Annotated in this window: 51 protein-coding genes and 1 tRNA gene (2 of these 52 cut by a window edge); 15 read left to right on the forward strand and 37 right to left on the reverse strand. The window is 35.8% G+C overall.

All coding sequences use genetic code 11. The features are described 5' to 3' along the window. Window positions 1–782, forward strand: partial view of a nucleoside recognition domain-containing protein gene (locus EZ449_RS08980; protein ID WP_131557855.1) — the 3' portion only. 496 nt of this gene lie to the left of the window's left edge; the window shows 782 of its 1,278 coding nt (coding positions 497–1,278); its start codon lies beyond the left edge, outside the window; it ends in the stop codon at window positions 780–782. 141 nt (window positions 783–923) lie between these two features. On the opposite strand, the gene EZ449_RS08985 is transcribed toward EZ449_RS08980, so the two are convergent. The 5 genes from EZ449_RS08985 to EZ449_RS09005 all read right to left on the reverse strand — a co-directional run bounded on the left by EZ449_RS08985 (window position 924) and on the right by EZ449_RS09005 (window position 9,044). Next, on the reverse strand, window positions 924–2,351 hold the full coding sequence (locus EZ449_RS08985) for a SusD/RagB family nutrient-binding outer membrane lipoprotein (protein WP_131557857.1): 1,428 nt from the start codon (window positions 2,349–2,351) through the stop codon (window positions 924–926). Between the two features lie 4 nt (window positions 2,352–2,355). Continuing rightward, complete coding sequence (locus EZ449_RS08990) at window positions 2,356–5,538, reverse strand: SusC/RagA family TonB-linked outer membrane protein (protein ID WP_131557859.1); 3,183 nt, start codon at window positions 5,536–5,538, stop codon at window positions 2,356–2,358. Window positions 5,539–5,722: 184 nt separating this feature from the next. Then, on the reverse strand, window positions 5,723–5,965 hold the full coding sequence (locus tag EZ449_RS08995) for a hypothetical protein (RefSeq protein WP_131557861.1): 243 nt from the start codon (window positions 5,963–5,965) through the stop codon (window positions 5,723–5,725). Window positions 5,966–6,064: 99 nt separating this feature from the next. Further along, complete coding sequence (locus EZ449_RS09000) at window positions 6,065–6,505, reverse strand: PaaI family thioesterase (protein WP_131557864.1); 441 nt, start codon at window positions 6,503–6,505, stop codon at window positions 6,065–6,067. Window positions 6,506–6,638: 133 nt separating this feature from the next. Beyond that, window positions 6,639–9,044, reverse strand: coding sequence for a TonB-dependent receptor (locus tag EZ449_RS09005; protein ID WP_225872273.1), 2,406 nt, complete (start codon window positions 9,042–9,044; stop codon window positions 6,639–6,641). A gap of 231 nt (window positions 9,045–9,275) precedes the next feature. Between EZ449_RS09005 and EZ449_RS09010 the strand changes: the two genes are divergently transcribed. After that, complete coding sequence (locus EZ449_RS09010; RefSeq protein ID WP_131557868.1) at window positions 9,276–9,509, forward strand: hypothetical protein; 234 nt, start codon at window positions 9,276–9,278, stop codon at window positions 9,507–9,509. Window positions 9,510–9,940: 431 nt separating this feature from the next. Here the strand turns inward: EZ449_RS09010 and EZ449_RS09015 are convergent. The 5 genes from EZ449_RS09015 to EZ449_RS09035 all read right to left on the reverse strand — a co-directional run bounded on the left by EZ449_RS09015 (window position 9,941) and on the right by EZ449_RS09035 (window position 15,916). Beyond that, window positions 9,941–10,014 (reverse strand) — tRNA-Arg (locus tag EZ449_RS09015). Between the two features lie 182 nt (window positions 10,015–10,196). After that, complete coding sequence (uxuA, locus tag EZ449_RS09020; RefSeq protein WP_131557870.1) at window positions 10,197–11,372, reverse strand: mannonate dehydratase; 1,176 nt, start codon at window positions 11,370–11,372, stop codon at window positions 10,197–10,199. 3 nt (window positions 11,373–11,375) lie between these two features. After that, window positions 11,376–12,200, reverse strand: coding sequence for an SDR family oxidoreductase (locus tag EZ449_RS09025; RefSeq protein WP_131557872.1), 825 nt, complete (start codon window positions 12,198–12,200; stop codon window positions 11,376–11,378). A gap of 20 nt (window positions 12,201–12,220) precedes the next feature. Then, on the reverse strand, window positions 12,221–13,699 hold the full coding sequence (locus tag EZ449_RS09030; protein ID WP_131557874.1) for a glycoside hydrolase family 30 protein: 1,479 nt from the start codon (window positions 13,697–13,699) through the stop codon (window positions 12,221–12,223). Window positions 13,700–14,086: 387 nt separating this feature from the next. After that, on the reverse strand, window positions 14,087–15,916 hold the full coding sequence (locus EZ449_RS09035) for a glycoside hydrolase family 2 protein (RefSeq protein ID WP_131557876.1): 1,830 nt from the start codon (window positions 15,914–15,916) through the stop codon (window positions 14,087–14,089). 376 nt (window positions 15,917–16,292) lie between these two features. Here EZ449_RS09035 and EZ449_RS09040 point away from each other — a divergent pair, with 376 nt between their 5' ends. From EZ449_RS09040 to aqpZ, 3 genes are all read left to right on the forward strand, one after another. Further along, window positions 16,293–16,736: a MarR family winged helix-turn-helix transcriptional regulator gene (locus EZ449_RS09040; protein WP_131557878.1), complete on the forward strand. Its 444-nt coding sequence runs from the start codon at window positions 16,293–16,295 to the stop codon at window positions 16,734–16,736. Window positions 16,737–16,782: 46 nt separating this feature from the next. Beyond that, window positions 16,783–17,619, forward strand: coding sequence for an MBL fold metallo-hydrolase (locus EZ449_RS09045; protein ID WP_131557880.1), 837 nt, complete (start codon window positions 16,783–16,785; stop codon window positions 17,617–17,619). 367 nt (window positions 17,620–17,986) lie between these two features. Beyond that, on the forward strand, window positions 17,987–18,694 hold the full coding sequence (gene aqpZ / locus EZ449_RS09050) for an aquaporin Z (protein WP_131557882.1): 708 nt from the start codon (window positions 17,987–17,989) through the stop codon (window positions 18,692–18,694). Between the two features lie 167 nt (window positions 18,695–18,861). On the opposite strand, the gene EZ449_RS09055 is transcribed toward aqpZ, so the two are convergent. Next, entirely contained in the window at window positions 18,862–19,377 is a 516-nt protein-coding gene (locus tag EZ449_RS09055; RefSeq protein ID WP_131557884.1) for a glutathione peroxidase, read from the reverse strand. A gap of 479 nt (window positions 19,378–19,856) precedes the next feature. Here EZ449_RS09055 and topA point away from each other — a divergent pair, with 479 nt between their 5' ends. Next, window positions 19,857–22,433 carry a type I DNA topoisomerase gene (gene topA, locus EZ449_RS09060; protein WP_131557886.1) on the forward strand — a complete coding sequence of 859 codons (2,577 nt, stop codon included), beginning with the start codon at window positions 19,857–19,859 and terminating at the stop codon, window positions 22,431–22,433. Between the two features lie 142 nt (window positions 22,434–22,575). Next, the gene (locus tag EZ449_RS09065) at window positions 22,576–22,980 is read left to right on the forward strand and encodes a hypothetical protein (protein ID WP_131557888.1); all 405 of its coding nucleotides are present in this window, start codon (window positions 22,576–22,578) and stop codon (window positions 22,978–22,980) included. 85 nt (window positions 22,981–23,065) lie between these two features. Here EZ449_RS09065 and EZ449_RS09070 read toward each other — a convergent pair whose 3' ends face one another. Continuing rightward, window positions 23,066–23,452 carry a nuclear transport factor 2 family protein gene (locus tag EZ449_RS09070; protein ID WP_225872274.1) on the reverse strand — a complete coding sequence of 129 codons (387 nt, stop codon included), beginning with the start codon at window positions 23,450–23,452 and terminating at the stop codon, window positions 23,066–23,068. Window positions 23,453–23,793: 341 nt separating this feature from the next. Here EZ449_RS09070 and EZ449_RS09075 point away from each other — a divergent pair, with 341 nt between their 5' ends. From EZ449_RS09075 to pbpC, 3 genes are all read left to right on the forward strand, one after another. Continuing rightward, on the forward strand, window positions 23,794–29,394 hold the full coding sequence (locus EZ449_RS09075) for an alpha-2-macroglobulin family protein (RefSeq protein ID WP_131557892.1): 5,601 nt from the start codon (window positions 23,794–23,796) through the stop codon (window positions 29,392–29,394). Window positions 29,395–29,820: 426 nt separating this feature from the next. Then, window positions 29,821–30,309 (forward strand): transposase, encoded by a 489-nt coding sequence (locus EZ449_RS09080; protein ID WP_205942973.1) that lies wholly within the window; start codon window positions 29,821–29,823, stop codon window positions 30,307–30,309. A 453-nt stretch (window positions 30,310–30,762) separates the two neighbouring features. Next, the gene (gene pbpC, locus EZ449_RS09085) at window positions 30,763–33,144 is read left to right on the forward strand and encodes a penicillin-binding protein 1C (RefSeq protein ID WP_131557894.1); all 2,382 of its coding nucleotides are present in this window, start codon (window positions 30,763–30,765) and stop codon (window positions 33,142–33,144) included. Window positions 33,145–33,413: 269 nt separating this feature from the next. Here pbpC and EZ449_RS09090 read toward each other — a convergent pair whose 3' ends face one another. Together EZ449_RS09090 and EZ449_RS09095 are read right to left on the reverse strand one after the other, a co-directional pair. Continuing rightward, entirely contained in the window at window positions 33,414–34,106 is a 693-nt protein-coding gene (locus EZ449_RS09090) for a lysoplasmalogenase (RefSeq protein WP_131557896.1), read from the reverse strand. After that, entirely contained in the window at window positions 34,096–35,313 is a 1,218-nt protein-coding gene (locus tag EZ449_RS09095; protein WP_131557898.1) for a sterol desaturase family protein, read from the reverse strand. Before EZ449_RS09095 ends, EZ449_RS09090 begins: the two co-directional genes overlap by 11 nt. 187 nt (window positions 35,314–35,500) lie before the next feature. On the opposite strand from EZ449_RS09095, the gene EZ449_RS09100 reads away from it, so the two are divergent. Next, complete coding sequence (locus EZ449_RS09100; protein WP_131557901.1) at window positions 35,501–35,851, forward strand: hypothetical protein; 351 nt, start codon at window positions 35,501–35,503, stop codon at window positions 35,849–35,851. 59 nt (window positions 35,852–35,910) lie between these two features. Here EZ449_RS09100 and EZ449_RS09105 read toward each other — a convergent pair whose 3' ends face one another. Both EZ449_RS09105 and EZ449_RS09110 read right to left on the reverse strand, forming a co-directional pair. After that, the gene (locus tag EZ449_RS09105; RefSeq protein WP_131557903.1) at window positions 35,911–36,414 is read right to left on the reverse strand and encodes a very short patch repair endonuclease; all 504 of its coding nucleotides are present in this window, start codon (window positions 36,412–36,414) and stop codon (window positions 35,911–35,913) included. Window positions 36,415–36,707: 293 nt separating this feature from the next. After that, complete coding sequence (locus EZ449_RS09110; protein ID WP_131557905.1) at window positions 36,708–36,911, reverse strand: cold-shock protein; 204 nt, start codon at window positions 36,909–36,911, stop codon at window positions 36,708–36,710. 160 nt (window positions 36,912–37,071) lie between these two features. Here EZ449_RS09110 and EZ449_RS09115 point away from each other — a divergent pair, with 160 nt between their 5' ends. Beyond that, on the forward strand, window positions 37,072–37,716 hold the full coding sequence (locus EZ449_RS09115) for a phosphatase PAP2 family protein (RefSeq protein ID WP_131557907.1): 645 nt from the start codon (window positions 37,072–37,074) through the stop codon (window positions 37,714–37,716). Here the strand turns inward: EZ449_RS09115 and EZ449_RS09120 are convergent. Further along, window positions 37,713–38,318, reverse strand: coding sequence for a Crp/Fnr family transcriptional regulator (locus EZ449_RS09120; RefSeq protein ID WP_131557909.1), 606 nt, complete (start codon window positions 38,316–38,318; stop codon window positions 37,713–37,715). The two genes, EZ449_RS09115 and EZ449_RS09120, sit on opposite strands and share 4 nt — an antisense overlap. Before the next feature lie 168 nt (window positions 38,319–38,486). On the opposite strand from EZ449_RS09120, the gene EZ449_RS09125 reads away from it, so the two are divergent. Further along, on the forward strand, window positions 38,487–39,149 hold the full coding sequence (locus EZ449_RS09125) for an HAD family hydrolase (protein ID WP_131558195.1): 663 nt from the start codon (window positions 38,487–38,489) through the stop codon (window positions 39,147–39,149). Window positions 39,150–39,205: 56 nt separating this feature from the next. Here the strand turns inward: EZ449_RS09125 and EZ449_RS09130 are convergent, their stop codons facing one another. Next, window positions 39,206–40,378, reverse strand: coding sequence for an aldose epimerase family protein (locus EZ449_RS09130; protein WP_131557911.1), 1,173 nt, complete (start codon window positions 40,376–40,378; stop codon window positions 39,206–39,208). A gap of 295 nt (window positions 40,379–40,673) precedes the next feature. Between EZ449_RS09130 and mgrA the strand changes: the two genes are divergently transcribed. Continuing rightward, window positions 40,674–41,663 (forward strand): L-glyceraldehyde 3-phosphate reductase, encoded by a 990-nt coding sequence (mgrA, locus tag EZ449_RS09135; protein ID WP_131557913.1) that lies wholly within the window; start codon window positions 40,674–40,676, stop codon window positions 41,661–41,663. Between the two features lie 77 nt (window positions 41,664–41,740). On the opposite strand, the gene EZ449_RS09140 is transcribed toward mgrA, so the two are convergent. The 15 genes from EZ449_RS09140 to EZ449_RS23480 all read right to left on the reverse strand — a co-directional run bounded on the left by EZ449_RS09140 (window position 41,741) and on the right by EZ449_RS23480 (window position 53,434). Then, entirely contained in the window at window positions 41,741–42,145 is a 405-nt protein-coding gene (locus EZ449_RS09140; protein WP_131557915.1) for a hypothetical protein, read from the reverse strand. A gap of 353 nt (window positions 42,146–42,498) precedes the next feature. Beyond that, on the reverse strand, window positions 42,499–43,353 hold the full coding sequence (locus EZ449_RS09145; RefSeq protein ID WP_131557917.1) for a hypothetical protein: 855 nt from the start codon (window positions 43,351–43,353) through the stop codon (window positions 42,499–42,501). A 38-nt stretch (window positions 43,354–43,391) separates the two neighbouring features. Continuing rightward, entirely contained in the window at window positions 43,392–43,847 is a 456-nt protein-coding gene (locus EZ449_RS09150) for a hypothetical protein (protein ID WP_131557919.1), read from the reverse strand. A gap of 231 nt (window positions 43,848–44,078) precedes the next feature. Continuing rightward, window positions 44,079–44,999, reverse strand: a complete 921-nt coding sequence (locus tag EZ449_RS09155) for a zinc-binding metallopeptidase family protein (protein WP_131557921.1) — start codon at window positions 44,997–44,999, stop codon at window positions 44,079–44,081. 1 nt (window position 45,000) lies between these two features. Continuing rightward, window positions 45,001–45,600 (reverse strand): hypothetical protein, encoded by a 600-nt coding sequence (locus tag EZ449_RS09160; protein WP_131557923.1) that lies wholly within the window; start codon window positions 45,598–45,600, stop codon window positions 45,001–45,003. A 10-nt stretch (window positions 45,601–45,610) separates the two neighbouring features. Then, window positions 45,611–46,213, reverse strand: a complete 603-nt coding sequence (locus tag EZ449_RS09165) for a hypothetical protein (protein WP_131557925.1) — start codon at window positions 46,211–46,213, stop codon at window positions 45,611–45,613. A 45-nt stretch (window positions 46,214–46,258) separates the two neighbouring features. Continuing rightward, complete coding sequence (locus EZ449_RS09170) at window positions 46,259–46,930, reverse strand: hypothetical protein (protein WP_131557927.1); 672 nt, start codon at window positions 46,928–46,930, stop codon at window positions 46,259–46,261. A 583-nt stretch (window positions 46,931–47,513) separates the two neighbouring features. Further along, window positions 47,514–47,855 (reverse strand): hypothetical protein, encoded by a 342-nt coding sequence (locus EZ449_RS09175; RefSeq protein WP_131557929.1) that lies wholly within the window; start codon window positions 47,853–47,855, stop codon window positions 47,514–47,516. Then, window positions 47,856–48,278 carry a hypothetical protein gene (locus EZ449_RS09180; RefSeq protein WP_131557931.1) on the reverse strand — a complete coding sequence of 141 codons (423 nt, stop codon included), beginning with the start codon at window positions 48,276–48,278 and terminating at the stop codon, window positions 47,856–47,858. Window positions 48,279–48,624: 346 nt separating this feature from the next. Continuing rightward, window positions 48,625–49,647, reverse strand: coding sequence for a hypothetical protein (locus EZ449_RS09185; RefSeq protein WP_131557933.1), 1,023 nt, complete (start codon window positions 49,645–49,647; stop codon window positions 48,625–48,627). A 235-nt stretch (window positions 49,648–49,882) separates the two neighbouring features. Then, entirely contained in the window at window positions 49,883–50,044 is a 162-nt protein-coding gene (locus tag EZ449_RS22630) for a hypothetical protein (RefSeq protein ID WP_165499727.1), read from the reverse strand. Between the two features lie 5 nt (window positions 50,045–50,049). Further along, entirely contained in the window at window positions 50,050–50,784 is a 735-nt protein-coding gene (locus EZ449_RS09190) for a hypothetical protein (RefSeq protein ID WP_131557935.1), read from the reverse strand. Between the two features lie 139 nt (window positions 50,785–50,923). After that, window positions 50,924–51,586, reverse strand: coding sequence for a hypothetical protein (locus EZ449_RS09195; protein WP_131557937.1), 663 nt, complete (start codon window positions 51,584–51,586; stop codon window positions 50,924–50,926). A gap of 192 nt (window positions 51,587–51,778) precedes the next feature. Then, a complete protein-coding gene (locus tag EZ449_RS23475; protein WP_394347129.1) occupies window positions 51,779–52,846 on the reverse strand; it encodes an alpha-L-fucosidase in 1,068 nt (355 codons plus the stop codon). Beyond that, window positions 52,847–53,434 carry an alpha-L-fucosidase gene (locus EZ449_RS23480; protein WP_394347130.1) on the reverse strand — a complete coding sequence of 196 codons (588 nt, stop codon included), beginning with the start codon at window positions 53,432–53,434 and terminating at the stop codon, window positions 52,847–52,849. It abuts the gene before it with no gap. 307 nt (window positions 53,435–53,741) lie between these two features. Between EZ449_RS23480 and EZ449_RS09205 the strand changes: the two genes are divergently transcribed. Then, window positions 53,742–54,617 (forward strand): helix-turn-helix domain-containing protein, encoded by an 876-nt coding sequence (locus tag EZ449_RS09205; protein ID WP_131557939.1) that lies wholly within the window; start codon window positions 53,742–53,744, stop codon window positions 54,615–54,617. A 7-nt stretch (window positions 54,618–54,624) separates the two neighbouring features. Here EZ449_RS09205 and EZ449_RS09210 read toward each other — a convergent pair whose 3' ends face one another. The 4 genes from EZ449_RS09210 to EZ449_RS09225 form a co-directional block, all read right to left on the reverse strand. After that, window positions 54,625–54,867: an alpha/beta hydrolase family protein gene (locus EZ449_RS09210; protein ID WP_205942974.1), complete on the reverse strand. Its 243-nt coding sequence runs from the start codon at window positions 54,865–54,867 to the stop codon at window positions 54,625–54,627. A 152-nt stretch (window positions 54,868–55,019) separates the two neighbouring features. Continuing rightward, window positions 55,020–55,922: an AraC family transcriptional regulator gene (locus EZ449_RS09215; protein WP_131557941.1), complete on the reverse strand. Its 903-nt coding sequence runs from the start codon at window positions 55,920–55,922 to the stop codon at window positions 55,020–55,022. Window positions 55,923–56,295: 373 nt separating this feature from the next. Continuing rightward, on the reverse strand, window positions 56,296–57,540 hold the full coding sequence (locus tag EZ449_RS09220; RefSeq protein WP_131557943.1) for an NAD(P)/FAD-dependent oxidoreductase: 1,245 nt from the start codon (window positions 57,538–57,540) through the stop codon (window positions 56,296–56,298). Window positions 57,541–57,614: 74 nt separating this feature from the next. Then, window positions 57,615–57,671 carry the 3' portion of a 4-hydroxyproline epimerase gene (locus EZ449_RS09225; protein ID WP_131557945.1) on the reverse strand. Its footprint extends 945 nt past the window's final position, so only the last 57 of its 1,002 coding nucleotides appear in the window; the start codon falls outside the window, past its right edge; its stop codon occupies window positions 57,615–57,617.

Raw genomic sequence — 57,671 nt, forward strand, 5'->3', positions numbered from 1 at the left:
TAATTCCAGTAAGTATTATTGCAGCAAGAGCCTCTTTAAAAATACCATCGGCTAACCCCACAGATATTTTTGTACCCTGCATGATTGCAACTTTCGTAGCTACTTTGGCTGCTATGTTCATCGTTTCCTTTAAACAGAAAATCAATATTTTTCAACCTGTTATTTTAGGCTGGGTTTTATGTTTATCTGCAGTTATTGGTGCTTTAGTTGTTTACTTAATTACTTTGGATTTAGCAGGTCTGCAGTCATTTTCAGGTATATTAAGCAATGGTCTTATATTACTTATATTTTTTTTAATCATTTTAGGTGGTTTATACAAAAAGGTAAACGTGTTCGAAAGCTTTGTTGAAGGAGCAAAGGGTGGTTTTGAAACGGCGATAAAAATTATCCCGTATTTGGTTGGCATGCTTGTAGCCATAAGTCTTTTAAGAACAAGTGGCACATTTGATATTATCATTAATGGTTTAAAAAGCTTCTGCACAGCCTTAAACCTCGATTCCAGATTTATTGATGGAATACCTACTGCATTAATCAAACCATTAAGTGGAAGCGGTGCTAGAGGAATGATGATTGACACCATGAATATTCACGGCGCAGATTCATTTGCAGGACGATTAGCTGCAATTCTTCAAGGCTCATCCGATACCACATTTTATGTAATTGCAGTATATTTTGGGTCGGTTAGCGTAAAAAATACCCGTTATGCTGTTGGTGCCATGTTATTAGCAGATTTGGTTGGGATCATTACTGCAATTACACTTTGCTATATGTTTTTTGGGTAAACCTTAATGAGATCATTCTGGAATTATTCAGAGATACAACATAAAAATCCCCTGCCAGATTTTAAATCAGGTAGGGGATTTTATTTTTTGATTCAATTAAAAACTTTAAATATGAGGCTTTAAATGGGCCTTAGCAATTAACTACGGTTTATCCCACCAAACTCTAGCATCTAGGTTATCGCTTCCGCCATAAGGAAAAGCTGCAACTGCAGCATTGTAGTTGGCTGAATTAATATTTATTTCTTGCGTTGGATATCCCTCTCTACGTGGAATCTGTTTTCCATTATTATTTGGAGCTGGTGCTAAAAACGTGGGGAAACCAGTTCTACGCCATTCTGCCCAACCCTCGTAACCATGCATGAATAAATGTACCCAACGCTGATTCCCAATTTGTTGTAATGCTGTTGCCGGATTGTAAACTACTGAAGCATTCAGTTTGTAGGCTGCCAAAGCACTAATATCATTATTATTCCACTGGCGAACAGATTGCTCAATACCCAAATCGTAATTGGTTTTTGCGGTAGCATCGCTACCTGCAATCCAACCAATTTTTGCAGCTTCCGCCAAACCGAATAATGCTTGTGCGTATGTAACTAGGTAAACTGGCGAATTTTGCTGACGAATGGCGTTCCCCAATAAGGAGTAATTACCAGGTGTAACAGTGGTTGATAAACCATAATCCAAACCAACATAATTACCAGCTGTATTTTTATTGGCAAAAATTGGTAGTCGTGGGTCGTTTAATGGTAGCATGAAATCTACCACTGGTTTACTCACCGCAAACCAGTTTCTACTTAGAACCGTAAATGAGTTGTACCAGTAATTTTCTTGAGCGGTAACAGCCAAATGCGGATAAGCTAAATTATCGGTATTGGCGTTCATTATACCATTTGCTAATGCTTTGTTAAATTCAGAAGTTCCTTTTGCAGGGTCAACCTTACTTAATCGTAGTGCCATTAACATGTGGATGGTATTGCCTAATTTTTTCCATTTGGCTACATTTCCAGTACCCGGATAAACAATGTCGTTTTTAATGTCACCCGCTGTAATGCTGGCATTTGCCTCATCTAACAATGTAAATAGACTATTGTAAATGGCTTGCTGCGTATCGTATTTCGGCGTAAAATTACCGCTTCCTTTCCAGGCCTCGCTATATGGTAGCGGTCCCCACCTATCAGTTGCATGCCACATAAAATATGCCTTTAAAATTTTAGCTACAGCAATTTGATTGGTGATTGGGCCCTCGCTTGCATCCAAAGCAGTATTGTCAATCACATTTTGCAAATTCATTAAAGGCCCCTCGTACAAACCGTAAAAGTTAAAGTTTGTAGTTACGTACCTTGAATTATCGGGAAATGAGGTGTTTGAAAGGTATTGCGGATAATGTACGCCATAAGGTGAAGAACTTAAGCCTGGTAAAAATTGTTCTGCATTTGCAATTAATTGCGTTCCTGATGCCTTTGTTGGGCTATTCGGATCTGTATTGATTGAATCTTTAAATTTTGTACAGCTGCTAAGTACAAAACTCCCTATCAAGCAATAAAACAATGGTTTATATATATTTTTCATGATGTTAAAATTTTAGGTTTAAGGTTAAACCATAAGAGCGAACGGTTTGTAATTCACCTTTTTCAATCCAACTGATGCTTGAGCTACCTGATGAAAGTTCCGAAGGATCTACACCTTTTGGAGCTTTTTGCCAGATCATTACTGGGTTACGCACTACCGCAGAAAGCTTAATGGCTTTAAATGGTGTTTTAGCAAGCAACGAAGCATCGAAACTGTAGCCTAAGCTTAATTCGCGAAGCTTGATGTAGGATGCGTCGTAAACCCATTCATCGTAAAATTTCGTTCCTAAATTTGTTCTGTAATAGGTACGGGCATCAACATAAGCCTCTACTGGTAAGCCTGTAACCGATGAAATACCCGAAACTTTTACACCACCCCCATTTGCAATAGGTTCACGAACGTTAATACCTTTATCATTTAAGGCGGCTGTTATTTCTGATTGACCGGATTTTGCAGCTAACATTTGGCTCCAGCTAAAAAACTTGCCACCACTTTGAAAACTTAAAGCTGCAGCTAAATCAAATTTCCAGATTCTGAAATTATTTAAGATACCACCAGTATAATTAGGTACCACGCTACCAAAATCTACATTGTTTACCGAAATCGGCAAGTTATCGGCCCCGAGTAATTTCTCTCCAGTAGCTGGATCTCGTTTATAACCCGGACCAACTAAATTACCGAAAGATTGATTAAGCGTAGAATTTAAAAAAATAGTTTGACTTGAGTAAGTGTTCAAATCCAATTGATAAACCTTTAAATCTTGGTATAACTCTTTTATTTGATTTTTATTTTTGGCGTAATTAACGGTAATATCCCAAGAAAATAGCTTTGATTTTACTGGTGTGCCAGTTAGTGTAAGCTCTATTCCCCTATTGGCAATTAAGCCTGCATTTACCACATAACTATCGTAACCACTAGCGCCCGAAACGCTTAAATTAATTACCTGATTTTTATTTTCCTGGTTGTAATAAGTAAATGCTGCACCTAAACGATTATTTAAAAATCTTAAGTCGATACCAGCCTCAAATGAATTTGCAAATGAAGGTTCGATACCCGGATTTTTTAAACCATCTGGCACAACCATAGAGCTGATTGTTCCAGATGTTGCTGGGTAAGGACTGCCAAAACCATAGGTATTTACAATTTGGAATGGAGAAAGATCTGAACCAGCAATGGCGTAACTCGCTCTTAATTTACCGAAAGATAAATGTTTCCATTTTACTAAATTGCTAAACACGAAACTACCCGAAACAGATGGATACCAATATGAATTGTTATCTTTTGGCAAGGCTGATGAAATATCGTTACGAATCGATGCATCTAAGAAATAAGTATCCTTAAAACCAAATGATCCCATAGCATAAACACTTCTTATTTGTTTTTGGCGAAGATAAGAAGTACTAGTTGGTCTATCTACCGATGCAGCAATGGTATAAGTATTTGGACTCGATAAGCCTCCTACTGTTGATTGAAAAGTCTGCGTGTATTTGTTAGTATAAAGATTTGCCCCTGCATTAATATTGATAGAGAAATCCTGAATATTTTTGTTGTACTGCGCTAAAAACTCATAATTATTATCAGTTCCCTGAGCTTTAAGAACATTGTAATTATCTAAATTTCTACCGCCCAGTGGCTCTTTATGGGTTACATTTTGGATAAGGATATCACTACGTACAAAACCACTTATCTTTAATTCTGGTAATAGTTGATAGCTTGCATTGATATCACCAAATAAATGGTTACGATCGTCATTATTTAATACTTCGTAAGCATCAAAAAATGGATTATTCCAATCGCTTGGTTTGTTTGAGGTAATTACACCTGCTGCATTTGGATTCACATTCCAGTTTAAAATGGTTCCGTCGGCATAACGATAATTTCTTAATGTATTAACATCTAAATTACGTTGGAACCACTGTACAGCTCCAGTAAACGAACCTTGATAGCCTTGAGTTGGGCGTTGGCCAGAATTATTGGCATAGTTCGCGTTTACACCCACCTTAAATTTATTAGTGATATCTAATGAGGAACTTAAGCTAAAATTATTACGCTTAAGCCAAGTATTTGGATAAGTACCTTTTGTATAAGCATTGGTATAACTTAAACGGTAGTCTGAATTTTCACTCCCACCTGCAACAGAAATGCCGTTATTAATATTCTGTCCAGTTTCGAAGTAATCCTTTATATTATTAGGTTGAGGATCGAAAGTGCTTAATAATCCAAATTCTGGATCTTGGGGATAAAAACTATTGATCTTTCTAATTAGTGTTCCATCCATTTTTGGTCCCCAACTTTCATCATTTCCATTAACAAAATTTTGACCGTTTGTTAATTTTGAAAAAACCTGACTGTTACCTACTCCGTAAATATTTTGTAAGGGCAAGAAATTACCAACCTTATCAATTGTATAAGCCGAACTTACTGTAATATCTACTTTTTTGCCTCCACGACTTCCTTTTTTAGTGGTGATTAATAAGACACCATATTGGCCACGGATACCATAAAGTGCCGAAGCTGCTGGCCCCTTAAGTACATTAATAGATTCAACATCATCGGGGTTAATATCCTGACTAGTATTGCCATAATCTACACCATTTTCAGTACCGCCAAAATTGTAATCTATTACAGGTGTTCCATCAATAACCATTAATGGTGCACCACCACCGCCAATGGAATTAACGCTTCTAAGTTTAATTTTTTGTGTTCCACCTAAACTTGCACCAGAAGATCCAGTTACTTGTGCGCCAGCAACTTTACCGGCCAAAGAGCCAATAACATTGTTTTCTTTAGTAAGCGTTAAATTATCACCGCCGATGTTTTGAGTAGCATAACCAATTGATTTTTCAGAGCGTTTGATGCCCAATGCGGTAACCACCACTTCAGTAAGGTTTTTAGCATCAGAAACTAATTGAACATTAATAATTGATTGAGCGCCGATTGCTACCTCTTGGCTGGTAAAGCCCACTGAGGTAAAAATTAATGTGGTGCTACTTGCAGGAATGGCAATACTGTACGTACCATCGCCACTAGTAGAAGCGCCAACTGTACCGCCTTTTACCAGTACACTCACGCCAGGTATTCCAATACTGTTCTCGTCGGTAACTTTGCCCTTTATGGTTGTTTGGGCATAAGAAACTGCGTAACAGGTTAAAATCCCTAATAAAATTAGTAAAGATTTTCTGTTCATAATGAAAGATTTAGGTTGTTGATTTGTTAAGTTGCCTTAAAATACAAATTTTAACCTAATCACAATTCATTAAAAATAGGATTATGCTAATCCAAACCTTTTAAAAAAGAAAAATACCGCATAAGGCTGCACAAACCTGCATGATCAGGAATCAAAATGGCTGGCAACAATTTTATTACAGAGTTTAAGAAACTTGCTCGGGCAGGGAAATGCGATTAATGATCTCATCTATAGCATCAGGATCGATAACTACATTTTTAGAAGCATACCATTTGGATGAATTATTATCAAGCCAAATACAAAAAGAATGATATCCATCTAAAACAACAGCATAGGTTTCATGAAAATCATCATTTATACGCATGCAAAATCCCTTAAAAATTTTGCCTCTAACAATAAATTGTAGGGTGGAATAATTTTCTAACATGGCTCATTATATTTTTGGTTAAATTACAACAATGAATTAGCAGGAATGTTTTGTTAATTTAAAGGAATCAACAAATAATTCTTAACTAATCATAAAGGCTTAACCTATATTTAACATGTTGGAGTAGCCTTTTGCTATTAAACGCTTTTTTGATGGTAAATATATCTCGCATTGAAGATTTAATATTGTCTTTCCTCTCTTTACAATAGCAGTTTCTGCAACAATTTCGTCGCCCTCAACTGCAGGCGCAAAATAATCTATGTAATTATTTACGGTTGTATATCGTTCGTTTAAACCCATTGTGTAAACTGTTGCTCCAATTAAGTCATCTATAATTCCTGCGGTAACACCACCATGTAAAATTTGGTAAGGATTAGTCATTTCTTTTCGTATGGTGTATTGGCAAACTAAAATGCCACTTTCTGCCTTAATTAAAACCGGAGCGAGCCAATTCATAAAATTTGATGGAGAAGCTGTGATAACCTTTCCAATAGATTGCCTTAAAAAATTTAGTCTTTGTTCGCTTAATGATGCTTCCATTTGGATGTAAAATGTAGTAATGTATCAGGTAAAGTTAACAAATTATGGATGATGAAAAATGTGAGATGGAATTTGTTTATTGTAATTTAGAAAGTACATATCATCCATCTTACATTTTCCATTTCTTCCACCCTTAAAACGGTACAATTATCTTAAAACTCATGTTTCTGCCCATGTTATAAATCCCCGATCTTCCATTTGGAGATGATTGATAATATTCAAAATATTTTAATCGGTTTAAATTTGATTGGTGAGCGATATTGAAAATATTATCAACCTGAATAAAAAGATCCATGACCGTTTTACCTAATTTAGATTTTATGGATGATCCTACTCCAGCGTTTACCAGTGTATATCCCTTTGTGAATGTTTCGGTATCATCCAAGGCGTAGAATTTATCTTGATCTGCAAAAACTGCTACATCAACCTTAATGTATGGTTTTTCTAAAAATCCGATAGGTTTTTTAGCAGTTGCCTTAAGCTCAGATCTAATTTGCAACGGAGGAATAAATGGTAAATATTTAGCAGTTTTTGGGTGATTACTTAATAATTCCTTATTTTGATTTAGGCCAACCACATAAGCTAAACTATTATTAAAACTCAACCATTTAGCACTTGATGGATGAAGATTTATGGTAAACTCAGCGCCATACAACCTTGCTTTGGATTGTTGATATTGGTAGGTTAAATTTCCTGGAACAATAACCACTGGGTTTCCATTCGCATCGGATAAACGAGACTGATAAATATAGTTCTGAATATTATTATTAAACAGCTCTAAACTGATATCGGCATCTTTTAAGTAGGCAATAATTCCAATATCCTCTTGAAGATTAAATTCAGGCTTAAAGGTTCTATTTCCCAAGTAAACTATGTGTGCACCTGGATCTAGCCCATTAGATCCAATTTCAGTTATATTTGGCGCACGATATCCCCTGGCAATATTGGCCTTAATCAAGAGTTTATCAGAAATATTATAGGTTAAGCCCAAACTACCAGAAAAGCCATAATAGTTTTTATTGAACGACGGAAACTGTAAATTACCTGTAGAATTATTTGCCTCTACTTTCTCTCCAAAACCAGTATTGGCATTTGTTCCAACAAAGAAATTATCCCAATTGATGTTTCTTCTATCCATTCTAACTCCACCTGATACATCAATTTTCCCCAAAGTTTTCTTTGCAAAATAAAAAGCGCCAATATCAAACAAATCATAATCTGGAATTGGAAAATCTGTAGCTGCCTTGCTCCTGTTGCCTTGGTACATTCCATTTACACCAATTGTACTTTCAACGCCCGAAAAATCAGGCAAATTATATTTAATATCATAATTAAAGGTATTCAGAACTACGTACAAGCCTGCCTGATTAGGAAATGTTGGGTGATTATATTCTCTACGAACACTTTGTTGCCCTCCAAGTAAAATATTTAAATCGCTAGCACCAAATTTAAACTGGCTGGTATTGTAAAATCGGTAATGTTGAATATGTTGATGCAGTGGATTGATAGCATAGCCATTTAAATCATTGCGAGAGGCAATTGGCCTATTCTTAATATCGTCTCCCCCATCTAAAATCTGTTTGGTAAATTGCCTTGTCAGCGAATCCCTACTTCCATCGGGAATTTCCATCATGTTATCATAATAGGTTATAGCTGTTTTGGAAAATCCCCAGTCTTTATCAACTCTTGCGCTTGCCGATAAATTGTACTCCTTAAAAGCGGTTCCATAAACCAACCCATCAATTTTATTATAATAATTATGCGCTGCCTTACCCGTGGCCCTTATGATATACTTCCAATTATTTTTAACATAAGCAAAACCCAATGATGAGCCTATCATGCCATTATTACTTTGATAATTGGTGGTAAAATCTCCTTTCATCGTGCCCTTTTCAAAATTAGGGTTATAGGGAATCATATTGATTACACCAGCCAATGCATCTGAACCATAAGTTAAGCTTGCTGGTCCTTTTACAACCTCTGCCCTGGCAATTCCATATTCATCAACCTCAATACCATGTTCATCGCCCCATTGTTGCCCCTCTTGCCTCAAGCCATCATATAATGTTAATACCCGATTATAACCCAAACCACGAATAAAAGGCTTAGATACATTTGGCCCTGTAGTTACTGCTGTAACACCAGGAACACCTTTTACAATAGCTTCAATTAAATTTGTATTTACATTTTGATCCATTGCTTTTTTTGATAATACAGCAATAGGAACCGGACTTTTTCGCAGCTGCGTGGCCCGGTTTACCCCAGTAATTACCACATCGCTTAAATCTTCTGCCAAACTTAAAATATCTACATTAACAATTGTGGTGTCGGATTTTATTAAGATTTTAATCCTTTCCGATTTATAACCAATACCTGAGAAAATAATTTCGTATTCGCCTTTCGGAACACCATTTAATTGGAATGTTCCATTCGAAATAGATTTGGTTGAACTGCGTAAGCCCAATATTTTGACATTGATATTCTCCACTGGGCTATTTTTTGAGGTAACTAAACCTTTAACACAAGGGGTTTGTGCCATTATTTTTAATGTTGAGAACAAAAACAGAATGCAAATTATTATGGATTTCATGATTTAGTATTTATCTAAATATATTTTTAGACAAATCTAAATTTAATTTTATACTTACCAAATAAATCTATTAGCTTTTAAAAAAAAATTATTGGAATTAATTCATTACAAATAAACCTTTGCTAATCAATTTATAAAGCCCACCTTTGTTATGGCTTTAAATTTGAGTCCTTCGAAATTATGGAAAGCAGCAATAATCCCACAAAAAAAATCCTTAAGCCATCTGTTGTACATGATGATTTGCCAGAGGTTAAAAAGCCAGAACATTTAAGGAAAGCTGTTCCTGACCACGAAAATTCATTACCAGAAAATCCAGAGAGAAACTATCATCATGAAGAATTTAGAAGCTCATCATCCAGTCATGATGAAATAAAGCATGCAGATGATGATGTTTGGAATGGAGAAGATGCTTAAGTAAAATATAGCTTATATTATTTAAGCCCGTAACAATGATATGCTATAAGCATTCCATTAATAATTTAAATACGATAAGTTGCGTAAATCAACCAAACAATGTAAGAGAATTTAGGAAAATAATAAAAATTGAAATTAGAGCTTATTAAAGCTTAATGTAGTTTTTCTTGATTCAGTATTTCTACTTTTTTAAAATCTGCCCTTACTTTGCCAACAACAAAACCCAAAAGGCAACCTATAATAAATGTCGCTATCATCACCATGATCTCCTATCCTTTAAATTTACTTTTTTATTGATTTAAAAAATTAATTGCGAGCCTAATATTTATTAAAGGCCACGCCTATTAAACCAAAATTATTTTTATTTGTTTTAATGATCAAAAACTTCATAAAAAAACCGCCTTTAAGAAAAACTTAAAGGCGGCTAAATGTATCCCGGAAGGGACTCGAACCCCTGACCCTCGGTTTAGAAAACCGACGCTCTATCCAGCTGAGCTACCGAGACTCATTTTTTAATGAGCTGCAAATATAGAAGTTCTATCCAATAAGCAAAAATTTATTTTAAAGTATTTAATGGCGATAATTCACCATTCGAATAAGTATTTAAGAACGAATACTTTAACAGCTTAAATGATGTTTTAATAATTAATAATTTAATAATTAAGACTGATAATTACGAGAAATACCCTAATAATTCCCTGTAACACCAATCTCTAGGCCTCTTAGTTCGGCCAACCCCCTTAGTCTGCCTATTGCCGAATATCCTGGATTAGTTTCTTTTGCCAAGTCATCTAGCATCTGGTGACCATGATCTGGACGAAAAGGGATCGATTTATCTCTTAGGGCATTTTCCTCTGATAAAGCTTTCATAATTTCGTACATATCCACATCACCTCCCAAATGATCTGCTTCATAAAAACTTCCATCTTCATCTTTGGTAACATTACGTAAATGGGCGAAATAAACACGCTCTTTTACCACATTAAAAATTTCCAATGCATCATTTTTCATTCCTGCACCCAATGATCCTGTGCAAAAGCATACCCCGTTGAAAGCTTGATTAACTTCTTTAATGATATATTTAAAATCTTCCAATGTACTTGCGATACGTGGCAAACCTAAAATCGGATATGGAGGATCATCAGGATGAATGGTCATTTTTATTCCCTCTTCTGTACAAACATCAGCTATCGAGGAAAGGAAATACTTTAGATTTTCCCTTAATCTTTCCGTACCAATTTGCTTATATTCATTAATACTTGCCCTTAAGGTTTCCAGTTCGATTTCTTTCTCATTTGGAATGCCCATTAAAACGTTAATTCTTAAATCAATAAGCTGAAGCTCATTTAGGGTTGAGAATTTATCTTTTGCCCTCTGCAAGATCGATTGACTGTAATCAGCTTCGGCATTTTCCCTCTTAAGTATGTATAAATCGAACATCGCCAGATCTATCCAATTGAAATACAGTGCCTTAGAACCATCTGTCATTTCGAGATCCAGCTGTGTACGTGTCCAATCTAGAACAGGCATAAAGTTGTAGCACACAATCTTAATTCCGCATTGCGCCAAATTGCGCAAAGATGCTTTGTAGTTTTCAATATATTGATCAACATCTTCCCGTCTAGTTTTAATAGCCTCATGTACGGGAACACTTTCTACAACAGACCAAGTTAGTCCTGCTGACTCAATAATAGCTTTTCTTTCTTGGATATCGGCCAAGGGCCAAATTTCTCCATGGGCAATATGATGCAAGGCGGTCACAATTCCAGTTGCTCCAGCTTGTTTTACATCTTGTAAACTAACCGGATCATTCGGACCATACCAACGCCAAGTTTGCTCTAATTTTTTATATTTCGTTTTCATAAATTACACTCCAGAGTAAGCACAAAATCCACCATCAACCTTAATATTTTCGCCGTTTACAAACTTCGAGGCATCACTTAATAGATAAACCAAGGCACCAATTAATTCTTCTGGTGCTCCAAAACGCTTAAATGGCGTCTTGTTAATGATCGCTTCTCCTCTTGCTGTCAAGGAACCATCTTCATTTGTTAACAAAGCTCTATTTTGATTGGTAATGAAAAAACCGGGCACAATGGCATTCATCCTGATTTTATCTTGATAACGATTGGCCAATTCAACAGCCATCCATTTTGTGTAACTTTCTACTGATGCTTTTGCGAGCGAGTAACCCAATACGCGGGTAAGCGCCTGTGTTGCCGATACGGATGAAATATTCACGATGCTCCCTCCGTTTTTGGCAATTTCCTTACCAAAGATTTGGGTTGGCATAATTGTTCCAAACAAATTTAAGTCGAAAGCCTGTTTTAAGGCAGAAACATTAAGATCAAAAATATCGCTCCGTGGTTGAATAACCGCTTCTGCTACATTACCTCCAGCGGCATTCACTAAGGAATCTATCCGGCCAAATTCTGCAATGATTTTGGCATTTGCATCGATTAAATTCTGTTCGTTTAATACATCAGCGATAATATAGATGGCTTTGCCACCGGCATTTATAACATCTGCTACTCTTTGCTTAGCAACATCTTCGTTTCTACCGATAACTACGATTGTTGCTTCTGCAGCGCACAATCCATTGATAAAAGCCTCTCCCAAAACACCTGTTGCGCCTGTAACAACAACGACTTTGTTTTTTAATGAAAATAGGCTTTCGACTTCTTTTGTCATTTGTTTAGATTTTTATTTGGTTATTCCACCACTAAGGTGGCTATGGAATGTGGCAAGCTCGTTGTAGTTGCAGCCTCACCTTTAATCCATAAACTGTATTTTAATTTTTCGTCTGATTGATTCATGACCACCACGACAAGCTTACCATCGGCATTTAAGAAAGCGGTGGTTTGAAGTAGATCTCGGCTCGATGCAGAACCAATTCTCTTAGCACCTGGACGGATGAATTTTGAGAAATGGCCCATGTAATAATAGGCATTGGTGTAAATCAATTTATCATTTTTGGTATCGGCATGCACTGGGGCAAAACAGAAATTACCAACATGGTTTGGCCCACCTTTTTCATCTAAAAGGATATTCCAGTCTGTCCAAGCAGCAGTTCCAGCATTAAAATCGTTGATCATTGAGTAACCATAACGTTCGCCCAGAGTCCAATCGTCCAACTTTTTTACGTCATACTTTTCCTTACAACCCTCAGTAAAAATCAAAGCTTTATCTGGATAAGCTTCATGCGTTTGTTTAACATTTCCAAACTGCATTCCACTTCCTGTCCAGGTTTCGTACCAGTGAAAACCGATTCCCCAAACATATTTTGCAGCATCCTTATCATTTAAAATGGTGCTAGCTCTTTGGAAGATTTGATCGCGGTTATGATCCCAGGCAATTAATTTTTTAGATGCTAAACCTGATTTTTGTAAGGTTGGACCTAAGAAATTCTTGATAAAATCACGTTCCTCCTCGGCTGTATATACGCAAGATTCCCATATTTGCTTAGCCATTGGCTCATTTTGAACCGATAAGCCCCAAATTGGGATACCCATTGCCTCGTAGGTTTTAATGAATTTCACGTAGTGATTTGCCCAGCTTTGGCGATATGCAGGCAATAAATGTCCACCACCGATAAGGCTGTTATTATCTTTCATCCAAGCTGGTGGCGACCAAGGACTAACATAAAGCGAAAGCTTACCACCAGCTGCAGCGGTTGCCTGCTTAATTAACGGGATTTTAAACTGCTCATCGTGTGCAACACTAAAGGTTTTTAAATCCTTATCATTATCTTGAACATAAGTATAACTTCCGCTAGAGAAATCGCAGCTGGCAATGTTGGTACGGGCCAAGGTGTAGCCAATTCCCTTATCTTTACTGTAGTAAGCAGTTAATAATTCTTGTTGATTTTTCTTCGAAAGCTTATCAAAAGTTTCTGCTGAGGCATCAGTTAAAGCACCGCCAATACCAACCAATGTTTGGTATTTAACAGTTGGATCTACAAAAATACAGGGCTCTGTTTCAAATGGTTGTTTATTCTCAACGAAACTTAAGGTTTCAGTCTTACTTAAGCGATAATCAGATTTTTCTGCTGTGGTGTAAACCGTTACTTTTTTGCTGCCAACTGTATAATTTTGGGCAGTTTTAGCAACTGTTTTAACAGCTCTTTTGTTTTGTGCAGCTGCAGTAAATGCTGTTGCCAAAACCAATAGAATGCTCAGATTTTGTTTCATTATCATTATTTATTTACGTTTAATTGCCACCACAATGGCAAATCAATTCATTTTTTACAGTTCGAATTTCCGAATAAATCATTCATTAACTTCATAAAATGTATCATTGTTACGTATCTTTTATATTATTGCTAAAAATATTGACCCTAATAATTTAGTCACTAGGGAGATAAGAAAAATTTTAATGCTTATATTTTTTACAAAGTTTGTAGATATTTACAATTTGTATTACTAGTTGCCCATCTATTTCAGGATTATTTGGAATGCAACAGATATTGTGCACTAAAATAAACGAAAACACATTCTTTATCAGTTCTTTGGTGGAAAGAATGGTGATAGAAACCTATAAAAAATAGCGGTTATTCAATCAAATCCCTATGAACTTTATTATTTGTATTTTGCCTGCATTTCTGCGTAATAATCCTTGAGTACAAAAAACGCTTTTTTCTTTTTACCAGTTTCACTGATCAAACCTTTTCGGTTCCAGAAATTCTGATAAATAGGATGTTGTCTTCTTGCTGATCTGAAATCCGTTAAGATCCAAGGCGTCATACCACGTAAGGTACCAATTTTACTCAATAAGATAATCTGGTTTTTATAAAGCGCTTCTTGGTATTCTTCGCTCCAACGGGTATTTTCATCACCATGGAAACCCCCTAAAGCATCTCCACCAAATTCTGTAATTACTACCGGTTTTTTATATTTAATGTCGAAATTGTATTTGGTAATTTCTGATGGTAAACCACCCCAATACCAACCTGCATATTCGTTAAAGCTTACCAAATCAATTTTTTCGCCCAATGGATCATTTAAAATAATGTTGTTTCCTTCACGATGCACTTCTAAAGCTGCAGCAACCAGGCGGGTATCATCCAAGCTTCGAGCCGTTTCTGCTAAATTGCTCATGAAGCTTAACCGGGCATCACTTAACGGAGTTTCGTTTCCTATAGACCAAACGATCACACTTGCCCGGTTCTTATCGCGTTGAATTAAATCGGTAAGTTGTTGTTTTGCATTGGCATAAGTTGCAGGATTAGACCAACTGATGGTCCAATAAACAGGCACCTCTGCCCAAACCAGTAAGCCCATTTCATCGGCCAAACGAATCATTTCTTCGTTATGAGGATAGTGCGCTAAACGAACATAATTACAGTTTAAATCCTTAGCCCACTGTAACATCATTCGCATATCGCCTTCGGAACGTAATCTTCCAGCCAAAAGTGGATTTTCATCATGTAAGGAAATCCCTCTTAAGAAAATTGACTTTCCATTTAATAGAATGCTGTCGCCATCAACTTGAATGGTTCTGAAACCAACTTTATCATCAATATTTTCTTTATCAGTTTTAATGTTTACCGCATAAAGCTTAGGGTTTTCTGGCGACCAAAGGTTTAAGTTGTTCCAAGTAAACTCATCAGATATTTTACCTTCGGCATCAGTTTTATACTTCTTTTCTAATTTTAATTCAGGGATTGATAAAGTAATTTCCTGATTAGAAGCTGCATCAGCAAGCTTCATAGAAAAATTTATTAGGTTATTATTTCCTTTAACCAATTGCAATTTATAATCACTTATAAAATGATCAGGAAACTCGGCTAAGAAAACATCTCGAGTTATGCCTCCATAATTCCACCAATCGGTATTTACTGTAGGGATTTCATCTTGCTTGCGGATATTATCCACTTTAAGCACGATTGAGTTTTCTCCGATTTTTAAATTTCCTGTTACATCGAACTGAAAGGGTGTAAAACCTCCTTTGTGAACGCCCAATTTTTTTCCATTAAGGTAAACGTGAGCTTCATAATTTACGGCTGCAAAGTAAACGAAGTATCTTTTGCCTTTTTCTGGCTTAGCATCGAACTTTCTGCGTAACCAAATATTACCTTCGTAAAGCGATAACCGCTCTTCCTGAGAATTCCAATCTCCAGGAACATTCATTAATGGAGAATGATCAAAATCGTATTCAATTAATTCGGTTTTATCTTTAGGTTGTTTATCATCGAAATAGCCTCCTGTTCCTGTTTTTGATTTATCGAATGGATCATGCCTGTAATCGTAATAACCATTTTCGTAGGGATCGATAATATAATTCCACTTTCCATTTAAGCTCTGAATTTTTCTACCCTGAATGTTTTGTATAGCAGTAACCTGTGCATAACTAACGGTTGGTAATATTGTAAAGCAAATTAAAAGTATTCTATAGGTTGATTTTAACATAACTTAATTTTGATTTCAATAATTAGCGATTCAAAACTAACAATTAATTAATGGATAGCATTTCCAACTTTTGCTAAAATTTGTGAAAATTCATTTTTATGATTTATATAAGCCCTTGGTAGCTAAATAGACCTTTATTTTTATACACATTCAAAAAGTGTTTCATAAAAATTTCTTATACTTTTTAATATAAAAAATAACCACGTTTGAAGTAGTAAAGTAACTTAACAAAAGTGTAATTTTTTATTTGGCTACAAAAAACTCATAATAGACATTCTTATCTTCTTAAAACAAATAAACAAAGCCCTACCTAATCTTGAGTAAATATTTTAGACAAAAAATAAACTTATCTTTGTAAAGCTCATTTACTATAATTATGCCCACCCAAACACAAGAAATTGCTGCTAAACTGAGAAGTACTGTTACCCGATTAACAAGACAATTGCGCAAGCAGAATGTCAGTTCGGAGTTTAGCAATGCAGAATTACTGACCATGTCCTTGTTAGAGCAACACGGCAAGATGCTATCAACTGAATTGGCAGAATTAGAAAAGGTTTCCAAACAAGCTGTATCGCAGATTATTAATCGCTTATACGAAGCGAAGTGTGTAGAAAGATTTCAGAGTGAGGAAGATAAGCGAAAGATTTACATAGGATTGAGCAAATTGGGAGAAAAGCACATTATTGCCAGCAGAAAAATAAAAGAAGAATGGCTTGTACAAACGATGGAAAAAATCTTTTCTTCTGAAGAAATAAACTTAATCCGTGCTTTCCTCCCACTCCTTTCTCGCTTAGTGGAATACAATGGAAGTAGGTTGTAATTTCCTTTTTTCATTCGGCAAATAAGCTTTACCTTGCAACTGCAAAATGGGATTATATTTTACATCAATAAATTCGGGAAGTAACGGCAACTGTTACTATGTGGGCAACGAGAATGAGGCAATACTTGTTGATGTAGGTTTGACGTGTAAAGAGGTTGAAAACAGAATGTTAAGGCTTGGTTTATCGGTTAAAAAGATTAAAGCCATTTTCATTTCGCACGAACATAGCGATCACATTAAAGGCTTATCTGTTTTTGCAAAAAAGCATAAACTTCCGGTTTATATTAGTTCACTTACCTTAAAGAGTAGCAAATTATTGCTTGATGAGCAAAATACATTTTCGTTAACCCATTCGCAAAAGATCAAAATTGGCAACTTAAACATTTCAGCTTTCTCTAAATTTCATGATGCGGCAGATCCTTACAGCTTTACCGTAGAATGCAATGATGTTCGAGTTGGTGTATTTACCGACATTGGTTCAGTGTGCGATCGTTTAATTAGCCATTTTAAAAATTGCCACGCCGCTTTTTTGGAGGCAAATTATTGTGCAGATATGCTGGCCAATGGAAGTTATCCATATTTCCTAAAACGAAGAATTACAAGTGGATACGGACATTTAAGTAACACACAAGCATTGGCATTATTTCAAAGCCATAAGCCAGAGTACATGACTCATTTACTCCTAAGCCATTTATCAAAAGATAATAATGATCCAATATTAGTAGAAAGTCTTTTTAAAAACGTTGCAGGCAATACAATTGTAAAAGTAGCCTCCAGATATGGTGAATCAGAGGTTTACTATGTTAGCCAGGATCAAACTAGCACACATGCATACAGTTTTGACCCAAGTCTACACCAACCAGAGCAACTTAATCTTTTCTAAACACATTAAATATAAAAAATACCCATTAATAGGTATTGATATCGAGATTTGATTTAATCAGATTTGAGATGTTAGTGCCGAATCAACGGGAACGATTTAGATTAACATTCAAAAGAGGGATTAATTTTATTAATCTCTCTTTTTTTAAAACATTTTTTTCACCTATTGGTTATCTACATACTTCATAAATAGTTTGTTTGGTTTATAGGGGCTTAAGGATTTAAGCCCCTTTATCTTGCCCAAAACTTATACTTTAGTCGGTAGAAAACAACAATAATCACCTCATAATTTTAATATTCTAATTTTTCATATACTTTTGATTCAAATCTCCCCCTATTGTTTTTTTTAATCTTTAACAAAAAATAACATGGAGACGAGTAAATTCTCAAAATTCAGTGCCGAATTTCTGGGCACTTTAGTATTAGTTTTAATGGGTTGCGGTAGTGCCGTAATCGCCGGTGCAGATGGCACAACAGGTGTAGGCTTGTTGGGTATTTCATTTGCATTTGGCCTATCGGTTGTTGCAATGGCGTACGCCATTGGGCACATTTCTGGTTGCCACATTAATCCAGCAATTTCAATTGGTATGGTAGTGGCGGGTCGTATGAAAGCTGGCGAAGCAGCATATTATATTGTTGCGCAGATTTTGGGTGCCATTGCGGGTGCCGGCTTACTTTATTTAATCGTTAGCAACCAGGCAAATTTCGAAATGAAAAAATGGGCTTTAGGATCGAACGGCTGGGGGAAAGGTTATTTAGCGGAATATAATTCTACCGCTGCATTTATAGCAGAAGCTGTATTCACTTTTATTTTTTTATTGGTAATTTTCGGAGCTACCTCTACCAAAAACATTAACGGAGGTTTTGCGGGTTTAGCCATCGGACTTTCATTGGTTTTGATCCATATCGTAGGGATTAAAATTACGGGCGTTTCTGTAAATCCTGCTCGCAGCATTGGCCCCGCAGTAATAGCAGGCGGCGAAGCTTTAAAACAAGTTTGGATGTTTATTGCAGCTCCTGTGGTTGGTGCAATTTTAAGCGCTGTGGTTTGGAGAACTGTTTTAGAAAAAAACTAGTTTAGAGATGGAAAATGTGAGGTGTAAAATGGATGATAGGTTTTAAGAAAAATCTTCAAGCGTTGATACACTAACAAAAAAAGGGTAAAATGAATTCCATTTTACCCTTTCAATTTTATTTTAGTTGAGAGAAAGTCATTCCATTTTATAGCTCACATCTCACATTATTATAGGTTTTTTACAATCGCCTCGTCTGTAGGTTTTGTCTTCGAACGGAAACGGTGAACCAACTCTCCTTTTTCGTTAATCAAGAATTTCTCGAAATTCCATTTAATATCGCCTTGTTCCTCTGTATTGGTTTGAGTTGTAAGGTATTTAAATAACGGACTAATATCTTCACCTTTTACACTGCTTTTCTCAGCAAGCATAAAAGAAACGTTGTATTTTCCGGTACAAAATTCTTTGATTTCTGCGTTGGTAGAAAACTCTTGTCCGCCGAAATTACCTGCCGGAAAACCAATTAGTACTACTTTTTTACCATATTGTTTTTGAAGTTTTTCCAAATCTTCGTATTGCGGAGTGAAACCGCATTTCGAAGCTGTGTTAACAATCAGAATTTTTTTGCCTTTAAATTTCGATAGCTTAACTTCTTTGCCATCGATTGTTTTAAAGCTGAAGTCGTAAACGTTTTTTGGTGGATTAGGTACCAAAAAGTTTAATAGGATGAGGATAGTGTTTATCATTGTTGTTTTCTTTTATATACGAATATAAGTACAAATAGTTTTCAGATCAGTAATGATGATGTAAATAATACATTTCATAAAAGGATTTGGAAATGAAAGCAAGCACTTTTTCGGCTACTACAGTCTCGCTCCCAAACATTGTTGGGGACTTCAATCTTTTTTAAACAAATGTTATGTGACACAGCCTGTCCAAGCAAGTTGCAACCCTAAATAGTGATGCTAACTGCGTCACCTAAACCTGATTGAAGTGAAAACCAAAAGCTCTTTCTGCTTTTGTTGGAACGAAAAGCAGGACTGAAACCAACCTAAAACCACAGGAATTGCTTTCCAAAAAAATCAATAAAAGCTTAAAATTCAATTAAAAATTAGCCTGTAAATGAACATATTTTACAAAAATTTAATAAAAAATTTGTATTAAATATCGGTCGGGTTTGGATTTATACTTTAATTATAGCTTTATTTGCACAAAAACGTATTTCATGGCCAAGAACTTATTAATCGTCGAGTCCCCTGCAAAAGCTAAAACTATAGAAGGCTATTTAGGCAAAGATTTCCTTGTGAAATCGAGCTATGGCCACATTCGGGATTTAGTAAAGGGCGATATGGCGATTGATATTAAAAACGATTTTGCCCAAACCTACGAGGTGCCCGCCGATAAGAAAAGTATGGTGGCCGAACTCAAAAAACTTGCTAAAGAAGCCGAAATGGTATGGTTAGCATCCGATGAGGACCGTGAGGGGGAAGCAATTTCCTGGCATTTATTCGAAACTTTAGGCCTAAAAGCAGAGAAAACCAAACGAATCGTTTTTCATGAAATCACTAAACCTGCTATTTTAAAAGCCATCGAGAGTCCGCGAACTATTGATTATAATTTGGTTAATGCACAACAGGCTCGCCGTGTTTTAGATAGATTGGTAGGTTTCGAACTTTCGCCCGTTTTGTGGAAGAAAGTTAAACCATCACTTTCTGCTGGTCGAGTACAATCTGTTGCGGTACGTTTAATTGTTGATAGAGAAAGAGAAGTTCAAAACTTTAACGCAGCTGCTGCATATAAAATAACGGCGCAATTTTCTACAGGAAAAGGAAAAGAGATTGTTAAGGCAGAATTGCCACAGCGTTTCGAGAGCGAGGCTGATGCTGAAAAATATTTGCAAGACTGTGCTACGGCTAAATTTGACATTACCAGTTTAGAAACAAAACCAGCAAAACGTAATCCGGCTGCGCCATTTACCACTTCAACCTTGCAACAAGAAGCATCTCGCAAATTAGGCTTCCCTGTGGCGAGAACGATGCAGGTTGCACAGCGATTGTACGAGGCTGGAAAGATTACCTACATGAGAACGGATTCGGTAAACTTATCGGAAACTGCTTTAAATGCCGCTGCTGCTGAAATTAAATCTGCATATGGCGATAAATACCACCAACAAAGAGTTTACAGAACAAAATCTGCAGGTGCACAGGAAGCTCACGAGGCCATTCGCCCTACCTATTTTGACAGACATACCGTTGACGGCGACATTTCAGAAAAACGTTTGTACGATTTAATCTGGAAACGTTCCATTGCATCGCAAATGAGTGAGGCCTTGTTCGAAAAAACAACTGCGCAAATTACGGCATCAACCAGAAAGGAACAGTTGGTTGCAGAAGGTGAAGTTCTAAAGTTCGATGGCTTCTTAAAGGTTTATTTAGAATCTACGGATGATGAAGAAAGCGAAGAAAAAGAAGGCGGGTCTATTTTACCTCCTTTAGCAAAGGGACAAGAATTATTTTTAAATGAAATGCAGGCAACAGAGCGTTATTCTCGTCCGCCAGCAAGATATACAGAAGCCAGTTTAGTTAAGAAATTAGAAGAATTGGGCATCGGACGTCCGTCTACTTATGCACCAACAATTTCTACGGTTCAAAACCGTGGTTATGTGGTTAAAGAAGATAGAGATGGTAAACAACGTAAGTTTACAGCCATTGTTTTAGCTAATGGAAAAGTAAAAAAGGATATAAAAACTGAAATTACAGGCGCTGAAAAACAGAAACTCTTCCCTACCGATATTGGTGAGGTAGTAAATGATTTCCTGGTTGAACATTTTAAAGGTATTGTAGATTTCAACTTTACCGCAAAAGTGGAAAAGGAATTTGATGAGATAGCACAAGGTTTGCAAGAGTGGACTAAAATGCTGCACTCATTTTATAATCCTTTCCATGCTGAGGTTGAAACCACTTTAGAAACTGCTGAACGTGCTACAGGCGAACGTTTGCTTGGTTTAGACCCTGCAAGTGGTAAAAATGTTTACACCAAGGTTGGTAAATTTGGTCCATTGGTACAAATCGGCGAATTGGATGAAGAAGAAAAACCACGTTATGCCAGTTTGATGCGTAATCAATCGGTAGCAACAATAACTCTGGAAGATGCCTTGGAATTATTCAAACTTCCATTCTCGTTACCTGATTTTGAAGGTAAAGAGGTCATGATTGGCGTTGGTCGTTTTGGTCCTTATGTAAAATGGGGCGAAGCTTTTATTTCGTTGCCTAAAAATGAAGAACCGTTGGCGGTTACTTATGATAGAGCTGTGGAAATTATCAAACAGAAAATGGATGATGATGCTCCGATTGCGCATTATGAGGGCTTGGGGGTTACCAAAGGAAAAGGTCGCTTCGGTCCGTTTATTAAATGGAACGATTTGTTTATAAATATTCCTGCCAAAGGTTATGATTTTGATAATTTATCTCAGGAAGATATTGATACCTTAATTGGCAAGAAAGTAGAAAAGGAAGCCAATCGCTTTATTAAAGTATGGGATGAGGAAAAAATTTCCATTGAAAATGGCCGTTGGGGACCGTTCATACGTTTCGGTAAACTGATGCTTAAATTGAGATACAATGCTGCAACCAAGCAAAAATACACGCCTGAAGAATTGGTCGATGTTGATTTGGAAGTGATTAAAAAGATGATTATTGAACAGGTTCCGAAAGCTTTTGAAGTAAAGAAAAAGGCACCTGCAAAGAAGAAAGCGCCTGCAAAGAAAGCAGTGGCAAAGAAAGCGGTGGCAAAGAAAAAATAACCAGTATAAAAGGATTTTAGGATTACCAAAATAGAAAGTAACTCAAAATTTAAATATTATAAATAATAAGGACGTAAATCGGTTAGTTGTTTTGAAAAACAATTAACCGATTTATTCAGTTTAAACAGTTAAACACATTACGTTGAAGACCGATTTACCAGAAAACACAGTTGAAGATATCGCAATGGCAGTTGTGCTGATGAGTGAAACTCCGGAAGTAAAAAACTGGACGGTTTACCTGGTCAACTTAAAAAATGAGCCAATAACGAATGTTTTAATCAGCTCTAAAGGTTATGGTGAAAAAGATGGTAAGCAAGTAAAAACATCGGTTTTAAGACATTTCCTTGGCGACATGGAGGCTAATGATTTTAAAGGCGTTGAGGCCATCGACCCGGAAGTTTTTGGTTTAACAAATGAGTATTGGTTAAGCTACTACATCGGCAAAACCATTTACGATAAAAAATTTATCTTTTTACCGGAAAGTATTGTCGATTCTAACCTGATTAAAATTCCTTTGGTAAATAGACCTGGGGTAATGATAAAATAAGACTTGAGATTCGTTACCTGGAACTTATTGCAGGCTCTGTTTTATTAAGATGCTGAAATAAATTAAGCATAACGGAAGCAAAGAACTAAGGCACCTTAACCGCCTGTCTTCCAAGTAGTTTCCACCCTGTTCTTTCCTTACTCCAAATCAGCAAAATATACAATTTCACACTTCCCGGAACATTTTTATCGTTGGTTTTCGCGTTTAAAGTATGGCGAACCAGAGCTGTTTTATTCTGAACAATTACAGTTTGGTTGGTTAAATTTATATCAACAAAATCTGATTCTCCGGATAATAATGAATGCATAAATTCTTGCTTGGTTTGAATCTTTCCGCTAGAATGACCATAGCTCAAATTGCTTAAAATCATTTTATCTAAGGCCACACTATCGGGCGCAACCATTAAGGTTGCCAATTTTGTCACCGCATCTTCTACTTCAGTGTTTTGGGCAAATGAAAAGTTCGTAAACATTATAAGGCTCGAAAAAATTAATAATTTCTTAATCATATGTAGTCGATATTTGGGTTGATGTTGTAAACTTATCTAAATCAATGTAAAGGAACAAGCAGAATTTATTTAAAATTAGTTTTAGAGGTCAAACCACTAGACTATAGGAAACAAATAATAATTAAAAACCAACAAAAAACAACAAATATCCTACGGATACATATTACTTACCAATACATGAAATAAAAGAAATACTTTTAAAAGCTATGACTAGAAAATCCTCACAGTACCTTACTTTTCAACATAATTTATTTTAACTGAAATTTTAGTTAATTTTCAATCACATCTAATCAGAATTTCATAAAATGGAACAACCATCTACCTACAAATCATCCTCCAAAAAGAAATTTATTTTTATCGGCTTGATTGCAGTTTCAATAGCTGCATTAGTTTTTATTTACTTCAATCGAAAGAAAAAAACGAATGAAGAAAACCAAGCTTATGCAAAATATATCGAAGCTTACACTTCGGGAACCATCTCAAAAAAGAGCTTTATCCGCGTTCACTTAGCAAATGCCGCTACCGGAATGCAAGACTTGGGAAAGGCCGATTCTCGTGATTTATTCGATTTCTCCCCATCTATTTCAGGAAAAACCTATTGGATTGACCCGCAAACCGTAGAATTCCGTCCTGATGAAAATCTGAAACCTGGTAAAGAATACGAAGCAACGTTCAAACTTTCTGAAGTTTCGGCAACGGAAAAAGGTCTTGAAGATTTCGATTTCGAGTTTAAAGTGATTACGCCGGGCGTGGTACTTTCGCAAAACGGTTTGGTTTCACAAAACAATACTTCATTAGATTACATGAAGTTAACCGGCGAAGTGGCCACAGCCGATGCCGAAGAAACCTCAAAAATCGAAAAGATTATCGAACTTGATTTCGACCAAAAACTGAAAATTAAATGGCAGCACGACCCCGCTAAAAATATTTCAAAATTCACTATCGATAGCATTAAAAAGAAAGGCGAAGACCAAACTTTGAAGATTGATTGGGATGGCGATGCCATTGATGCCGACCAGAAAGGCAAAGAAGAAATCAGGATTCCGGCTTTGAATAAGTTTGAGATTTTGGATATGAAAGCCATTCAAGGCGAAGAAGATTATGCTTTGGTACAGTTTTCGGAACCAATTGGTGTTGGTCAGGATTTAACGGGAATGATCTCGCTTGGTAACTTAAGTGATTTACGATATACCATAGATGCCAGTCAGGTTAAGGTTTATGCGGCAGCAGAATTGAAAGGTGATTACACATTAAGCGTGAACAACGGTGTAGAAAACATTAACGGCAAAACTTTAACGGGTGGAAAAACAGCCAATTTGGTTTTCGAAGATAAGCTTCCATCGGTAACGATTGCAGGTAGCGGAACCATTTTACCGAATTCAGGCAAGCTAGTATTGCCTTTCGAGGCCATCAACTTAAAAGCTGTTGATGTTACGGTAATTAAGATTTACGAGAATAATATTCCTCAATTTTTCCAAACTAATAGCTATAAAGATGGCAATGAATTACGTAGAGTTGCCAAACCAATACTTCAAAAAACAGTTCGTTTGGATGAAGATAAGGCCTTAAATCTCCATAAGAAAAATCGTTTCACTTTAGATTTAGATAAAATGATTCGCACCGAACCTGGTGCAATGTATCGCGTAACCATCGCTTTCAGGCAAGAATATAATGCTTTCAATTGTAAAGCAGGCGTAGAAAAAGCGTCCGACGGGAATGGAGATAATGAAGAAGAGTATTACGGAGGTGACGACAGTTATGGCGAAAAAATTGATGAAGATGATGAATTCTGGCAACGTTATAACAACTATTATCCTGCAAACTATCGTTGGGATGATAAAGATAACCCGTGTACGCCATCTTTTTACACCAACCAGCGTTGGGCCAGCAGAAACTTAATCGCTTCAAATATCGGTTTGGTTGCCAAACGTGGAAACGACAACAGTATGCTTATTGTGGCTACGGATTTATTAACCGCAAAACCTTTGAGCGGAGTGAATTTAGAATTGATGGATTATCAAAAGCAAATCATCTTTACCACCAAAACAGATGGCGATGGTTTTGCCAGATTTGATTTAAAACGTCAGCCGTTTTTGTTGATTGCCAAAAACGGTTCTGAACGTGGTTATTTGAAATTAGATGATGGAAGCTCACTGCCCTTAAGTCGTTTCGATGTTGGCGGAGATGTAGTTCAAAGTGGTTTGAAAGGATTTATTTATGGTGAACGCGGCGTTTGGCGTCCAGGCGATAGTCTATTCGTGTCATTTGTTTTGGAGGATAAACTAAAAAAACTTCCGGCAAATTATCCGGTAACAATGGAGTTTTACAACCCAAAAGGTCAATTGTATAAACGATTGATTAACGGCAAACCTTTAAATGGATTTTACAGCTTTAAGACGGCTACAGAAAGCACCGCTCCAACCGGAAACTGGATGGCCAAAGTAAAGGCCGGTGGTGCAACATTTACAAAAACTTTAAAGATTGAAACGGTAATGCCTAACCGATTGAAAATTGATTTCAATGTGGGCAACAGAACCTATTTAAGCTCGGGAACTTCAGCCGCTACCCTATCGGCCAAATGGCTTTTTGGAGCGGTTGCACAAAACTTGAAAGCCAAGGTTGATGTAAATCTAAATACGACGGAAACCAAGTTTAAAGGTTTTGAGGGATTTAGTTTTGATAATCCGACCGTTAACTTCCAATCGCAGGTAAAAACTATTTTTGAGGGCACTTTAAATGCAGCGGGAACGGCACAAATCAATACCAATTTAAATGAAAACAATACTGCTCCCGGTGTTTTACGTGCCAACTTTACCACAAAGGTTTTCGAACCGGGAGGTAATTTCAGCATTGATAATTTTAGCATTCCTTACCATGTATATAAAAGCTATTTGGGTATCCGACCTGAAAAAGGTGATAAACTTAGCGGCATGTTGCTAACAGGAAAAGACCATAAAATTGAGATTGTAAATGTGAATACGGATGGAAAACTACTTGGTGGAAGTAAAACCGTTCAGGTAGAATTGTACAAAACGCAATGGCGTTGGTGGTGGGAACAGGATAACCAGAACACTTATGCAAACTTCACGCAAAACCAGTATAATAAATTGGTTGAAACACATAGTGTTAATTTAACAAATGGTAAGGGAAGTTGGAATTTACGCATAGATGAGCCTGAATGGGGCCGTTATTTAATTCTCGTTCGCGATGAAAATGGTGGCCATGTAACGGGAAAATCCGTTTATGTAGATTGGCCGGGATGGGCGCAGCGTGAGCAAGGTGAAAACCCTACGGAGGCATCAATGTTATCTTTTACGGCGAACAAAGACAAATTTACCGTTGGTGAAGATATTACGCTAACCATCCCGACAGGTAAAGATGGAAGAGCTTTAATATCAATCGAAAATGGAAGTCGTGTTTTAAAAACTTTCTGGATTGATACCAAAGCCGGACAAACACAATATAAATTCAAGGCTGAGAAAGAAATGGCGCCGAATGTTTTCGCAAACATTACGCTGTTGCAGCCTCATGCACAAACCGTTAACGATTTACCAATCAGGATGTATGGTGCTATTCCGATTTCGGTTGAAGACCCACAAACCATTTTGAAACCAACGATTAAAATGTTGGATAAAATCAAACCTGAGACTGAAAACACCATCACCGTTGGTGAGCAACACGGCAAAGCTATGACTTATACTATCGCTTTGGTTGATGAGGGATTATTGGATTTAACCCGTTTCAAAACACCTGACCCACATAGCGCATTTTACGCCCGCGAGGGATTAGGCGTTAAAACCTGGGATTTATTCGATTACGTTTTAGGTGCATGGGGTGGCAATTTAGAACGCATCCTAAGCATCGGTGGTGATGGAAGTATCAATAAAAATTTAAATCCTGCAAAGGCCAATCGTTTTCAAGCTGTAGTTAAATTTATGGGGCCGTTTAGCATTGGCAAAGGCGAAACCAAAACCCATAAATTCAAACTGCCGCAATACATTGGAGCCGTTCGAGCGATGGTTGTTGCCGGACAGGATGCCGCTTATGGTTTCGCAGAAAAATCCGTTCAGGTTAAAAAACCTTTAATGGTGCTTGCTACGCTTCCAAGGGTTATCGGTCCGGGCGAAAGTTTTACTTTACCGGTTACCGTTTTTGCAACGGAAAATAATTTAAAAAATATTTCAGTTCAGCTGCAAGCGAGTAATTTAATCGTTCAAGGAACAAATAAACAGCAGCTTTACTACCAAAAAACAGGTGAGCAAATGGCCTACTTTGAAGTAAAAGCACCGGATAAAGTTGGCATTGCCAAAGTAAAAGTGATTGCACAAAGCGGTGCTGAAAAAACGGTTTACGATGTAGAAATGGACATCAGAAATCCGAATCCTTATGTAACCAATGTGGTTTCGGCTACAGTTCAACCCCACACCAAATGGGCTGTAAATTACTTACCTATCGGGATGGCGGGAACAAATTCGGGTTCATTAGAAGTTTCTTCAATTCCTGCAATTAATTTGGGTAAACGATTGGGCTACCTGATTCAATATCCTCACGGATGTGTCGAGCAAACCACATCGGGTATTTTCCCTCAATTGTATTTGGATAGATTAAGTCAGCTGAATGAACAGCAAAAAGCTAAAACGGAGGCAAACATTAAAGCGGGAATAAATAGATTGAAAGGTTTCCAAACCACTGACGGAGGATTATCTTACTGGCCGGGCGAGGGAAATTCTGATGAATGGGGGAGTAATTATGCCGGGCATTTCTTGGTTGAAGCCCAGAATGCTGGTTACACTTTACCTGTTGGTTTGCTGGATGAGTTATTGCGTTATCAAAAAACGAAAGCAGCAAACTGGGCGCCAAACAGCAATAATTTCTACGGAGGAGATTTATCGCAAGCTTACCGCTTATACATGTTGGCCTTGGCTAAGAAACCTGAAATGGCAGCTATGAATCGTTTAAAAGCTTTCGAATATCTTTCCGTTGCAGCTAAATGGCGTCTGGCCGCAGCTTATAGACTAGCCGGACAAAACAATGTTGCACAAAACATGATTAGCGGACTGGATACCTCTATCCAACCTTACAAACAGTTGGGCGGCACTTATGGCTCTGATGTTCGTGATGGGGCAATGATTTTGGAAACACTTACTTTACTTGGACAAAAAGCAAAGGCAGCTAGTTTATTGCAACCTTTGGCAGCTAAATTAGGTGAAAACACTTGGTACAGTACCCAAACAACGGCTTACAGTTTATTGGCGATTGCTAAATTCTGCGGTTCTAATCAGTCATCGAATAAACTGCAATATCAATATATTTTAGATGGAAAATCAGCTCCAGTAAATTCAAACCAATATTTGAATAGCACTCCAGTCAGTTTTAAAGGTGGCACTGCCTCTATTACCAATAATGGTAATAATGTATTGTTTGTTCGTTTGGTTTTGGAGGGACAACCTGTTGCAGGTCAGAATAATTTCTTACCAAACCGACCAGATGTTTTAGACATGAATGTGGCTTACAAACGTTTAAACGGAACACCTTTGGACCCAACAACCTTAAAACAGGGAACAGATTTTTATGCTGAAGTAACGGTTAAAAACCCAGGCAGAATGGGTTATTATGAACAATTGGCATTAACGCAAATCTTTCCGTCGGGTTGGGAAATTATTAATACCCGTGTTAATGATAACCAAAGCATTTTGGCCTCATCGCCATTTACTTATCAGGATATACGAGATGACAGGGTTTTCACTTATTTCAATATCAGAGAGAATGAAAGTTTGGTTTATAAAGTATTGCTAAATGCCTCTTATCTAGGGAAATATTATTTATCTGCGGTTCAATGCGAGGCGATGTACAACAATGATATTTCTGCAACCCAAGCTGGTAAGTGGGTTCAGGTGGTTAAGTAGTGGTTTCTTTTAGAAAATTCACGCCATAATGCCTATCATAAACCACCCCCTAACCCCTCCTTGGAAGTAAGGAGGGGAATTGGACACCGCTGGTTGAAAGTTTTTATGGTAATTTTTAAGTTAGTAAGTTTAACACCCAAGCCAATAATAAATGCAAAAATTTTCCTTTATTACTTACAATTCTATCGCCTCGGTTCGTGTCCCCACGATCCGAAATTTATAATTAGCTCCATTGTTCGTGAGGACACGAACCATGGCATAGTCGTCATTGCGAGGAACGAAGAAATCTTAAAGCGAACTTACATATCTATCGCCTTGCTTCGTGTTCCCACGAGCCGAAATTTATGGTTTCTTAAAATTATTTTAAATGGATAAATTATTTGAGCATCAGAGAAAAAGTTATATTGAATTAGGTCAAATATATTTTTGGATGGCAACGATTACAAATGGCAAATTCTTTTGTTCAAAAACAAATTTAAAGACATAATAATTAGTTCTTTTGAACATTTAAGTAAGCTTAAAAAAATTGATATATATGCATTTGTTATTATGCCAAACCACATACATTTAATTTGGAAAGTAAATGAATTAAATGGAAAAGAAACAGCTCAAGGCTCGTTCTTAAAATATACAGCTCATGAATTTAAAAAGTTATTAAATGATGAAGAATTAATAAGTTATCGGGTAAATCTAGCTAACAAGAATTATGAATTTTGGCAAAGAGATTCTTTAGCTACACATTTATATTCTCCTGATGTAGCATATCAAAAGTTAGATTATTTACACAACAATCCAACAACAGAGCGTTGGCAACTGGCTGATGAGCCGTCTAATTATTTGTATTCATCCGCAAGTTTTTATGAGAATAATGAAACGAGATTTAAATTTTTGAAAGACTTGAGGTTGGAATTTTAGTTTTTTAAAATGTTTCGTGGAGACACGAACCATGGCAGGTTAATTTTAGTCGAGAGGTTAAGAACTTAAAGTAAAAATATCATCGCCTCGGTTCGTATCCTCACGAAACGAAATTTATAAAATATAATGGTTCGTGAGGACACGAATCATGGCATAAGAGCCATCTAATTATTTGTATTCATCCGCAAGTTTTTATGAGAATAACGAAACGAGATTTAAATTTTTGAAAGACTTGAGATTAGAGTTTTAGTTTTTTAAAATATTTCGTGGGGACACGAACCATGGCTTAAAATGTTTCGTGGGGACATGAACCATGGCAGGTTAATTTTAGTCGAGAGGTTAAGAACTTAAAGTAAAAATATCATCGCCTCGGTTCCTGTCCTCACGAAACGAAATTTATAAAACATAATGGTTCGTGAGGACACGAAGCATGGCATAAAAAAATCATAGTTAATGAACAAAACCCCAAAAGCATTTCTTATTTCCGACATCATCTGCTTTGCCCTGCTTTTGGTTTTTCTTTTTTCCTTACCAACAAAACTTTTCAAATCCCCTACTTCTTTTGTGATTGAGGCAAACAATGGAAATCTATTAAGTGCTGCAATTGCCAGCGATGGACAATGGCGATTTCCAGTTGCTGATTCAGTCCCTGTAAAATTTAAAGATTGTATTATCGCTTTTGAAGATAAACGATTTTATAATCACTTTGGCATTGATTTTTTGGCTATGAGCAGAGCCATGCGACAAAATTTTAAAGCAAAAAGTGTGGTAAGTGGAGGAAGTACTTTAACCATGCAAGTAATTCGTTTATCCAGAAAGCAAGACCGAACAATTTGGCAAAAATTATTGGAGGTGATTTTAGCTTTGCGATTAGAACTTAAATATTCAAAAGAAGAAATTATTGGTTTGTATGCAGCCAATGCACCGTTTGGGAGCAATGTGGTAGGTTTGGAAGCCGCAAGCTGGCGCTACTACGGTCGTGACGCAAAGACACTTTCATGGGGAGAAATGGCAACTTTAGCTGTTCTACCAAATAGTCCGTCATTGGTTCGCCCTGGTAAAAATTCTGCTCGATTAATCAAAAAGCGAAATGACTTATTAGACAAGCTGGCGAAACTAAAATACATTGACCAATCGACAGCCAATCTCTCAAAACTCGAACCTGTTCCCGGCAAACCACTTCCCTTGCCTCAAAATGCACCACATTTATTGAACAGATTTAAAGCAGAAAGAGCGAGCCTTGAAATCAATTCAACAAGGATTAAATCCACTTTGAATGAAGATATTCAACTCAAAATTAATTCCATTTTAAAAAGATATAATAACCGGTACCGGGCAAATGACATCAATAATACTTCGGCTTTGGTTTTAGATGCAAGAACTGGGCAAGTAGTAAGTTACGTCGGGAACATTTATCAACCAGAAAATGCAGATTTACAAAGTCATGTTGATATGATTAAAGCACCTAGGAGTCCTGGCAGTACGCTAAAACCTTTGCTTTATGCCAGTATGCTTAACGATGGTTTCATTTTGCCGCATACTTTAATTCCTGATATTCCAACACAAATTGCAGGTTACTCGCCACAGAATTATGATTTGGGTTACGACGGGGCCATTTCTGCAGATAAAGCCTTGAGCCGTTCGCTAAATATCCCTGCAGTGAAAATGTTGCAGCAATATAATTATGAGCGCTTTTATGATAAGCTTAAAAAACTTGGAATCGGCACGCTGAATCAACCTGCCGACCACTACGGTTTATCGTTAATTTTGGGTGGAAGTGAAGTTACCATGTGGGATTTGGCTAACACTTACATGGGTATGGTTCGAACGCTGAACCATTTCAACACTTATAAAGGCTTATATAATCCCGATGATTACAAGCAAGCAACTTATTTCACCTCTGATAAGAAAGAAGAAAAGGATTATCAACGGACTTCATTTTTAGACCATGGAGCGATTTGGGCAACTTTCAATGCGATGGAGGAAGTAATGCGACCTGGCGATGAGGGATTATGGGAACAGTTTTCTTCTTCGCAAAGAGTGGCATGGAAAACCGGAACAAGCTTTGGCTTTCGCGATGCCTGGGCTGTTGGCTTAACACCGAATTATATTGTCTGCGTTTGGGTTGGCAATGCCGATGGCGAGGGTCGTCCGGGTTTAGTTGGTATTGAAGCTGCAGCACCTGTTCTGTTTGATATCTTCAAGTTGTTGCCTAATGGAAAATGGTTTGAAACTCCAAAAACAAAACTTAAAAAAATTAAAGTTTGTAAACAGAGCGGTTACAAAGCCGGCGAAAATTGCCCTGATGTTGCGGAGGAATTGGTGCCCACTGCAGGAGAAAAAACAGCCGTTTGCCCTTTTCATAAACTGATTCATTTAGATAGAACAGGAACTTATCGCGTTACCGACCAATGTGAAAGTGTGACGAGTATGCAACATAAAAGCTGGTTTATTTTGCCTCCTGCGATGGAATATTATTACAAAATAAAAAACAGCGATTACAAAAGCTTACCTCCTTTTATGACCGGTTGTGAGAATAACGGCGGCAATAATGTAATGGAATTGATTTATCCTAAAAATGGCGCCATCGTTTATATCCCTTTGGAACTGGACGGTACTAGAGGAAAAATCGTGTTAAATGCTGCCCACAGAAATCAGAATTCTAAAATTTATTGGCATATCGATAATGAATATGTCGCCACAACAACAAATTATCATCAGCTGGCTGTTAGTCCTGTGCCTGGTAAACATACATTGACTTTGGTTGATGAAAATGGGGAAAGATTGGTTCAGTTTTTTACGGTTTTGGATAAAGAGAAAAAGCAGAAAGACTAAAGCTTAAAGACCAAAGGCAAAAGAAAATTAACCGCTGATTTTTATAAATAAACACGGATTTTTGTGCAGATTTCTAAATTTCATAAACCTGATAGAGTGGAAATACTTTTAAATAGCTTCAACTTTAATATACTGTCATGCTGAGGCACGAAGCATCTGCAACCGATGAAACAGATTCTTCGTACCTCAGAATGACAGAGGTTTTTAAAAGATTGCAACGATAGCAGGACTGCAGTGTCCGATTATTACAGAACATTGCTTTCCAAAAACTATATCTCGGTTTTAGTTACTACTAATTTCCGCTCTATTGTACCATAAACAATTAAATATTGCGCAATCATGTATGTTGCCATTATGAGAACGCCACTTTGTGGAATCGGCTGTGCAAATTTATTAATGGCCAGTGCACTATCTGACAATAGAAAAAATAAAGCGCCGTACAAAATTAGTTTGAAGCTAAAAATATTAACTTTTCCGTAGCGATTTACAGCCATTATTGCCATAAAAGTGATAATAATGGCATACATTAAAACTAGGAATTGCATTGCGCCAAGAAATGGTTGGATGTAGAAAAACAATCCTACGCAAAAGATTATTAACGCACCAACTGCCCACAAAAAAAATGAATTTTTGTAATTCGGATTCGATTTATGGTCAAGGATAAAAGCCCTGATGTAAAAGATGTGGCAGAGTAAAAAAGCAATTAACCCATAGATGAAGAAACTCGAGTGGCCGGATTGCAGCATTAATAAAACGTCGCCAGCTAAGCCAAAAATTAAGCCTGTAAATATACGTTTGTGAAATCGCCCCTTTAAATTGGTACTTAAATAAAGCCAAACTAAAAGTGTAATTACGATTAACGGTTTGGAGAAATTACGCAATTGAATGTTTCCATCAGTTTCCGCATAAAGTTGAATGATGAATACGAGCGCAAAAATAAAAGAGAATAATTTAGTCTTCATCGGAAATAGGGTTTGCCTTTTGCAAATTGAAGAACCAAATTACGGATATTAACTGAATGCCAGCAAATATTACTTGGTATCCGATTGGAAATTTCAAAATCAATATCAATAGAAAGCCGAGTGCTAATCTAAAATATTCGAATTTTACAAGCCATTGTTTCTGCTCCAACAGAGCGCCGCACGTTGTCAATGTACAAAGTGTGAAAACAGCACCTGAAACGAGTGACAGTGTATCTAATTTTGTGTAGGAAAACAATATTACTGAACCTGCAGTTAATGCAAGTAGAAATTGTACTAAAACATATGCCGTAAGTTTAGATTGATATTCGGGATTATATTTCTTATAGGTTTCTATATCTATTTCAGGAGCATTTTGAAAACCACCCAAATGTTGAGGAAACCAACCGGGAGGTTTCAGAAAAACCTTAATTTTATCGCTGATTTTTGGCGATTGACGAGCGGTTTTTACTAAATCATCCCAATAATGGAGGTTAGCCCAAAGCGGATTCCAACTTGCCAAAGGTTTGGTTATTCCGTAGTAAACTTCTTCTTCTTCTTTCTGAAAGGTACCGAAAAACCTATCCCAGATAATTAATGTGCCTGCATGGTTTTTATCAATGTATTTTGGGTTTGAACCATGATGAACACGATGATGTGATGGTGTATTTAAAACATACTCAAAAATACCCATCGATTTAATTGCCCGGGTATGAATCCAAAATTGGTATAGTGTATTGAATGAACTCAAGGTTAGAAACATAATCGGGTCGAAACCTGCGAAAGCCAAAGGCAAATAAAAAACCCAACTAAACCAACCTTGAAACCAGCTTTGACGCAATGCAACGGTTAAGTTATACTCTTCTGATTGATGATGAACAATATGTGCCGCCCAAAGTGCATTTACCTGATGGCTCATTCTGTGAAACCAATAGTAGAAAAAATCGACGCAAATAAAAAGAATAATCCAAACCCAAATGGTTTTAGGCATCTCGAAAAATCGCCAATGTTCGAAAATGTATTTATAACCAAAGAACAAAGCTGTTTTCATAAAGATACCGGTGAGCTGTTGCCCTATTCCCTGACTTAGATTTGAAATGCTATCATTTAACCTGTAATAATTAAGTTTTTTATAAAAGTTGTAGGCAAGTTCAATTCCTATTAGGATAAAAAACACAGGCACAGATAAAGCGATGTAATCTACTTTCATATTGAAAAGAAAATACTTGGTTAGAAATAATCAACTTACAATTTAGGAAATTTTCATCTTAAGCTAAACTTTATTCTTGTAATATTTGTGATGAGGGTTGGAGAACGCTCAGAATGATTACTACATTTGTTATGCTAAACCAAATGATTAAGCGTTAATATTTTGGTTTTAAACTCATTCCATCCTTATGAAGAAGTTAACTCTCCTATTTCTGTTAATCACTATTAGCTATTTTGCTAAAAGCCAAAACTTGGTTTTAGCTAAGGATGCGGCACAGTACATTGGCAAAACCGTTACCATTTGCGATTCGGTTTATAGCACAAAAGCTTTAGACAAGCTTAGCTTAATAAATCTTGGTGGTGCTTATCCTAAAGAATTAATTACCATTGTTATTAATAAAGAAGATCAAAGCAAGTTTCCATCAGAGCCATCGAGCATGTTTATGGGAAATAAAATTTGCGTTACTGGTCTAGTTACTGAGTTTAAGGGCAAACGCCAGATTGTGGTAACTGATCCTAAACAAATTGTTGTTAAGTAGAAAGTAATTAACTTCACAATAAAATACGCATCAAGTTAATGAATAGTCAAACTGAAAGATTATATAGTCGATGGCAGTACTCCCATCCTAACTGCTTCAATGTATAATAGCACTTGATTTACACATTTTGCTAAATTTTCTTTCACCTGATGTTCCCAGAATCGCATAACTGTGTAGCCTTTTGCGCTCAACACTTCGTTTATTTGGCGATCTCTTTGCATATTTCTTTCAATTTTGGGAATCCAAAATCCTGTGTTTTTCTTTAAGCTGGATTTACGTTCTTCCCATTCGTAACCATGCCAAAAATCTCCATCAACAAAAATTGCTAAACGATATTTATTGATAATTAGATCCGGTTTACCTTGAAAACCTTTGGGATGAATTCGGAAACGAACATTTTTGGCCCATAATGCTTTGCGTAATTTTAACTCAGGAATACTATTCTTTCCCTTTATTTTAGACATTGTTCTACTTCGTTGAACAGTTGTGTAAAAGCCAGCGCTTTCTTCAAACCGGGGAACTTTGATCTCAACATCGACGCTAGTGTATGGTTTCGAATCCATAAACTATAAACTTAAAAATTACTGCAATTGTTTAAGAAAATGCTGTTGGTTAGAAAAAAGGGACTGAGAATCAACCTAAGCTCCTCCTAATTTGGGAGGTTAGCTTCGGTCGGAGCGTTAAAATTGAAATATATTTTAAAAGTAATTAGCTGACTTTGCCTTTTCAGTCGGCAGATATAAAACCTGCCGACCTCCCAAGCATAGATATCCTTATTATCTATTTCGAAGGTTGTAAAAGCTTTTTATTTCTCCTAATGGATTATACAGAAAGCATCAATTCCGTGATAGAAAAGCTAATTTCCTTTATGAATATCAAGCGCTTGTTTTCCACGCGAATTTACCTCAACCTCATAATCAACCATAATGCCTTCTTCGAGTTCTTTATTACTGCCAATTACATTTTCACAATCAGCAAATAAAACTTCTGATCCATCATCAGGGCATATAAATCCAAATCCTCGATTTGAATTGTACCATTTCACTATTCCTTTTGGCATATTATTAAATTGGGATGATTCTTTGATTGTAAGATCACAATTACAAAGAAAGCGCAATTTCGCTCCAATAACTACAATCTACAATACTCATAAATAGGTATTTGATTATTTGCATTGATGATCAGAAATTCCCTAGTTTTGGAAGATATTCTTCTTGCTTATGTTATTGAACCGTAAAACCCTTATTGCTATCCTCATCATTTTAATTTCGTCTTTTATTGCACTAAGTTTTTTTATTGCCCATCATTTAGTTTGGCAATTCGATATTAAAGCATCATTATTTATCCAAAAGTTCCAAGCCGGGTGGCTCGATAAAGTAATGTTAGGCATTAGTTTTTTTGGCGAATTGCCATATTCGTTACTTTCTGTAGTGATTGTTGGCGCTATATTTTATTGGTATAAATATAAGCGTGAAGCTTTATTTATTTCAACTACACTCCTATCTGGATTGATAATTCTCGGTGTTAAAAACATGATTAACCGCCCTCGCCCTACTTCATTTTACGTTCGCTTGGTAGAAGTTAATCGGTTTCAAAGTTACCCAAGTGGGCACACACTTTCGTATGTTTTATTTTTCGGCTTCTTAATCATATTAATGAATACTTTACATAATATTCCAAAAGCAACAAAGCATATAGTTACGTATTTGTCAGCATTTTTGATTATTACGATAGCGCCATCAAGAATATATTTGGGTGCACATTGGTTTACCGATACTTTAGGTGGATTTTTATTAGGTCTAATTTGCTTGTTTCCGCTTTGCTATTTTTATTTTAAGAAAGGCAGCAAAATTAATCGCAGTTAATTTTTATCATCCTTGGCCTTTTTCCTAAGCCTACTCAGCGTTTCTACACGCATGCCCAAATAGGAAGCCAAATATTTTAAAGGCACACGAAACTTAATTGATGGATGCCCTTCTTGAAATTGCTTATACCTTGATTCTGCTGATGGAATTCGAGATAATATAGAGCGTTCTTGAGAAATGTGATAATTAATGGCCAAAAGTTTTCTGGCTAAGATATTTGTCTCAGGAAAAAAGTCGTACAGCTTATCAATGAAACTATATGGGAGAACGATTAGATCAGTATCTTCCAATGCCTGATATTGCTCATTGTATGTTGGTTTTAGTACACCAGGATTTCTAATATTTCCGAATAGGGTATTTTCCGCTACTATCCAAGCAGTTATATCTTTACCCTCATCAATAATAAAACCCCTAATAATTCCTTTCAAAATAAGAAACAAGCAATCATCTGTCTGCTCTTTTGGGCAAGTTATAATCGAATTTTTACGAACGTTTATATTGAATGTTTGTTGTATGGCAAGCTCGATAATTTCATCGCTAAGCGGCATTAGATTATTTAAAAATCTAATCAAAGCTTTATTATCGTCATTAATTTCAGCCATAAGATATTCGGTTCCGAGATTTAAAACAGTGCAATGTATTATTTGAATGTTTAATTTCCAAATTAAGTGTTAGTGTTCGATGAATTACATAAAAATAAACAATTAAAATATTGCATTAATTATATTTTAACATAATGATTAAAAAATTCTGATAATTTTGCGGTCATGATGGATACTAAACCTAAAGCATTTCTTTTTGATCTAAATGGCACGATGATTAACGATATGGTTTTTCATAACCATGCTTGGCATGATATATTAACAAAGGATTTGGGAGCAAACATAAGCTTCGAAGCCGTTAAGAAAGAAATGTACGGCAAAAACCAAGATCTTTTAGAACGTGTATTTGGGGTTGGGCATTTCGCTCAAGAACAGGTAGATCAAATTTCTATTGAAAAAGAACGCAGGTATCAATCAGCTTATAAAAAGCATTTAGAATTGATTGCGGGCTTGGGTGCATTTTTAGATAAAGCTAAATCTTCCAATATATTGATGGCCATTGGTTCGGCAGCCATTCCATTTAATATTAACTTCGTTTTGGATAACTTGGATATCAGATCTTATTTTAAGGCGATTGTTAGTGCAGAAGATGTAGTAAATAGTAAACCTGATCCGGAAACATTTACCAAGGGAGCCCAAATTTTAGGTGTTTCTGCTCGTGAATGTATCGTATTTGAAGATGCACCTAAAGGTGTAGAAGCAGCAAGGAATGCCGGGATGAAATGCATCGCCTTAACCACTATGCATACAAAAGAAGAATTTGATAGTTACGATAATATTATCGCCTTTATCGAAGACTACAACGATCCCATTTTAGAAAAGTTATTTTAAACGAAAAGGGTTCTGACGATTGTCAGAACCCTTTTCCATTTATCAGAATTAACTTGCTATTTCGAGAATTTGTAAATAGAAGTTGTTTTATAAACTTGGCCAGGCTTTAGCACCGTTGTTGGAAAGCTTGGCTGATTTGGAGAATCTGGAAAATGTTGAGTTTCCATCGCGATGGCCGTTCTAAAATCATCTTTCGCACCAGATTTAAATGTGTTTTTACTTTGCATAAAGTTTCCGCTGTAAAATTGTAGGCCTGGCTCCTGAGTATAAATATCCATAATTACGCCCGATTTATCACCTTTAACCGTTGCTGCATGAAACATATCCATTCCTTTGGTTTTGTTTAAAACATAGTTATGATCGTATCCTTTTCCAAAAGTCAATTGCTCGTTTTTATCTTCAATGCGAGCCCCAATAGTTGTTGCCTTTGTAAAATCAAAAGGTGTACCTGCCACCTTTTCCATTTTTCCTAATGGAATTAATGTCGAATCAACAGGGGTGTATTCATCAGCAAAGATTTGAACTTCGTGATTTAAAATTGTTCCACTACCATCTCCATTTAAATTAAAGAAAGCATGGTTTGTTAAATTGACAACAGTTGTTTTATCAGTTTTAGCCTCATAATCCATTTTCAATTCATTATCATCAGTTAAAGTGTAAGTAACCTTAACATCTAAATTTCCAGGGAAATTCTCATCACCATCTTTCGATAAATAATGAAGTTCTAAAGTATTAGGATTAGGTTGAGTAGCATCCCAAACCACATATTGATAGCCTTTTTTACCACCATGCAATGTATTTTGCCCATTATTGGTAAACAAAGAATATGTTTTACCCTCTAGCGTAAACTTACCCTTAGCAATTCTATTTCCAAATCTTCCGATGGTTGCACCGAAATAGGGCTCAGTAGACTTTTCATAATCCGTTACACTTTTAAAACCGACTACAACATCAACAAGCTTACCATCTTTATTGGGTACAAGTAAACTAACTAAACGCCCACCATAATTGGTAAATATTGCCTCGGCGTTATTTTTATTTTTTAATGTATAAAGCGAAACTTGTTTGCCATCGATTTCTTTTTTAAACGAATCTGCAACTAACTTAACAACGGCAACGGAATCAGCTGTTGTGCTATCTGTTGATGAACCTTTTTTTGTTTCAGATTGGCAAGATGCAAATCCAATGGCAGCTATAACACCTAAGCCCGCTAATGATTTCAATTTCATAAAAATAGAATATTTGGTTAAGATTAAATTAAGTTTTAAATATAAATGTTATCCATCAACATTGCAAATAAAACGATTTAGGTTATCAATTGCGACTGATGTAAAGAATATTTATTGCGAAAATAAATTTTAAATTTATCATGGCTAAACAGTTATTTATTAATTGCAAAACAATCCACTACGTGCCTCTTGGCCTTGGCTTCAATATTTAAATAATTTACAAATTGATTTAGCGCAATTATAAATTATATTTTTTCGCAGAATCTGATTAATTTGCCATGAATCAAAACAAATAATGAATAAGAACATTTCTGATACCCGTTACGATAGTATGCCATATCGTCGTTGCGGAAACAGCGGATTAAAATTACCAGCAATTTCTTTAGGGTTATGGCATAATTTCGGACACGTAAATGTATTCGAAAATAGCAAAAACCTAATATATACAGCTTTTAATAATGGGATAACCCATTTCGATTTAGCGAACAATTATGGTCCGCCTCCAGGATCTGCGGAAGAGGTTTTTGGCAAAATACGTCAATCTGATTTTTCTGGCTATCGCGATGAGATGATTATTTCGAGCAAGGCAGGCTATACCATGTGGGATGGCCCGTACGGAGATTGGGGATCAAAGAAATATTTGATTTCTAGCTTAGATCAGAGCCTAAAACGAATGAATCTGGATTATGTAGATATTTTTTACCACCATCGCCCAGATCCTGGAACACCGCTTGAGGAAACAATGGGCGCTTTGAGTTTATTGGTTCAACAAGGAAAGGCTTTATATGTGGGAATTTCGAACTACAAAGCAGAAGAGGCCGCAAAAGCTATAAAAATTTTAAGTGATAATGGAACACCATGTTTAATTCATCAGCCTAAATATTCGATGTTCGAACGTTGGGTTGAGAACGGATTACTTGATGTGTTGGAACAAAATGGCGTTGGCTGCATCCCATTTTCACCACTGGCGCAAGGTTTACTTACTGATAAATATTTACACGGTATCCCGTCTGATTCTAGAGTTGCAACGAGCGGCGTATTCTTAAAGGAAAGCAGCATCACCCCAGAAAAGCTGGAAGTAATTTCGAAGCTAAATGATGTTGCAAAATCCCGAGGACAGAAATTGGCACACATGGCTTTATCATGGATTTTGAAAGACAGTAGAATTACCACCGTACTGATTGGTGCAAGCAAGCCTGAGCAAATAACCGATTCTATAAAGGCACTAGACAATATCGTCTTTAGTTCGGAGGAGATTAAACTGATTGATGAAATTTTAAAATAGCGTTTTTATTACAAAAAGACATCAAGTAATGAGGAGAGAAATTCACAGTGCTTGATGTCTCTGTAAGTATTTTTCCTTTAAGCAGTTAAAAAATTTTGATGCCCATTTGGTGGAATTGGCAATCTTTCAGGCTTAACAATTTCACTTTTGTTATACTTTTTACTTGCAATAAGTGCAGCGGCTAAAGTAGCTGTTAAAAAAACACCTTTTACAATGGAAGATCTTCTTTTCCTTTTAACACCTCTGTAAATGTTGTAAAGTGCCATTAAACCCAAGCCAGCGAGTTCTATTTCTTTTTTATTTTGAATTCCTTTTTTGGTAAATAGCACATCCATTAATTGGTTAACGATGCTAACGCCAATCTCCATTTCTTTTTTAATTTTCGGCTTACTGGCTTTTACGCCAACGGCACTACCTACTGCTTTTAATCCATCTAACACCAGGCCTTTTTCCACTGCTTGTTTTGTATATGCTTTCATCATAAGTCTTTTATAAAATCAACACGATAAAAAGAAATATGGTTTTAGTTAATTTTCCATTTTTGTAAAAAATTTATTGCATTAGCACTTCCGTTATGAAAAGAGATTAAACCTGAATTTTTATTTTTTTAGGCCCCACATTTACATAGAATAATATGCAATGACACCAATTATCTCTGCGCTAAACATCATTTGCATAAACCGTAGGAGCTTCAAAAACCTTTTTTATTTCTAGCAAGCCAGAATAAACTGTCATTCTGATGCACCAAACATCTGCAACCGAAAAAATAGATGCTTCGTGCCTCAGTATGACAACAATTTAAAAATATAGTAAAAGCTACAAAATATAGCCGTTTTTAATTTACAGCCTTTACACCCGATGTGGCATGCGGTTCATTGCTGGTCAGTTTTCCCTCGTAAATAAACAATCGTTTTTCTCCATTAATAACTTTGATAATCTCCTTTTTTTGTAGTACACCATCTTTATAGTAATCGGTTTCTTCATTCTTTTGATTATTTATATGCCAACGGGTGTTGAGTTTTCCATTCTCATAATAATCGTTATACCGTACTTTGTCTTTTGTATATTGTTTGTTGTATAAATTTCCATTCTCTTTATATTCTTCATGAATATTTGGTCCAGATATTAATTTTTTATTTCCATTGGGATAAAATTCGGTATAGGTGGCAGTAACTTGGTTTGATATTTTTGCCAGCTTACCTTCTTTATAATACCTTTTGCTTATGCCTATACCGAAATGCTTTTTTACATCTAACGATACCCAACCCTCGTTATTTAAAACCTTATCATCTCCATATTCCTTAAAATAAGCTACCTTGTTTTTTTGGTAGGCATCCATAACTAAATTACCATCTGTAAATAGTTTATAGGTAGCCACTAATGAGTTAAGAATGGTATAATCAGCTCTTCTATTTTCTTTCTCATTAACGGTAACCGACCCGCTAAGGAGCTGATTTACAATTGTAATTTTTGCTTTTTGAGTATTATTTTCTATTAAGTAGCTGCCATTTTCTAACAACATAGGTTGATGGTTTTTTATATAATATAATTTAACCTTATCACTAAAAATCTTTACTTCTCTCCCAAATTTTATCTCTGCCGTGTTGATTACTTCTTGAGCATACCCTTTATTTGTTGCTACCCCAATTAATAATAAAAGGCAGGTGTATTTGTAATTTTTCAATTTCATTGTATTTTATATGTTCTTTTATTATTGCCAACCTTTAGTTATAAGGTTAACAATGCCTTTGTTTCACTAATAAATTCTTCTGCTTGCTCAGCTTTATTAAAATGATTGAATTTTATGGTGCTTATTTGACGTAGGTTTTTAAATTCGATAGTAACATCGGTGCCGCTATTGATAAAATTTATTTTTTTTTTGATAATGATGAAACGAGAGAATTTGCAGAACGTGCTTTTTTTTAAGGTAAGGCCAAATAGTGTTTCTTTCACGGTTTTATCTGCGATATTAATTTTTACAGTTTTCCCTATTTCAACTAAACTAAATACGATGGGCAAAAAAGTAAATGCATAATAGGGAATATTGCTACCCTTAATTTTACTACCGTTGATGTAAAAAAGGATACAGATTACAACAAATAATAATATTACAAAGACCCGAAAAAGATTATTCTTTTTTACGGTGTATTGGTTACTGTTGATGCTGTAGAACCTTGTTTCCATTAAGAAATGTTATTTTTCAAAAATAGAAATGAATGGTTTTTTTAACACAAAGCATTTACAATTCGCTGGGGTTGAGTTACAATTCGCTGTTTTTGACTTTTTCCAAAGGGATGCATTTGACACAATTCGCTGTTTTTAGGTTATCCCAGAGGGATGGTTTTGGCACAATTCGCTGTTTTTGAGTTTTCCCAAAGGGATGTTGCGAAGCCCTAATTTTTTGTCAACAATTATTTAGTAGTAGCTAATTTTAATCTCGTCTACACTTCTATTGAATTTGTCAAAAACAATTTGCTCACTTTCTTTTTTACTTGGCTTCCATTTTTCAATAGTTGTAGTTTTATTCTTGTTTTGATACGTTTGGCTTGAAACTAAAGTGCCTTTCATTAGGTCTGTAAAATCTATATCTACTTTTGATTTTAGATATTTCTCAACTATTTTTGGTATTTCCCCAAAGTGCTTTGTTTCTGATTTTATGTCGATTATTTTACGCTGTGAATCTTTAGGAAACAACTTATTCAGCCACCATTGTTTTTCGTACTTTGTATAAATAGGAATTGTATTCAAATACAGTTTATAACCTTGATAATATTCTGTGAAATCACTCCTAACAACATAATCATAATAAATAATCGCCTCAATAGATTGCCAACTTATAAAACAATTTTTGTCAGATAATGGCATTTCTATCGTAAGCCCCTTACTATCAGATAACAAATTATTTTTTAAACTCTCTATTTGCATTTGCTGTTTTTCGGAAACTGAAAATCCAAAAATAAATCCATAAATTAATATTAATGGTATTATTGAAAATATTGTAATTATAACCCAACCATATATAGGTACATTTTCAGGAAATTTAATTGCAAGGTATAATGAAACAAAACCAATTAATGAAAATATAGAAAGTGGTAAAATGAAAAAGATAAATTTTGTGTTTTTTACAATGATTTCTTTCGCAATTATTTCATTAAACCATCTTGCAATATTTTCTTTAAAAATGGCAGTTATTGCAACAGCAATAAAAATAATGGGAATTAAATATAAACCGATTGATTTGTATCCGCTTTTAACGTAAAAAAAGATGATTGCCAAAGCAAAGATTAATATAAAAACACTTACTAGCTTAGTAATTGCTTTTTCATTTAAATTCATGCTAATTTTTACTTCTCCTTTTCATTTCTATTTTTTTGTGCTTTGTGAATAAATTAGCGCATCGCGTTGAGTAATTAAAATAGGTTTGTTCGCTAAAATCTTCCAGAAAAATCTGTTTAAAGGGCATCTTTGTTTTAATGGTTGGTATTTTAACCAACTCGCCTTGTTCTTTATTGGCCAAATGGTCAAAATAATTCCAATCGCCTAAGTAATCGCCAGTTAAAAGGTTTACGCTAGAGTTTCCGCTGCCATCATTTGCGGCATTGCCAAATTCATATCGGCTCATGCCAATTAATTGCACTTTTTTTAATGTTTTATTGTATCGAAACTGATTGTCATATCCTGCTCGCATCCAATTATTTTTAAATGAAAAGCCATTTTTGGTGCTTATAATTTCGGTATTATCATTATACGTTTCTACGGCTTTGCTCTTTATCTTTTTAAATTTATTGGTAGATAATTGACAGACAATTACGCCCGTAGTATCTACATAAGCCGTGTCTTTTACACCATCGAAGTCTATATCCTTAACCAATTTTTCTTGTGAAAAACTATGATTGTAAGCAATAAAAATTATGAGAATGGTTAAGTATTTTTTCATGATAAATTTTTCAGTGTTTGGTTTGATTTCTTTTTATGATATCGAGTTCATGAGACTTAACAAATAGAGCAGATGATTTGCTTAAAAAATTATCATAGCTACTTTGGCTAAAGCCATTGAGGTACATTGGTTTGAACCACATTTTTTGTTTAATTATAGGTATTGGGATGAGGTATTTTTCATTTTTCACATCATTGTAAGCCCAATTGCCGATGTAATTTCCGTTAAGTAAATTTATGCTGGCTTCTCCATTGGCATCAAATTCGGTTACACCACTTTCACGGTGTTTCATGCCAATTAGCCTTATTTTTTTACTTTCCTTTTCATACCTAAACTGGCTTACCGCACCATACCGATTATATTCAATAAAAAATTCAAAACCATTTTCACTATTTCTAATGCCATATTTTGCTGCATATTCAATTGATATTGGCTTACTTTTAATGGGCTTAAATTTTTGACTAGTTAGTCTGCAGACTATAATTGCTCTTTTTGTTTCAAAATAAACGGTATCCTTAACACCATCAAAATCTATATCCTTAAGCAGTTTTTCTTGCGAAAAACCGTAACTATAAGCAATAAAAGTGATAAGGATGGTTAAGTAACTTTTCATGATAAATTTTAAAATTGCTTATCTCTCTATTTGCTAATATTCCGTTTATTCCCCCAACCATTTATGCAATCTAAAAACTTGTATTTTCTCTAAAACTTTTGCGTTATACATAATAAAATCTTTGTATGCTGGTTTACTTCCCATTTCTTTAGATGCATTTCCAAAATCTGTAGAAATTAGTTTTTCATATTCCTTTTCGCATGCAATAAACATACTTTTATCTTGCTCATCTACTGCCTTGGCAAACTTTGCTTCTAGGGTTTCTAATTTTGATAAATAATTATTTGCCAGTTCGCTATCAAGGTTAGGTCTTTTAGCTTGTGCAACTTCATCTGCAGTTTTCTTTTGATGTTTTTCTATACTTGCATTCACTTCCTCAACAGTAGTAGGTTTACGGTTAGTAAGAAAGACTATTGCATAAAAACTTAAAAGTGCTATGAGTAAAAATGAAAGTATATAAATGGCTCTACCACTATTTTTTGTGAATTTGTTATAGGCAAAATACATTAAACCTGTACCTAAAATAAGCATAGCTATGGCTAAGCCAATGTTGCCAAAAATTTCGTAAACAGGCATCAAAATCCTGGGTATTCGATAAGAGGATTGTGCTGAAGAGTATGTACTACCGATACTAAAAATACCTGCGCCAACCAATGCAATTGCAAACGATTTTATTTTTTCAAGGGTTTTTAATTTTGGGTTTGTTTCTGTCATCATTAATTTATTTTAGACTTAATGTTTTAAAAATAGATTTCAATATCTAAAAACATACAATCCATTTACAATTCGCTGGGCTTAAATTACAATTCGTATTATTTCATTAGATTTTTGTGGGCGTTCCCAATCCCGAAGAAACCTGTGCAACAAGCAAGCATATCATTAAAATTTAAAATGCTAATGCTTAAATCGGGATTGGGTCGGGCTGTTTCGGGGTACGCTTCGCTTCCGTCCCCACCTTTTAGGATGGGGACTGGCTCGTGCCTCGCCACCCTGTCCATCCCTTACGCAAAACACAAAGTAAAAAACAAGCGTAAAAAAAATAAATTGGCTTGTGGAAATGCTAATCAAAGTATATTAAATTCAAACAATTTGTAGGGATACCTGCATTTCTTAAACAAACTTGAGTTAAATAAGCCTGATAGCAGTGCCTGCTGGACAGGCAGTAAAAATATCCCGATTTTTTCTATCGGGAATTGTAACGGACCGGCCACGGCAGGCAGGTAGCAGGACTTTCGCAACCGATAAAACACCGAACCTTGCCTTTCATATTCATCTTAATTTTACTTCAATATTTTGCTTTCTAAATATCTCCAAGCTGTGCCACAAGAAAAAAACTGACAAACCAAGATGCTAATGAAAGAAAAATAAGCAATGCCAAGTAAAAGTAATTTGAGATTTTGATACGCTCATTTCTATCTATTAATGTTACCAATAAACATACCGGAAATTGAACCCATTCTGTAAATAAAGCAAGCAAAAACAAGCTGTCGTTAAAAGTTAATACATTATATACTTTTATGATAAAAGGATTGGCCAACCCCGTTAAATCTAACACGCAGATTACCATAACTACCACTTTATAAATGGTTATGGCATAATTAATACGCCAAAACCATTTTAATTTATTAGGCAATTTTTTCATTTATTTATCTATAAATAAGATAATCTTATCGCTATCAATTTTCGAGATTATGGTATCTCCCATTTGATAATCTATTTTGTATTTTTTTGAATTGAAAACAACGTCAGCCTTATTTTTGCTGTAACTTAAAAATTGATAAGGCTTTTGTTCTGCGCTGTATTCATTTGCTAAAAGACCGAGTTTTTGAACAGCAAAACCCTCGCTACCAACAAACCAAAATTCGCTAAGTATTTTGTTGTCGTATTTGTAAATATTTTCTATCAGGTACTCATTGCCATCAACTTTGATGTAGCAAGCTGGTGGAAAAGTTTTATTGCCAGCAATGGCTGTGGCCATCATCACTTTGGTATCTGATTGGACAAAAAATATAAAGCAAAAAAGTAGGCATACCGTAACAACTAAAATAATTTTAGGTGCTTTCATAAAAATGAGACGCTGGCTTTTGATTTTGCTAAAATAGAATTGAATGTATTTTATCAGCAATCCGATTACAACTCGCTAGGTTTGAATTACAATTCGTTATTCCCTTAACCCAAAAAGGAAGAATTGAAGCCGAAAAATAGAAATGGCTATAGCAAATGAAAGCCATTTAAGTTGGACCAGCTGATTTGAGGGGAAACCCAAATTTCTTAACCGAACCTTAGTAAAATAAGCCTGATAGCAGTGAAAATATCCCGATTTTTTCTATCGGGAATTGTAACGGATAGCAGGACTTTCGCAACCGATGAAACACCGAACCTTGCCTTACAAATTATTAGATTGGATTATACTATTCCTTATCAAAAGTACCCTCTATTTTACGGTAGGTTATGATAAAGGCCATGCTTGTACAAGCAAATATACTTGCCCATACCCGTTTGATGATATAAAACTCTGTATTTGCGATAAACAAAAGGCATAATAACGGGAAGCTTAACAGCGAAACGATAAAACAAATGCCTCCAATACCAGATATAAAATCTTTGCTAAAGCCTGTAAACTTAGTCCCAACTGCCCCAAGAATGACCCCTAAAATTGGCATTCCAAAAAAGGTAAAAAGCACAAATGCAGTACTTTTTTCTACATGCTGTTTAACAGGAGCAAAAAACATAAAGTAGTTTACAGCCAAGTACATCAGTATTAGATATGGCGTTAGGTGTTTAAAAATCCTAAACGATTTTATTGTTTTATCTTCAATATTGGGCGTGGCGATTACTAATATTTTTTTGTCCTGCTCTGTTAGTTCATAGCCATAATTACTATTTTTTACGGCATAGCCTAATACACTTATTAAATCACCGTTTTTTAGGGTTCTTTCGGTATAACGAATATCATCTACCGCATATTTAATGCTATGTTTGGTGTCGGTTTTTGCAGGCAAAAGCGCTAAGTTTAACCGGTTTACAATTACTTTTATTTTACCTGTGGCGTTGGTTAAATAAAAATCCTGAAATTCTTCTTCTATAATTGCGCTATTCTCCCGTTCGGTATTATCTTCACTATCGTAGCTAATATCTGCTTTTCTATAATTGTAGGCGATGCATTCTTGTTTAAAATAAGGGGTTACAAATGTTTTTGAGGCACTTACTGTTCCTACTATCTTAACCCAACCCTCGGTAATTTGGTAAATGGGTGTAGGAACTGTTTTAATTAATTTACGTTGAGTTTTTGTGGTGTACAATACTAAAACCCCAACAATAATGGGTACTAGAGGGATAAGGATATGACTGAATGTTAATGCTATAAAAAGCAGCAAGCCTACAACAATGAGGAACAAACAACCTACTTTTAGTCCTATTGCTTTAACTTGCATTTGTGGTAATCGACATCAGAAATGTTTAAATTTATTATTAATTGTGTTGGTTCGTGATTACACAAAAACCAAGGAAATAAAACTAGTTAATGATACTGAATTTCTCGCTTTATAAGCCAGGTTTTGGTGTTGTGTTTATCTCCTATTTTAGTTATTTCATCAGGTTCTGATTTAGAATAGCGAATAGTTTTTTCAGTTTTTGATTGCAACAACCAATTGCCAAACTGATTGTGCTTTAGGTATTTATTTTAGTAATTTCTCTACTGCCAAAATGTTTAAGGGTCTCACTTTTTAATGTGCCATCTCGCCATTCGTTACTCTGTAATTTGTAGTAAATAATTACACCAACAAAAATTGTAATGCCAACCGCAGCAATTTTGATTAGGTTGGTTTTCATTTAGTTTAGTTCCATTTTTTCTTCCAAAACTGCCACCATTTTCTTTTTACTTTGTATGAGATTTCTCCAACAATTTCACCCTCTTTTTTAATGATGAGGTCTGTAATGGGTAAATCTTTTTTAAAAATCCTTGTCTCTAAATCTCCCTCCCATCCATATCCCTTGGTTACCAAAATAATGGTGTCTGCCATAAAATTTGCAGGAATTTCTAGCATAAACTGACCAAGAGTATCGGTAACGGTACTAATTTCTGTGCCTTTTACAACAATAGTATCTTTGGCAACTATTTCATTAGAATGGTTTACAAGTTTCCCAGAAATGGATTTCTTAAGTGTATCGGTGTCAATTGGCTTATTGTTACCAGGTACAAATGGGCTTATTATCTTTTCATTGGGCGATGTTACTATTTCAGGTTTTATCAAATTGTTATTATTAGCAGCAAAAGAACTTTCTGCTATCCCTAAAAGCAGCAAACCAGCCAATATTTTGTTGAATTGGAAACTGCTGTTTTGTTGTTGAACAGCCATTAACCTGTTCATTTGTGGTGCCGTTAACTTGCCGCAAATTCTACCTTGATTATTTTCGATGAACTGGATGACTTCAGCATCCGTTAACTTGGCAAAATCGACAACATTTGTGGCACATTGAGTACAAAATTTGCCATTCTCGGTTTTGCTCCTTGTTGCCCATTGCGCTTTTTGACAATGATTTTCAATATTGAGGATGTACTGCTGTTTCATCAATCTAAAATACTACAGCTGTTCATTTATGAGCAAACCAATTACAATTCGCTGGGAATGAATTACAATTCGTAATAATTATTGGGAAAGCTTAATACGATGAAAGATATTCTGAATTTAAGAGAATAATGGGTTTTAACTAATTGATTTGATGGATTTCAGCAATCGATTTTCCAATTTGATCTTGATGAAATTCTGTCTCATCGCCTAACTTAATGGATGCAACCGACATTTCTATGGATACCGATGGGTTCGGTTTTTTAGACAATGAGGAAATATTTGAAGTAATTAACAGAATGGTTTTTAATGAAGAAAAATACTGGCGATCGAGTGTTTTGATATATTGAATATCTCTGTTTGGCTTGATATATTCTGTATTTGTCTTTTCGGCGCAATACTGTTGAACCTTATCTAATTTTGTAATTCTTGAATTAATTGCATTAAGTGCTGTGGAAGTTAGTGGAACTCCTCGAACACCCAAAATTCGACTATCTTTAACTAAATAAACGAGCTTACCAAAAGTAATCGAAGTAAGGTCGCTCCTGTTCATGATCGATTTAGGCTTTGGTAAGGCCATTCCATCCGTAAATCCAGCCTTGATAATGTTTTTATTAAACTCGAAACGTTGAAGCAATAATTCCTTAATTAATTTATCTCCGTTTACTTTCTCAAAGGAATCAAAAGTTTCTGCGTAAGCAATACTTGAGTTAGTTATACCTGCAATATTCTTATTTGAACTACAGCCAAAAGTGGCCATAATTAGTAGGACAACAATGAGATAAACTTGGTTAGAAAGCTTCATTACACGAACGTAGAAAAAATTATGCCAATTAATTGAAATTAGTATACTTAAGTTTACAACTTCAAAGAAATATGTGTAATTTGTTTACACATAATTTTTCTAGTTATAATGCGGCCTAAATTATTTTACGTTGCAAGCCTAACAAAAAATTCTCCATACGGTTTTAATTTTATTAAGATAGCAATTGCAATTTTAAGTGAGTTTAAGTGTAAATGCATAATTTAATTTAGGTTTCACATCCGCAACACTGATATGCAGTCCATTTTCATTTTGAGAGAAACCGAGCTTTTTACCTGCGCCTAATAATGTTACTTCATTAAGTCTCTGTTTATAATAATTGCCATTGTTGGCCAAACTTTTTATTATTACTTTTCCATCTTCTGGCCAACCCAAAACAATAGCATAAAGCACATTATTTTTTGTTGTGAAACGGATATCTGCAGATGAAAATGCTTTTCCCTTGCCCTCATTAAATCCTTGGGCTGAAAGCGGCGCTGCAGAATCCATTGCAGGTCCTTCGCCAAATATTGCCCAAGGGCGTGTATCGTAGATCCCCTCACTATTAATGGCCATCCAATCGCCAATTTCTTCTACGATTTTTCGTTCCAATTCATCGATGGTTCCATTTCCCTTAACCGGTACACTGAGTAATAAATTGCCGTTTTTACTCACCACATCTACAAGCGTATGTACTACTGTTCGAGCACTTTTATAATGCTTGCCTTCGTAAATCCTTTTATCATAATGCCAACTTCCAATGCAGGTATCGGTTTGCCATGGTAAGGGTTCAATTGCATTGCTTTGGCCACGTTCAATATCCCAAACCATGCATTTACGTTGCAGATCATCTAAAATTTTACCAAAAATAACTGCTTCATTTTTCCCTTTCTTTTTTGCACTTCTATTGTACATGTGGGCAGCGATTTTTAGTCCAGCATTGTCTACAGGCCACAATGGCAATGCTGTATCATCAAAATAAACAAGATCAGGATCGTATGAATTGATGAGATCTATTGTTCGGTTAAAGAATTTATCGCAATAGGATTTTGATGGCGGGCAAACACCGTTTCCCCAATTCCACTGACTGTGGATCGTTCCATTATTTTCACTATTCTGACTCAAAGCATGGTTTTGTTCATATAACTCCTGCGGATCGAGGCCATTCCACCATTTTCCTTTTCCATCGGCTTTGGTAACTTTTCCGTCATAGCTTACCCCTGCAAACTGGCCATTCTTATCCGCCCTTTGCGCAGTTTCCATTCAGCTCCATGTATGTGCAGCATGTACACTCACCCCGAAACGCATTCCATTTTTTGCTGCTGCCTTTTTCCATCCAGCAATTAAATCTTGCTTTGGACCTATTTTAGTAGAATTCCATTTGCTTTGGTACTTGCTGTTGTACAGATCAAAGTTATCGTGATGATTTGCAAGTGCCATGAAATACTTTGCGCCAGCCTTTTTGTATAGTGCTAGCAATTCCTCGGGGTTCCAGGCTTCAGCTTTCCATTCGTTAATTACATCCTTAAACCCAAACCTAGATGGATGACCGTATTTTGAAACATGATATTTGTATTGTGCACTTCCCTCCATGTACATTTCTCGGGCGTACCAATCTCCAAACTCTGGTTGGCATTGCGGCCCCCAATGCGCCCAAATACCAAATTTTGCATTACGAAACCAATCTGGCGTTTGGTAAGCAGAGAGAGAACCCCAAGTTGGCTCAAATGGTCCATTACTGATGAGTTCGCTTTCGCCATTTAATAGTAAATCTGCTGCCTTGAGGTGACTTGCCAATGCGATTGACGGAAAAGTAGTAACAAGATGTTTAAGAAGTGTTCTGCGTTTCATTTTGGGTGAAATTATAATCATCATTAGTTTAAAGGATACTAATTGATAAGTTTTTGGTTAGCAATGGTAGAGATTAAAATCAATCATCTATGAAAGCAAAATTATAAATTTTGTTATTTTTATCCTTATATAAAATAGACTTTGAATTATACAAATCCGACATGCTAAATTTTTTAAAAAGAGCAATCACAACCAATATGAAATATCAATTGGTTGATTTATGATCTTAATTCATCCTTTTATTAATTACAACATATAAAGGGAAAATATGCACAAAACAGCTATTTTTAATCCTTAAGAAGAAAATATGAGCAAGAGTATTTTAAGGAATTGGTTTTCAATTCTACATGTAGATTATGTAAAACTTAATCATCATTGGAATTATAAAGGTATTATTAGTCCTTATTACCGCTTGTATTATATTGATAGTGGTGAGGGCTCAGTTTCTGATGGTGAACAAAACTTAAAACTGGAGCCTGGCTTTATCTATCTCATTCCGAGTTTTACACTTTGCAACTTAAACTGTGTTTCGAATTTAGGCCAGTTTTTTATTCAATTTTTTGAAGAATCTGCAGATGGAATATCGCTATTTCAAAATAATAGGTGTGCGATGAAAGTACCAGCATGCGATTCGGATATTAAAAACTTTAAACAGCTTTTGGCCATTAATCCAGGCAGGGGAATCAATAGATCTGATAATCCAAAAGTGTACGAAAAAAACATTTATTATAAAGAATACCAAGAACTTAACAACCAAACACACGCAGCTAAAAATTTAGAAACACAGGGAATAATTTTACAATTACTTTCGCGGTTCCTTGGCCCTGAGACTTTTAAGAACCCTAAGGAATCTCCTATCCCATCGAAAATTTTAGCCGCAATGAGTTATGTACAAATCAATTTAAAGAATAACCTTAGCGTAATTGATTTGGCTCAGCGAGCGAATCAACATCCTGATTATTTTTCAAGGCAATTTCTTAAACACACAGGTGAAAGACCTAACTCCTTCATAAATAGCAAGCGAATAGAACGGGCGCAGTACCTCATTACCACCACAGCTATGTCTTACGCTGAAATTGCCCCTGAAACTGGTTTTGAAAGCTTGCCCTATTTTTCTAGAATGTTCAAGAAAACTACCGGACTAACACCAGGTGCATATCGAGAGCGGATTAATGGCATTTGACCGTTATCTATTTAGATAAAGCCAGGTTTGGATTTGGAGGTTCTACATTAAGCAAACTCCTTACAAAGAAATCACGTTTTCTGCGTCGACCATAAACACCGCCATCGCTATGCCCCATTTCGGATATGCTTAAGATATCGAAATCATTATTTGCCTTAATCAAGGCATCGGCTAGGAGATAAGTAGATCCTGGGGATACATTTCCGTCGGCTTGGTGGGCAATATGGCGTTTTTGTTTGCTGTTGTGCAATCACCTCGAAGAAAAAAAGTCACAATAATATGATCGCTAATGATTTTTTAGCCATGGAATAAATGTTCATTGAAAATGATAGCAAAAACTATTGAAGAATACTTAACTATATAAAAACTATTTTATTAAGCCTTGGTAAATGAAATTAAAGATTAGGCACCTACGTAACTTACCCGACTGATGTTATTATAAGAATCGATATAAGCTCTTGGCGATTGCCCGATAATATTTTTGAAAACCCTGTTGAAATTGGTAATGCTATTGAAACCTGCTTTGTAAGCCACACCAGAAATGCAATCTGCCTTTTCACCAGAGATGAGGCTTTTGCAAGCATCGTTTATCCTTACCTCATTCAAAAAAGAGATGAAAGTATGCCCAGTATGTTTCTTAAAATACCTGCAAAATGCCTGTGGCGTCATAAACGCGGCATTTGCTACATCTTCTAAAGTAATTTGATTATTATAGTTTTCGGTAATGAAACTGATGATTTTACTCAACCTCATACCCTCATTTTCTGATACGTTCGAAGAATACATATCAGAACAAAGTGCTTCAACCTCGTCGTTTAAACTTTGCAAACCATTTACCAACTTTAGAAAATTGAAAAGTACGTCAACTCCTGCTGCCCTGTAAACGCTAAACATTTTCGCGGCAATTTCTTTTGTTAAATGGGCTGGAACTTTAAAACCATGCTTGTTTTTGGCTAAAAAAGCACTAGCCATTTTCATTTCCGGTAAATTAAAGAGTGCGCCTAAAATACCATTGGCGTTAAAATAAATAGAACAGGCTTTTACCGTCTTGCCAGATTTTGGAGCAAAATATTCGGGATTGCTCTTAAACAGATGTGGCAGCTTTGCACCAATTAAAAAAATATCACCAGAGCGAAATGCATGCATATCATTGCCAGCAATTAGAGTTCCCTCACCTCTTTCAATGTAAGTAAGCTGCCATTCATCGTGTCGATGTAAGAACTGATAAAAATGTGGAAGTTCAATATGTTCCGATATCACACTCTTATCATCGGGAACAAGCATAGTAAACGGTAATACTTTCATTTCAGGTATTCGGTTTGGTGGTTGATTTCTGGAATGAATATATGGATTTTAACTTTAAAACTTAAATAATAGGATGTTAAGGTTAAAATACGGTCAATATTTGTCAATATACTGACTTTTTTATTATTGAGGTAATTTTGCTAATGCAAACTACATAAAACTTGGTATAAGCAGTCGTTTTCATGAACTTGATTTGGAATCTGAATAGCATGAAAGATGCTAAAATGAATTCAGCATGACGATGTTGCCGGAAGTACAAACTATATAAAACTTTACATGAATGGTCGTCTTCCTGAACTTGATTTACAAGGTGATTAGTTATCATTAATGCTCTTGTAGCTACTTCGTGGTCAGGATCTTAATAGTACGAAAGCTATTTTCTTTCCACTTTAAATGCATCTAAATTTAAGGAAGTAGTTGTTTCTGCAATTAGTTCACTCACAAGAATACCTGTTGCCGGCCCTAAACTCAAGCCCATCATTCCATGGCCAGTTGCGATAACGAGATTTTGTTTCTTCTCCGTTTTACCAATGTAAGGCAATCCGTCAGGAGAACATGGACGAAATCCATACCAGATATCATTTTGATTGGGTATTGCTGGATTTAGATCAGGGAAATACTGGGGCACAGACTCTACAATACCTTTTACCCGCTGCATGTTAATTCGCGTATTTATTTTATCGAGCTCCATTGTTCCACCGTATCGAATGCGACCATTCATGGGCGTAATGGCAACTCTTGCCTCGCAAAGCAATGCTGGAATTGTTAAACGGTTTGTAGGTTCAACTTCCATAAAAGAATAGCCTTTACCTGGCATTAAGGAGATATTTAGATCAACCATTTTAGCTACAGCTGGCGACCAAGAACCTGTTGCAATCACATATTGATCAGCTTCATGCACATCTATTCCAGCAAAAACCCTTGTGATTCTATTACCTGAAGTTTCGATTTTAGTAACCTCTTTATTTTTGATGATTTTCACGCCGCTAGCGGTTAGAAACTCCAACAATGCATTCATCAGCTTTGCTGGATAAAGGTGTGCATCGCAACGGTAATGAACAGCACCCAAAACATCAAGTTTCAAATCAGGCTGAAGCGCTTTGCATTGCTCAGCGCTTAAAACTGCCATATCTAAACCCAATTCGATCGCTCGAGCAGCTAAATGCGCTTCTTCCTCTCCTGCTTTTTCTGTTTTATAGAAAGCTAAAATACCATTGTTGGTGAGTTCGAATTCGAAGCCTGGTTCTTTAGCTAAATCTTCATAGAGTTTCTTGCTCAATAAGGATAAATCTCTTAATGGTTCTGCTGAATTTGCTAGATGCTTCGCCGTAGCGTGTTTCACAAATTTAAGTCCCCATTTGATTAAATTGCCATTTACCGATGGCCGAACATAAAAAGGACTTTTACTGTTGAACATCCAACGAATACCCTGACTAATCATTCCTGGAGCAGCCAAGGGCACAAAATGGCTTGGGACAATCATTCCTGCATTGCCAAATGAGCAATTATCGGTAATGTCTCCTTTGTCTAAAACAGTAACTTGATAACCTTTTTTTTGGAGGTAATAAGCAGAACTTAATCCCACAATTCCACCGCCAATAATTAAAACTTTCGACATGCTATTCTTAATATTTGATGATTTTGAATAAAAGCCAACAAGAAATCATCAATCTTATTGGCTTAATAAACTCTTTAAATTACTTGGAATCCATACGCATAAGGATCATCTTCAGCATCGATTTTGATGGT

Origin of the sequence: Pedobacter frigidisoli, assembly GCF_004331675.1 — a bacterium.
Taxonomy (GTDB): Bacteria; Bacteroidota; Bacteroidia; order Sphingobacteriales; family Sphingobacteriaceae; genus Pedobacter; species Pedobacter frigidisoli.

Coding starts and splice junctions, on each gene's coding strand:
- EZ449_RS08985 (WP_131557857.1), bottom strand. CDS start 2,351: ATGAAAAATATATATAAACCATTGTTTTATTGCTTGATAGGGAGTTTT.
- EZ449_RS08990 (WP_131557859.1), bottom strand. CDS start 5,538: ATGAACAGAAAATCTTTACTAATTTTATTAGGGATTTTAACCTGTTAC.
- EZ449_RS08995 (WP_131557861.1), bottom strand. CDS start 5,965: ATGTTAGAAAATTATTCCACCCTACAATTTATTGTTAGAGGCAAAATT.
- EZ449_RS09000 (WP_131557864.1), bottom strand. CDS start 6,505: ATGGAAGCATCATTAAGCGAACAAAGACTAAATTTTTTAAGGCAATCT.
- EZ449_RS09005 (WP_225872273.1), bottom strand. CDS start 9,044: ATGGCACAAACCCCTTGTGTTAAAGGTTTAGTTACCTCAAAAAATAGC.
- EZ449_RS09010 (WP_131557868.1), top strand. CDS start 9,276: ATGGAAAGCAGCAATAATCCCACAAAAAAAATCCTTAAGCCATCTGTT.
- uxuA (WP_131557870.1), bottom strand. CDS start 11,372: ATGAAAACGAAATATAAAAAATTAGAGCAAACTTGGCGTTGGTATGGT.
- EZ449_RS09025 (WP_131557872.1), bottom strand. CDS start 12,200: ATGACAAAAGAAGTCGAAAGCCTATTTTCATTAAAAAACAAAGTCGTT.
- EZ449_RS09030 (WP_131557874.1), bottom strand. CDS start 13,699: ATGAAACAAAATCTGAGCATTCTATTGGTTTTGGCAACAGCATTTACT.
- EZ449_RS09035 (WP_131557876.1), bottom strand. CDS start 15,916: ATGTTAAAATCAACCTATAGAATACTTTTAATTTGCTTTACAATATTA.
- EZ449_RS09040 (WP_131557878.1), top strand. CDS start 16,293: ATGCCCACCCAAACACAAGAAATTGCTGCTAAACTGAGAAGTACTGTT.
- EZ449_RS09045 (WP_131557880.1), top strand. CDS start 16,783: ATGGGATTATATTTTACATCAATAAATTCGGGAAGTAACGGCAACTGT.
- aqpZ (WP_131557882.1), top strand. CDS start 17,987: ATGGAGACGAGTAAATTCTCAAAATTCAGTGCCGAATTTCTGGGCACT.
- EZ449_RS09055 (WP_131557884.1), bottom strand. CDS start 19,377: ATGATAAACACTATCCTCATCCTATTAAACTTTTTGGTACCTAATCCA.
- topA (WP_131557886.1), top strand. CDS start 19,857: ATGGCCAAGAACTTATTAATCGTCGAGTCCCCTGCAAAAGCTAAAACT.
- EZ449_RS09070 (WP_225872274.1), bottom strand. CDS start 23,452: ATGTTTACGAACTTTTCATTTGCCCAAAACACTGAAGTAGAAGATGCG.
- EZ449_RS09075 (WP_131557892.1), top strand. CDS start 23,794: ATGGAACAACCATCTACCTACAAATCATCCTCCAAAAAGAAATTTATT.
- pbpC (WP_131557894.1), top strand. CDS start 30,763: ATGAACAAAACCCCAAAAGCATTTCTTATTTCCGACATCATCTGCTTT.
- EZ449_RS09090 (WP_131557896.1), bottom strand. CDS start 34,106: ATGAAGACTAAATTATTCTCTTTTATTTTTGCGCTCGTATTCATCATT.
- EZ449_RS09095 (WP_131557898.1), bottom strand. CDS start 35,313: ATGAAAGTAGATTACATCGCTTTATCTGTGCCTGTGTTTTTTATCCTA.
- EZ449_RS09100 (WP_131557901.1), top strand. CDS start 35,501: ATGAAGAAGTTAACTCTCCTATTTCTGTTAATCACTATTAGCTATTTT.
- EZ449_RS09105 (WP_131557903.1), bottom strand. CDS start 36,414: ATGGATTCGAAACCATACACTAGCGTCGATGTTGAGATCAAAGTTCCC.
- EZ449_RS09110 (WP_131557905.1), bottom strand. CDS start 36,911: ATGCCAAAAGGAATAGTGAAATGGTACAATTCAAATCGAGGATTTGGA.
- EZ449_RS09115 (WP_131557907.1), top strand. CDS start 37,072: ATGTTATTGAACCGTAAAACCCTTATTGCTATCCTCATCATTTTAATT.
- EZ449_RS09120 (WP_131557909.1), bottom strand. CDS start 38,318: ATGGCTGAAATTAATGACGATAATAAAGCTTTGATTAGATTTTTAAAT.
- EZ449_RS09125 (WP_131558195.1), top strand. CDS start 38,487: ATGGATACTAAACCTAAAGCATTTCTTTTTGATCTAAATGGCACGATG.
- EZ449_RS09130 (WP_131557911.1), bottom strand. CDS start 40,378: ATGAAATTGAAATCATTAGCGGGCTTAGGTGTTATAGCTGCCATTGGA.
- mgrA (WP_131557913.1), top strand. CDS start 40,674: ATGAATAAGAACATTTCTGATACCCGTTACGATAGTATGCCATATCGT.
- EZ449_RS09140 (WP_131557915.1), bottom strand. CDS start 42,145: ATGATGAAAGCATATACAAAACAAGCAGTGGAAAAAGGCCTGGTGTTA.
- EZ449_RS09145 (WP_131557917.1), bottom strand. CDS start 43,353: ATGAAATTGAAAAATTACAAATACACCTGCCTTTTATTATTAATTGGG.
- EZ449_RS09150 (WP_131557919.1), bottom strand. CDS start 43,847: ATGGAAACAAGGTTCTACAGCATCAACAGTAACCAATACACCGTAAAA.
- EZ449_RS09155 (WP_131557921.1), bottom strand. CDS start 44,999: ATGAATTTAAATGAAAAAGCAATTACTAAGCTAGTAAGTGTTTTTATA.
- EZ449_RS09160 (WP_131557923.1), bottom strand. CDS start 45,600: ATGAAAAAATACTTAACCATTCTCATAATTTTTATTGCTTACAATCAT.
- EZ449_RS09165 (WP_131557925.1), bottom strand. CDS start 46,213: ATGAAAAGTTACTTAACCATCCTTATCACTTTTATTGCTTATAGTTAC.
- EZ449_RS09170 (WP_131557927.1), bottom strand. CDS start 46,930: ATGATGACAGAAACAAACCCAAAATTAAAAACCCTTGAAAAAATAAAA.
- EZ449_RS09175 (WP_131557929.1), bottom strand. CDS start 47,855: ATGAAAAAATTGCCTAATAAATTAAAATGGTTTTGGCGTATTAATTAT.
- EZ449_RS09180 (WP_131557931.1), bottom strand. CDS start 48,278: ATGAAAGCACCTAAAATTATTTTAGTTGTTACGGTATGCCTACTTTTT.
- EZ449_RS09185 (WP_131557933.1), bottom strand. CDS start 49,647: ATGCAAGTTAAAGCAATAGGACTAAAAGTAGGTTGTTTGTTCCTCATT.
- EZ449_RS22630 (WP_165499727.1), bottom strand. CDS start 50,044: ATGAAAACCAACCTAATCAAAATTGCTGCGGTTGGCATTACAATTTTT.
- EZ449_RS09190 (WP_131557935.1), bottom strand. CDS start 50,784: ATGAAACAGCAGTACATCCTCAATATTGAAAATCATTGTCAAAAAGCG.
- EZ449_RS09195 (WP_131557937.1), bottom strand. CDS start 51,586: ATGAAGCTTTCTAACCAAGTTTATCTCATTGTTGTCCTACTAATTATG.
- EZ449_RS23475 (WP_394347129.1), bottom strand. CDS start 52,846: ATGGAAACTGCGCAAAGGGCGGATAAGAATGGCCAGTTTGCAGGGGTA.
- EZ449_RS23480 (WP_394347130.1), bottom strand. CDS start 53,434: ATGAAACGCAGAACACTTCTTAAACATCTTGTTACTACTTTTCCGTCA.
- EZ449_RS09205 (WP_131557939.1), top strand. CDS start 53,742: ATGAGCAAGAGTATTTTAAGGAATTGGTTTTCAATTCTACATGTAGAT.
- EZ449_RS09215 (WP_131557941.1), bottom strand. CDS start 55,922: ATGAAAGTATTACCGTTTACTATGCTTGTTCCCGATGATAAGAGTGTG.
- EZ449_RS09220 (WP_131557943.1), bottom strand. CDS start 57,540: ATGTCGAAAGTTTTAATTATTGGCGGTGGAATTGTGGGATTAAGTTCT.